The organism is Actinomycetospora sp., assembly GCF_036497245.1.
Taxonomy (GTDB): domain Bacteria; phylum Actinomycetota; class Actinomycetes; order Mycobacteriales; family Pseudonocardiaceae; genus Actinomycetospora.
The window spans coordinates 1-56,484 of record NZ_DASXJS010000196.1; the positions used below are offsets into that span (position 1 = coordinate 1).

51 protein-coding genes (1 of these 51 only partly in view) are annotated in these 56,484 nt (G+C 74.0%); 30 read left to right on the top strand and 21 right to left on the bottom strand.

Annotation, left to right across the window (positions count from 1 at the left end):
* On the top strand, positions 1–1,050 hold a 1,050-nt coding region (locus VGI02_RS20425; protein ID WP_331630252.1), incomplete at its 5' end, for a helix-turn-helix transcriptional regulator.
* 108 nt (positions 1,051–1,158) lie between these two features.
* Entirely contained in the window at positions 1,159–1,833 is a 675-nt protein-coding gene (locus tag VGI02_RS20430; protein ID WP_331630254.1) for a GAP family protein, read from the top strand.
* Between the two features lie 11 nt (positions 1,834–1,844).
* Here VGI02_RS20430 and VGI02_RS20435 read toward each other — a convergent pair whose 3' ends face one another.
* From VGI02_RS20435 to benA, 4 genes are read right to left on the bottom strand one after another with little or no spacing between them, the layout of a single operon-like run.
* A complete protein-coding gene (locus tag VGI02_RS20435) occupies positions 1,845–4,580 on the bottom strand; it encodes a helix-turn-helix transcriptional regulator (protein ID WP_331630256.1) in 2,736 nt (911 codons plus the stop codon).
* Positions 4,581–4,597: 17 nt separating this feature from the next.
* Entirely contained in the window at positions 4,598–7,213 is a 2,616-nt protein-coding gene (benC, locus tag VGI02_RS20440) for a benzoate 1,2-dioxygenase electron transfer component BenC (RefSeq protein ID WP_331630258.1), read from the bottom strand.
* 10 nt (positions 7,214–7,223) lie between these two features.
* A complete protein-coding gene (gene benB / locus VGI02_RS20445; RefSeq protein WP_331630260.1) occupies positions 7,224–7,769 on the bottom strand; it encodes a benzoate 1,2-dioxygenase small subunit in 546 nt (181 codons plus the stop codon).
* A 2-nt stretch (positions 7,770–7,771) separates the two neighbouring features.
* Positions 7,772–9,127 carry a benzoate 1,2-dioxygenase large subunit gene (gene benA / locus VGI02_RS20450; RefSeq protein ID WP_331630262.1) on the bottom strand — a complete coding sequence of 452 codons (1,356 nt, stop codon included), beginning with the start codon at positions 9,125–9,127 and terminating at the stop codon, positions 7,772–7,774.
* A 298-nt stretch (positions 9,128–9,425) separates the two neighbouring features.
* Here benA and VGI02_RS20455 point away from each other — a divergent pair, with 298 nt between their 5' ends.
* Complete coding sequence (locus VGI02_RS20455; protein WP_331630264.1) at positions 9,426–10,088, top strand: PaaI family thioesterase; 663 nt, start codon at positions 9,426–9,428, stop codon at positions 10,086–10,088.
* 7 nt (positions 10,089–10,095) lie between these two features.
* Here the strand turns inward: VGI02_RS20455 and VGI02_RS20460 are convergent, their stop codons facing one another.
* Positions 10,096–10,458, bottom strand: a complete 363-nt coding sequence (locus VGI02_RS20460; protein ID WP_331630266.1) for a nuclear transport factor 2 family protein — start codon at positions 10,456–10,458, stop codon at positions 10,096–10,098.
* 112 nt (positions 10,459–10,570) lie between these two features.
* On the opposite strand from VGI02_RS20460, the gene VGI02_RS20465 reads away from it, so the two are divergent.
* The gene (locus tag VGI02_RS20465; RefSeq protein WP_331630268.1) at positions 10,571–11,365 is read left to right on the top strand and encodes an MmyB family transcriptional regulator; all 795 of its coding nucleotides are present in this window, start codon (positions 10,571–10,573) and stop codon (positions 11,363–11,365) included.
* 13 nt (positions 11,366–11,378) lie between these two features.
* Here the strand turns inward: VGI02_RS20465 and VGI02_RS20470 are convergent, their stop codons facing one another.
* Genes VGI02_RS20470 through VGI02_RS20480 form a run of 3 tightly spaced genes read right to left on the bottom strand, consistent with a single transcriptional unit; the run spans position 11,379 to position 14,375 of the window.
* Complete coding sequence (locus VGI02_RS20470) at positions 11,379–12,344, bottom strand: NADPH:quinone oxidoreductase family protein (protein WP_331630270.1); 966 nt, start codon at positions 12,342–12,344, stop codon at positions 11,379–11,381.
* A 40-nt stretch (positions 12,345–12,384) separates the two neighbouring features.
* Positions 12,385–13,722 (bottom strand): phosphotransferase family protein, encoded by a 1,338-nt coding sequence (locus VGI02_RS20475; RefSeq protein WP_331630272.1) that lies wholly within the window; start codon positions 13,720–13,722, stop codon positions 12,385–12,387.
* The gene (locus tag VGI02_RS20480; RefSeq protein WP_331630274.1) at positions 13,719–14,375 is read right to left on the bottom strand and encodes a TetR-type transcription factor C-terminal domain-containing protein; all 657 of its coding nucleotides are present in this window, start codon (positions 14,373–14,375) and stop codon (positions 13,719–13,721) included. The genes VGI02_RS20475 and VGI02_RS20480 overlap by 4 nt, the downstream gene beginning before the upstream one ends.
* Before the next feature lie 122 nt (positions 14,376–14,497).
* Between VGI02_RS20480 and VGI02_RS20485 the strand changes: the two genes are divergently transcribed.
* The 6 genes from VGI02_RS20485 (at position 14,498) to VGI02_RS20510 (ending at position 21,851) form a co-directional block, all read left to right on the top strand.
* Positions 14,498–15,742, top strand: coding sequence for an acyl-CoA dehydrogenase family protein (locus tag VGI02_RS20485; protein ID WP_331630276.1), 1,245 nt, complete (start codon positions 14,498–14,500; stop codon positions 15,740–15,742).
* A 150-nt stretch (positions 15,743–15,892) separates the two neighbouring features.
* Positions 15,893–18,079 (top strand): RNA polymerase recycling motor ATPase HelR, encoded by a 2,187-nt coding sequence (helR, locus tag VGI02_RS20490; RefSeq protein ID WP_331630278.1) that lies wholly within the window; start codon positions 15,893–15,895, stop codon positions 18,077–18,079.
* 46 nt (positions 18,080–18,125) lie between these two features.
* The gene (locus VGI02_RS20495; RefSeq protein WP_331630280.1) at positions 18,126–18,872 is read left to right on the top strand and encodes a hypothetical protein; all 747 of its coding nucleotides are present in this window, start codon (positions 18,126–18,128) and stop codon (positions 18,870–18,872) included.
* Positions 18,869–20,086: a nucleotide disphospho-sugar-binding domain-containing protein gene (locus tag VGI02_RS20500; RefSeq protein ID WP_331630282.1), complete on the top strand. Its 1,218-nt coding sequence runs from the start codon at positions 18,869–18,871 to the stop codon at positions 20,084–20,086. Before VGI02_RS20495 ends, VGI02_RS20500 begins: the two co-directional genes overlap by 4 nt.
* Before the next feature lie 130 nt (positions 20,087–20,216).
* Positions 20,217–20,978, top strand: a complete 762-nt coding sequence (locus tag VGI02_RS20505; protein WP_331630284.1) for a 3-hydroxyacyl-CoA dehydrogenase — start codon at positions 20,217–20,219, stop codon at positions 20,976–20,978.
* 81 nt (positions 20,979–21,059) lie between these two features.
* Positions 21,060–21,851 carry an enoyl-CoA hydratase/isomerase family protein gene (locus tag VGI02_RS20510; protein ID WP_331630286.1) on the top strand — a complete coding sequence of 264 codons (792 nt, stop codon included), beginning with the start codon at positions 21,060–21,062 and terminating at the stop codon, positions 21,849–21,851.
* 42 nt (positions 21,852–21,893) lie between these two features.
* Here VGI02_RS20510 and VGI02_RS20515 read toward each other — a convergent pair whose 3' ends face one another.
* On the bottom strand, positions 21,894–22,562 hold the full coding sequence (locus VGI02_RS20515) for a histone-like nucleoid-structuring protein Lsr2 (protein ID WP_331630288.1): 669 nt from the start codon (positions 22,560–22,562) through the stop codon (positions 21,894–21,896).
* A gap of 252 nt (positions 22,563–22,814) precedes the next feature.
* Between VGI02_RS20515 and VGI02_RS20520 the strand changes: the two genes are divergently transcribed.
* Together VGI02_RS20520 and VGI02_RS20525 are read left to right on the top strand one after the other, a co-directional pair.
* Positions 22,815–23,555: an SDR family oxidoreductase gene (locus VGI02_RS20520; protein ID WP_331630291.1), complete on the top strand. Its 741-nt coding sequence runs from the start codon at positions 22,815–22,817 to the stop codon at positions 23,553–23,555.
* A 19-nt stretch (positions 23,556–23,574) separates the two neighbouring features.
* The gene (locus VGI02_RS20525; protein WP_331630294.1) at positions 23,575–24,636 is read left to right on the top strand and encodes an RNA polymerase subunit sigma-70; all 1,062 of its coding nucleotides are present in this window, start codon (positions 23,575–23,577) and stop codon (positions 24,634–24,636) included.
* On the opposite strand, the gene VGI02_RS20530 is transcribed toward VGI02_RS20525, so the two are convergent.
* Together VGI02_RS20530 and VGI02_RS20535 are read right to left on the bottom strand one after the other, a co-directional pair.
* Positions 24,608–26,845, bottom strand: a complete 2,238-nt coding sequence (locus VGI02_RS20530; RefSeq protein ID WP_331630297.1) for an FUSC family protein — start codon at positions 26,843–26,845, stop codon at positions 24,608–24,610. The genes VGI02_RS20525 and VGI02_RS20530 overlap by 29 nt on opposite strands.
* 106 nt (positions 26,846–26,951) lie before the next feature.
* A complete protein-coding gene (locus tag VGI02_RS20535; protein ID WP_331630300.1) occupies positions 26,952–27,716 on the bottom strand; it encodes an IclR family transcriptional regulator in 765 nt (254 codons plus the stop codon).
* A gap of 105 nt (positions 27,717–27,821) precedes the next feature.
* Here VGI02_RS20535 and VGI02_RS20540 point away from each other — a divergent pair, with 105 nt between their 5' ends.
* The 5 genes from VGI02_RS20540 (at position 27,822) to VGI02_RS20560 (ending at position 32,803) form a co-directional block, all read left to right on the top strand.
* A complete protein-coding gene (locus tag VGI02_RS20540) occupies positions 27,822–28,367 on the top strand; it encodes a quercetin 2,3-dioxygenase (RefSeq protein WP_331630303.1) in 546 nt (181 codons plus the stop codon).
* Positions 28,348–29,229, top strand: coding sequence for an alpha/beta hydrolase fold domain-containing protein (locus VGI02_RS20545; protein ID WP_331630306.1), 882 nt, complete (start codon positions 28,348–28,350; stop codon positions 29,227–29,229). Before VGI02_RS20540 ends, VGI02_RS20545 begins: the two co-directional genes overlap by 20 nt.
* Positions 29,230–29,307: 78 nt before the next feature.
* Complete coding sequence (locus VGI02_RS20550; RefSeq protein ID WP_331630309.1) at positions 29,308–30,906, top strand: FAD-dependent monooxygenase; 1,599 nt, start codon at positions 29,308–29,310, stop codon at positions 30,904–30,906.
* Positions 30,907–30,953: 47 nt separating this feature from the next.
* Entirely contained in the window at positions 30,954–32,249 is a 1,296-nt protein-coding gene (locus tag VGI02_RS20555) for an MFS transporter (RefSeq protein ID WP_331630312.1), read from the top strand.
* 74 nt (positions 32,250–32,323) lie between these two features.
* A complete protein-coding gene (locus VGI02_RS20560; protein WP_331630314.1) occupies positions 32,324–32,803 on the top strand; it encodes a DinB family protein in 480 nt (159 codons plus the stop codon).
* 23 nt (positions 32,804–32,826) lie between these two features.
* On the opposite strand, the gene VGI02_RS20565 is transcribed toward VGI02_RS20560, so the two are convergent.
* Together VGI02_RS20565 and VGI02_RS20570 are read right to left on the bottom strand one after the other, a co-directional pair.
* Entirely contained in the window at positions 32,827–34,080 is a 1,254-nt protein-coding gene (locus VGI02_RS20565; RefSeq protein WP_331630316.1) for a DUF3500 domain-containing protein, read from the bottom strand.
* A gap of 14 nt (positions 34,081–34,094) precedes the next feature.
* The gene (locus VGI02_RS20570) at positions 34,095–34,841 is read right to left on the bottom strand and encodes a FadR/GntR family transcriptional regulator (protein ID WP_331630318.1); all 747 of its coding nucleotides are present in this window, start codon (positions 34,839–34,841) and stop codon (positions 34,095–34,097) included.
* A 51-nt stretch (positions 34,842–34,892) separates the two neighbouring features.
* Here VGI02_RS20570 and VGI02_RS20575 point away from each other — a divergent pair, with 51 nt between their 5' ends.
* Complete coding sequence (locus VGI02_RS20575; protein WP_331630320.1) at positions 34,893–35,738, top strand: fumarylacetoacetate hydrolase family protein; 846 nt, start codon at positions 34,893–34,895, stop codon at positions 35,736–35,738.
* Positions 35,739–35,804: 66 nt separating this feature from the next.
* Here VGI02_RS20575 and VGI02_RS20580 read toward each other — a convergent pair whose 3' ends face one another.
* A complete protein-coding gene (locus tag VGI02_RS20580) occupies positions 35,805–36,050 on the bottom strand; it encodes a hypothetical protein (RefSeq protein ID WP_331630322.1) in 246 nt (81 codons plus the stop codon).
* A gap of 94 nt (positions 36,051–36,144) precedes the next feature.
* Here VGI02_RS20580 and VGI02_RS20585 point away from each other — a divergent pair, with 94 nt between their 5' ends.
* Positions 36,145–36,405, top strand: coding sequence for a hypothetical protein (locus VGI02_RS20585; RefSeq protein WP_331630324.1), 261 nt, complete (start codon positions 36,145–36,147; stop codon positions 36,403–36,405).
* A gap of 4 nt (positions 36,406–36,409) precedes the next feature.
* Here the strand turns inward: VGI02_RS20585 and VGI02_RS20590 are convergent, their stop codons facing one another.
* Positions 36,410–37,297, bottom strand: coding sequence for a formylglycine-generating enzyme family protein (locus tag VGI02_RS20590; protein WP_331630326.1), 888 nt, complete (start codon positions 37,295–37,297; stop codon positions 36,410–36,412).
* A complete protein-coding gene (locus VGI02_RS20595) occupies positions 37,294–39,648 on the bottom strand; it encodes an arylsulfatase (protein ID WP_331630328.1) in 2,355 nt (784 codons plus the stop codon). Before VGI02_RS20595 ends, VGI02_RS20590 begins: the two co-directional genes overlap by 4 nt.
* A 128-nt stretch (positions 39,649–39,776) precedes the next feature.
* Here VGI02_RS20595 and VGI02_RS20600 point away from each other — a divergent pair, with 128 nt between their 5' ends.
* Entirely contained in the window at positions 39,777–40,370 is a 594-nt protein-coding gene (locus VGI02_RS20600; RefSeq protein ID WP_331630358.1) for a TetR/AcrR family transcriptional regulator, read from the top strand.
* A gap of 132 nt (positions 40,371–40,502) precedes the next feature.
* On the opposite strand, the gene VGI02_RS20605 is transcribed toward VGI02_RS20600, so the two are convergent.
* Positions 40,503–40,808: a hypothetical protein gene (locus VGI02_RS20605; RefSeq protein WP_331630330.1), complete on the bottom strand. Its 306-nt coding sequence runs from the start codon at positions 40,806–40,808 to the stop codon at positions 40,503–40,505.
* A 120-nt stretch (positions 40,809–40,928) separates the two neighbouring features.
* On the opposite strand from VGI02_RS20605, the gene glyA reads away from it, so the two are divergent.
* From glyA to VGI02_RS20635, 6 genes are read left to right on the top strand one after another with little or no spacing between them, the layout of a single operon-like run.
* Positions 40,929–42,233, top strand: coding sequence for a serine hydroxymethyltransferase (gene glyA, locus VGI02_RS20610; RefSeq protein ID WP_331630332.1), 1,305 nt, complete (start codon positions 40,929–40,931; stop codon positions 42,231–42,233).
* A 32-nt stretch (positions 42,234–42,265) separates the two neighbouring features.
* Entirely contained in the window at positions 42,266–43,501 is a 1,236-nt protein-coding gene (locus VGI02_RS20615; protein ID WP_331630360.1) for a sarcosine oxidase subunit beta family protein, read from the top strand.
* Between the two features lie 15 nt (positions 43,502–43,516).
* Positions 43,517–43,813 (top strand): sarcosine oxidase subunit delta, encoded by a 297-nt coding sequence (locus tag VGI02_RS20620; RefSeq protein WP_331630334.1) that lies wholly within the window; start codon positions 43,517–43,519, stop codon positions 43,811–43,813.
* A 23-nt stretch (positions 43,814–43,836) separates the two neighbouring features.
* Positions 43,837–46,614 (top strand): FAD-dependent oxidoreductase, encoded by a 2,778-nt coding sequence (locus tag VGI02_RS20625; RefSeq protein ID WP_414638333.1) that lies wholly within the window; start codon positions 43,837–43,839, stop codon positions 46,612–46,614.
* Positions 46,607–47,266, top strand: coding sequence for a sarcosine oxidase subunit gamma (locus VGI02_RS20630; protein ID WP_331630336.1), 660 nt, complete (start codon positions 46,607–46,609; stop codon positions 47,264–47,266). The genes VGI02_RS20625 and VGI02_RS20630 overlap by 8 nt, the downstream gene beginning before the upstream one ends.
* On the top strand, positions 47,263–49,743 hold the full coding sequence (locus VGI02_RS20635) for a GcvT family protein (protein WP_331630338.1): 2,481 nt from the start codon (positions 47,263–47,265) through the stop codon (positions 49,741–49,743). Before VGI02_RS20630 ends, VGI02_RS20635 begins: the two co-directional genes overlap by 4 nt.
* A gap of 222 nt (positions 49,744–49,965) precedes the next feature.
* On the opposite strand, the gene VGI02_RS20640 is transcribed toward VGI02_RS20635, so the two are convergent.
* Positions 49,966–50,145 carry a hypothetical protein gene (locus tag VGI02_RS20640; protein ID WP_331630340.1) on the bottom strand — a complete coding sequence of 60 codons (180 nt, stop codon included), beginning with the start codon at positions 50,143–50,145 and terminating at the stop codon, positions 49,966–49,968.
* 44 nt (positions 50,146–50,189) lie between these two features.
* Positions 50,190–51,335: an aromatic ring-hydroxylating oxygenase subunit alpha gene (locus tag VGI02_RS20645; RefSeq protein ID WP_331630342.1), complete on the bottom strand. Its 1,146-nt coding sequence runs from the start codon at positions 51,333–51,335 to the stop codon at positions 50,190–50,192.
* A gap of 304 nt (positions 51,336–51,639) precedes the next feature.
* Here VGI02_RS20645 and VGI02_RS20650 point away from each other — a divergent pair, with 304 nt between their 5' ends.
* Entirely contained in the window at positions 51,640–51,951 is a 312-nt protein-coding gene (locus tag VGI02_RS20650) for a Rieske 2Fe-2S domain-containing protein (RefSeq protein WP_331630344.1), read from the top strand.
* Positions 51,952–52,004: 53 nt separating this feature from the next.
* Here VGI02_RS20650 and VGI02_RS20655 read toward each other — a convergent pair whose 3' ends face one another.
* On the bottom strand, positions 52,005–52,685 hold the full coding sequence (locus VGI02_RS20655; protein WP_414638334.1) for a GntR family transcriptional regulator: 681 nt from the start codon (positions 52,683–52,685) through the stop codon (positions 52,005–52,007).
* A 91-nt stretch (positions 52,686–52,776) separates the two neighbouring features.
* On the opposite strand from VGI02_RS20655, the gene VGI02_RS20660 reads away from it, so the two are divergent.
* The gene (locus VGI02_RS20660; protein ID WP_331630348.1) at positions 52,777–54,150 is read left to right on the top strand and encodes an L-serine ammonia-lyase; all 1,374 of its coding nucleotides are present in this window, start codon (positions 52,777–52,779) and stop codon (positions 54,148–54,150) included.
* Between the two features lie 53 nt (positions 54,151–54,203).
* Here VGI02_RS20660 and VGI02_RS20665 read toward each other — a convergent pair whose 3' ends face one another.
* Positions 54,204–54,542, bottom strand: a complete 339-nt coding sequence (locus VGI02_RS20665; protein ID WP_331630350.1) for a hypothetical protein — start codon at positions 54,540–54,542, stop codon at positions 54,204–54,206.
* A 138-nt stretch (positions 54,543–54,680) separates the two neighbouring features.
* On the opposite strand from VGI02_RS20665, the gene VGI02_RS20670 reads away from it, so the two are divergent.
* Positions 54,681–55,367, top strand: coding sequence for a response regulator transcription factor (locus tag VGI02_RS20670; RefSeq protein WP_331630352.1), 687 nt, complete (start codon positions 54,681–54,683; stop codon positions 55,365–55,367).
* A protein-coding gene (locus VGI02_RS20675; protein WP_331630354.1) for a sensor histidine kinase crosses the window boundary here: on the top strand, positions 55,364–56,484 show its 5' portion. The gene runs 343 nt beyond the window's last position; only the first 1,121 of its 1,464 coding nucleotides appear in the window; it begins with the start codon at positions 55,364–55,366; its stop codon lies beyond the right edge, outside the window. Before VGI02_RS20670 ends, VGI02_RS20675 begins: the two co-directional genes overlap by 4 nt.

The following is a 56,484-nucleotide window of genomic DNA, read 5'->3' on the forward strand; positions in this document are numbered from 1 at the left end:
CAGGGCCTCGCCACGCTGGGCGTCCTCGACGCCACCGACCCCCACCGGCGCACCACCGACGTCGCGCGCTCGGCCGACGACCGCGCGACCAGCCAGGGCTGGCAGGACTCGGCCTGGGCCGTCAGCACCCAGATCGTGCTCGCCGTCGCCGCCGTCATGCGCTGCGAACCCGATGCCGCCCACGACCACGTCGAGGCGGCCCGGCACCGCGAGCTCCCCGGCCACCCGCAGCTCACCGCCGCCCTCGGGACCCTTGCCGGCGTCGTCGACCACGACCTCGGGGACCGCCTCGACGGCTGGCGCGGGATGCGGCTGGCCCGCCACCAGGCCGGGGCCCTCGACCTCGAGGACCGCCAGATCGCCTTCGCCGCCCTGTTCGAGCACGCCGCCGCCCTCGATCTCGAGCGGCATCGGGACGCCGCGGAGGTCCTGCGCTGGGCCGCGGCCCGGATCGGGGGCAGCGGCGAGGTCGCCCTCATGCACGCCCGTCAGGACTGGGCGTCCGGACACGGCCCGACGGCCCGGGCACACCTCACGCCCCTGCTCGAGGGCCGGGTGGGCGCCCTCCTGCCCGAGACGCCGCTGGATGCCGATCTGCTCGACGCCGAGATCGCCCTCACCCGCGGCGAACGCACCATTGCACGATCCCGCCTCGACCACGCCCTCGCCCGCGGTGCGGACCTCGACGCGCTGCGCCCGTTCGTCCTCGCCCCCGCCCCGGTCCGCCGGCTGCTCGCCGAGGGCGCGGGCGGGATCGGGGCGCCCCACGGGTTCGTCGACCGGGTCCTCGCCGTCGACCCGGGCGTGACCGGCGCGCCTCCGACCGCGCTCACCGACCGCGAGCGCGCCGTCCTGGCCCTGCTCCCGACCCAGCGCTCGATCCACGAGATCGCCGACGACCTCACCGTCTCGCCGAACACCGTGAAGACCCACCTGCGGGCGATCTACACCAAGCTCGGCGCCTCCAGCCGACGGGACGCGGTCGTCCGGGCCCGCCACGACCACCTGCTGCACGCCCGGTCGGCCGGTGATCTCACCCTCGGGGGATGAGGGCCGCCCGCGGCGCGGCGACGCACGCTGCGCACTCCGAACCCGTCGCCCGGAAGGGCAGGATGCACCGGTGAGCACCCCCGCCCGGCCGCGATCCCTGGAGACGTGGTGAGTCCTGAAGCGATCGCGCTGGGAGTGCTCAGCGCCGTGCGGGCGACGCCGCTCGCCATCGTCTACGCGTTCCTCGCCGGCCAGCAGCCGCGGCGCCTGCTCACGGCCTACGTCATCGCCGGCCTCGTGGTCAGCCTCGTCGTGGGCATCGCGATCGTGACGGTGCTCGGCGCGAGCACCCGGGCTCCGGCCTCGTCGACGACGCGCGACGTCGTCGACATCATCGTCGGGATCGGGGCGCTGTCCTACACCGCGGGCTTCTGGAGCGGCCGGATCGGCAACCGGCCGGAGGGGGAGCCCCGCCGTCGGATGCCGTTCGAGGACGGGAGGCTCGGCCGGCGGCTGCGCAGTCCGTCGTGGCCCCTCGCCGCCGGCCTCGGGGCGGTGACGAACCTCCCGGGCCTGTTCTACCTCGCCGGGCTCGTCGCCATCCTGGGCACGGACCCGACACCGGTGAACGGCGTCGTGCAGGTCGTGATCTACAACATCCTGCGCTTCGCCACCCCGTTCGCCGCGCTGGGCCTCGTGCTCGCGCGCCCCGACGCGACCCGCTCGGTCGTCGAGTCGTTGCAGGACTGGACCCGCCGGAACAGCAGGCTGCTGATCGTCCTGGTGTTCGGCGGGCTGGGCATCTACCTCACGGTCAAGGGGCTCGTCGGGCTCCTCGGTTGACCCCGGTGCCGTCAGTGCTCGTCGCGGTGGAGCCCGGCGAGCTCGGCGCGGGAACGGACGCCGAGCTTCGTGAAGATGCGGGTGAGGTGGTACTGCACGGTCTTCGGGGAGACGTGGAGCTCGGCCGCCGCGTCCTTGTTCGACAGTCCGCGCGCCACCAGGTCGACGACGGCCGTCTCCTGCGCGGTCAGGTCGGTCGCGCCGCGCTCCGGGCGGCTCTGGTGCACCCCGCCCGCACGTAGTTCCCGGTCGCACCGCGCGACGTAGCCGGCTGCGCCCAGGGCGAGGAAGAGCTCGCGGGCCGTGGTGAGCACGGTGTCGGCGTCGCGCCGCTGGGCGAGCCTGCGCAGGGACTGCCCGTAGGCGAAGTGCGCCCGGGCGCGGTCCCACCGCAACGGCGACGCCTCGAGCGCCGCGATCGACGACTCGAACGCGGTGCGGGCGGGCTCGAGGTCGCCGCGCGCGGTGTGCAGGCGTCCCCGGGCCCACGCGAGCCGCGCCAGCTCGGCGGAGTTGCCCTGCTCGTGGGCGCGGCTCTCGTGGCGGGTCAGGAACGCCTCCGCCTCGTCGAGGTGGCCCTCGAGGACGAGGGCGTTCGCGTACACGTCGCGCCACGGCCACCAGCCCGGCTGGGCGACCGCGGTGTGCTCCTGGGCGGTGAGCGGGCGCAGCGCCCGGACGACGGCGCCGTAGTCCGAGCGCACCTCGGCCATCGACGCGCGGGCCAGGCGGCGGGGGACCGCCATGAGCTCGTAGTCGTCGGCGCCGTTGTCGGCCTCGCGCAGCACCCGCTCGGCCCGCTCGGGGTCCCCGCGCAGGCCGTGGATCTGGGCCGCGGTCCAGCCGAGCAGCGGGGTGACGATGACGATCCCGGTCCGCTCGGCCCGGCGCAGACCCTGCGCGACGGCCCGCAGCGCCAGGTCCCAGTCCCCCGCGAGGAAGTGCGCCCGGGCCAACCACCCCGACGCCCACAGCGAGATCCGGGAGGAACCGCCCAACGTCGTCGTGGGGATGGCGCTCTCGAGCTCGGCCCGGGCCTCGTCGAGGTCCCCGACGACGAGGTGGAGCCACCCGTGCCCCATCGTCACCCGCTGAACCTGGGCCCCCTGCCGGATGTGCGCGGAGGCGGCGCGGTACTCCCCCAGCGCCTCCCCGGGGCGCCCGAGAGCGGCCGTGCCCAGGCCGCGCATGGCGAGGGCCTCGACGGCCGCCGGGTGGTCCGCGCCCACGAGCCCGGTGGCACGGTCGGCCCATTCGACCAGGGCGTGCCCGTCCCCCCGGAGCAGCGCGTGCAGGACCCGGCGCTGGCAGATCCAGGCGGCCGTGTCGGCGTCGGTCGCCGGGTCGCAGAGCTCCCAGGCGCGCGTCAGGGCCCGTTCCGCCTGCCCGGTACGGCCGAGCTGGATCGCCAGGTACCCGAGCACGGAGTTGCGGATCGCGGTGTCGAGCAGGTTCTCGACCGCCGGGATCATGGCCTCGGCCTCGAAGACCGCGCCCGCCCCGATCAGGGCGTCGACCGCCCGGATGAGCAGCAGCTCCCGGTCGTCCGGGCGATCGGTGAGCCTGCTCGCCTCCAGGAGCGCGTGGGCGGCGTCGGACCAGGCGCCGTCCGCCGCCTTGACCTGGGCCAGGTCGGCGAGCCGGGAGGCGAGGGCGGAGTCGGGGCCCGGCGTCGCGGCCGCGAGCAGCGCGAGCCGGCGATGGGGTTCGGCGACGGCCTCGGCCGCGCGGTGGCGGATGGCGGCGGCCTCGTACGGGCCCACCAGGTCGAGGACCGCGGCCCGGACCATCGGATCGCTCGGCCCGACCACCGGGAGCGACCGTCCGCCGAATCGGGTGACGAGGCCCCGGCCCGCCGCCTCGCTCAACGGGCGGAGGACCTCGTCGAGGCCTGCCGTGCGGGCGACCTCGTCGAGGCCGGCCGGTTCGGCGAAGCAGGCCACCGTCTCGACGAGGCGGCGCGCGTCGGTGCCGAGCGCGTCGCACTCGTCCTCCACCCGGACGGCGATCTCCTGCGGCGCGGGCAGCCGGAGGTCGGGCACGTCCCACATCTCGGCGGGCAGCTCCTCGAGGAGCGCGAGCACGTGGCGGGGGCTGCCCTGGGTGTGGCGCCGGAGCCGTTCGGTCAGCCAGGGCGGGAGGGGGCGGCCGCGGTCGGCGCAGAGCTCCTCGAGATCGCGGCCCGACAGCGGCCCGAGGGGCAGGACCGTGTCGGCCACCCGCCGCAGCAGCTCCGCGGCCGCCGACGGTCCGCGACCGGGGGTGGCCGCGAGCAGCACGACCACCGGGACCCGGCGGTGGTGCCGGACCAGCGTCGAGAGCGCCCGGAGCGACTCCACGTCGCACCAGTGGGCGTCGTCGACGACGATGCGCACCGGCTGCTCCCCGGCCCGCTCGGCGAGCCGGCGGGCCGCGGCGAAGGCGTCCTCGCCGGCCAGGTCCCCGACGTCGTCGCCGGTCAGCTGGGCGAGGACCGCGTGGGGGCAGGCCGCCTCCCACTCCACGCCCGCCGCGACGAGCACGCCCTCCGGCGCGGCACCCCGGGCCTCGGCGAGCAGGCGGGACTTCCCGATCCCGGCCTCTCCGGTCACCAGCACGGTCCCCCGGCCGCGCCCGACGACGTCGAGCACGGCGCGGCGGACCTCCTGACGCTCGTGGGGCCCGCCCGGGGCGCCGTCGAAGCGCCGCGGGTCGCCGAGCGGGCGGTCGTGCCCGCCGCCCGCGGCGGGTGATGACGCCGTCGTCATGGCCGTGACCGCCCCTCTCAGCCGAGATCGCCCCCGGCGACCGGCAGGACCGAGCCGGTGATGTACGACGCTTCCGGGGACGCCAGGAAGGCGATCGCGGCGGCCTGTTCGTCGAGGGTGCCGTAGCGCTTCATCAACGACGAGTCGACGGTCTGGTCGACGATGCCCTGATACCACTCCTGCTCCTGGTCCGAGGCCGGTCCCGGGCCGCGCGGAGTGCGTCGCTCGGGGGCGTCGGTGCCGCCGGGCGCGGTCGCCGTGACGCGGATGCCGTGCGGGGCGAGCTCGAGGGCGAGCGCCGAGGTGATCGCGTTGACCCCGCCCTTGGCCGCCGCGTAGGGCACGCGGTGCACGCCGCGGGTGGCCACCGAGGACACGTTGACGATCGTGCCCCGACCGCGCTCGATCATGTGCGGGGCCACGGCCCGGCAGGACCACAGGGTGGGCCACAACGACCGCTGGATCTCCGCCTGGATGTCCTCGGGCGGGTACTGGTCGTAGGGCTTCGCCCAGATGGTGCCCCCGACGGTGTGCACCGCGACGTCGATCCGGCCGAACTGTTCGAGCGCGGCCGTCACGACCGCCACCGCGCCCTCCCAGGTCTCCAGGTCGGCGAGGACCGCGATCGCGTCGCCCACGCCCGCCGAGCGGTCCTCGGCGAGGTCGGCGGCGACCTCCTTGACCGGGTCCGCACGGTCGGCGAGGACGACGAGCCCGCCCTCGGCGTGGATGCGCCGTGCGGTGATCTCCCCGATGCCCTGGCCCGCCCCGGTGATCACCACGACGTGGTCGGCGAACCGGCCGGGGGTGACGAACCGGGGGCGCTTCGCGGCGAGCTGGGTGTCCATGGCCCGGCGGGTCGTCGCCTTCGAGCGCTCGGCGTGCTCGGAGATCAGGCGGCGGGCCTCGTCGCGATCTCCGGACTCGACGGCGTCGACGATGTCGAGGTGGTCCTGCGCGCACCGCGGGTCGCACCACGTCGCGCGGCGCAGGGTCTCCTCCATGTGCCCCTTGACCCCGAGGTCCTGGTAGGCGTGCAGGAGGTGCTCGTTGCCGGTCAGCGTGAACAGGTGGTCGTGGAAGGCGGCGTTGGACTCGGTGTACCCCGCGGCGTCGGTGAAGCGCTCGTTCTCGACGTCGACGTAGGGCACCGTGGACTCCGCGAGCAGCCGGTACCCGGCGATCTGCCGGGACGTGATCCGGCCGACGGTGAGCTCCAGGGCGCCGAGCTCGAGGGCCCGGCGCGCGTCGAAGATCGCGTCGGAGACCTGGATCGACGGGTGCTGCTGGCCGATCTCGTAGCCGCCCGCGCTGACGACGCCCGGCGCGGCGGGCCGTTCGGGGGCCGACGGCGCCGCGGCGACCAGCGGTTCGATCGTGGTCGCGCCGAACACGTCCCGGCCGAGCATCCCGCGGGCATCGTCGGCGACGATCAGGTCGTCCTCGTCGGTTGGCTCGGGGTCCAGAAGGTCCGCACGCGCGGTTGCCCGCTCCGCGGCGGGCTCCCCCTGCTCGACCTGCTCGACCTGCTCGACCGAGGGCACGGCCGCGCCGCGCTCGGGCTCGGCGGCCTCGAGGTCCTGCGCGGCGTCCTGCTCGGAATCGGGCTTGGCGGCGAGGGCGAACTTCTCGTAGTAGAAGCCCGACGGCTCGAAGCCCCGCTCGGCGAAGTCCGAGCGCACGGCGTCGACCATCGGCGGTGGGCCGCAGAGGTAGACGGCCGCGTCGCCGTCGTGGAGGTGCACCGCCTCGGCGTGGGCGGTGACGTAGCCCTGCCTCTCGGCGGAGGTGCCCTCGTCGGCGACGGTGTGGACCCAGGTGAACGCGTCGAGCGCACTCTCCAGCGAGGCCAGCGTCTCGAGCCCGACGACGTCGTCGTCGGTGGTCGCCCCGTAGATCAGGTGCGTGGGGCGCGTGCTCCCGCTCGCCCGGAGCCGCCGCAGGATCGCGAGGATCGGGGCGAGCCCGGTCCCGCCGGCGAGCAGCAGCAGCGGTGCCTCGGACTCGCGCAGGAAGAAGCTGCCGTGGGGTCCGGTGAACGGCACGGAGTCGCCGACCGCGGCGTGGTTCTCCACCCAGTCCGACATCACCCCGCCGGGCGAGAGCTTGATCAGGAAGGTGAGTTGCTCGTCGTCGGGACCGCTCGAGAACGAGTAGGACCGGGTCTGATCGGTGCCGGGGACGGCGATGTTGACGTACTGCCCCGGGAGGAAGACCAGCTTCGGGCGGTCCGCGCAGTCGAGCGCCAGCGACATCGTCGTCGACGAGAGCCGCTCGATCCCCGCGACGGTCGCGGTGAACTTCCCGGCGCTGGTCTTCGCGACCGCCGACGTCGTCGGGATCTGCACGACCAGGTCGGTCTTCGGACGCATGCTGCAGGTCAGCACGTAGCCGGCGGCCTCCTCGTCGGGCGCCAGGGCGTCCTCGACGTAGTCGTCCATCTCGAATTCGCCGGACTCGAGGAACGACTTGCACGTCCCGCAGGCCCCGTCGCTGCAGTCCACCGGAATGTTGATCTTGGATCGGTAGGCCGCGTCCATCACCGTCTGGCCCTCGCGGCACCGCACGAAGCGGGTGACGCCGTCCTCGAAGGCCAGGGCCACGTCATGCGTCGTCGCATTCGCTGCACTCATCGCCGTCGCCTCAGAAGTGGTAGATGTCGACGACGTGGTGGATGTAGTCGTTCTTGAGCACCACCGTCTTGCGCCGGATCAACGGTGACGGACCCGAGAAGTCGATCGTGTAGAACGAGGTCCCGTAGTACGGGTCGACCGTCTTGTAGCGGAAGTACATCGTGTGCCAGTTGAAGCGCACGTCGACCAGGTCACCGCGCCGTTCGATCACCTCGACGTTCGAGATGTTGTGGCTGGTGCGCGGTTCGGGGATCGAGGTCGCGCTGGAACGCTCGGTGCGGATGCGGAAGACCCGGTCCTCGAGCCCGCCCTTGTTGCCGTAGTAGATCAGCGAGATCTCGCGCTGGGGGTCCTGGGTGAGCGTGTCGTGGTCGTCCCAGCACGGCATCCAGAAGACGACGTCGTCGGCGTAGCACTCGAGCCAGCGCTCGAACTCGCGGTCGTCGAGGTAGCGCGCCTCGCGGTAGAGGAACTGCTCGATCACGTTCTGGGTGATCAGGGCGTTGCCGGTGGCGCCGGTCGAGCCCGTCGCGGTGGTGCTCCCGGTCGTCGTCACGATCAGGCCTCCTTCTCGGCTGCGAGAGCACCGCGCATGACCTCGAGCCAGTAGCCGTGCTGGACCGGGTACAGGCCCTCGTCCTCGTTCTTCGTCCCGGAGGACACGACGCTGCCCATGCCCAGCGCGGACGCGACCTCGTCCGGCCCGTCGATCCAGTGCTCCACCCCGCGGCTCATGTCGTTCCACGGCGCGGTGGTCCCGGGGAAGGCGAGCTGGCAGGCGCGGAACTCCTCCAGGTCGTCGGGGGTGGCCATGCCCGAGGCGTTGAAGAAGTCCTCGTACTGGCGGATGCGGTTCGCCCGCGCCGTGTCGCTCTCGCCCTTCGGGGCGATGCAGTAGATCGTGACCTCGGTCTGGTTCGGCGCGATCGGGCGGTAGTGCCGGATCTGCGTCGAGAACTGGTCCATCAGGTAGACGTTCGGGTAGAGGCACAGGTTCCGGGAGCCGCGGACCATGAAGTCGCCCTTGGCGTCGCCGAACTGCTCCTTGAGCGAGTCCAGCTCGCTGAACAGCGGCTGGTCCTCCGGGTTCGCCTTCCAGGTCCACAGGCAGAGGTGACCGTGCGGGAAGGACCAGTAGCCGCCGCCCGACTTCCCCCAGCCGCCCGCGTCGAGCGCCTTCGTCTCGTTCTTCGACTCGCCGCTCTCGCGGCGCGACGTCGTCGCAGCGTAGTTCCAGTGCAGGGCGGTGACGTGGTAGCCGTCGGCGCCGTTCTCGGCCTGCACCTTCCAGTTGCCGTCGAAGGTGTAGGTCGACGCGCCGCGCAGCACCTCGAGGCCCTCGGGCGACTGGTCGACCATCATGTCGATCAGTTCCGTGGTGTCGGCGAGGTGCTCGGTCAGGGGCACGACGTCGGGGTTGACGCTGCCGAACAGGAACCCGCGGTAGCTCTCGAACGCCGGCACCCTGGTCAGGTCGTGGGACCCGTCGGTGTCGAAGTTCTCCGGGTAGCCCGCCCCCTCGGCGTCCTTGACCTTGAGCAGCGTGCCGTCGTTGCGGTAGGTCCACCCGTGGAACGGGCAGGTCAGCGTGGTGCGGTTGTCCCGCTTCTTGCGGCAGAGCATCGAGCCGCGGTGGGCGCAGGCGTTGATCAGACAGTGCAGCTGCCCGTCCTTGTCGCGGGTGATCACGACGGGCTGGCGGCCGATGTAGGTGGTGAAGTAGTCGCCCGGCTCGGCCACCTGGCTCTCGTGGGCCAGGTAGATCCAGTTGCCCTCGAAGATGTGCTTCATCTCGAGCTCGAAGATCTCTTCGTCGGTGAAGATCCGGCGGTTGGCCTTCACCACACCGGACTCGCGATCGTCGACGACGGCGTCGTCGAGCACCTGCCCGACTCGGTCGAGGCTCTGCGTCATCGCACCCTCCCAGGTGGTGGTGTCCGGGCGGGCCGGACCAGGAAGTTCGTGCCTCGCACGGTCCTCGACGGTGGTCGGCGACACACCGGGCATGTGCCTAGTCCTGACCTGGGCCCCCTGCCACCTCCGCCACCACACGTCCGCAACCGGGTCACCGCGACCCGGTTGCACGAGAGCACTGTGCGACGTCGGGTCGCCGCGGTGACGGAGGGCATGTTCCGGCGGCCCGGATCGACGCGTTGACTCGGTGGCGAGCAGGCTGCCCGGAGCGGCCACATCCCGGAGTCAGGAGCAGCACGTGAGCGACGAGTCGTCCGATCCGTCCCGCCTCGAGCCGGTGGCGCCCGCGGCGATCGTCCGGACCGATGCGTCGATCACGGACCGGACCTGGGACGGCGCACCCGTTCCGGAGGGTTACACCGACATGATCGACGGGCTCCGCGAGCTCCTCGACCGCGTCGCCGCCGCGTCCCCGAGCGCGGACCTCGTGGCGAGCACGACCAAGACCGTGGCCGAGCTGAACGACCGGCTCGCCGAGTGCGAGGTCCCCGAGCCCGACCAGCTGTCAGGCCGGCTCATCACCGTGCCCGGCCGGGCACAGCTCGCCGTGCCCGCCCTGTACATCGACGAGCTCGGTGACGAGCACATGACCGGCCGGGTGACCTTCGGCAGGCACTTCCTGGGTAGCAACGGCGTCGTCCACGGCGGGGCGATCCCCCTGCTGTTCGACGACCTGCTCGGCCGGCTCGCCATCGTCGGCGACCGCCCCCGCTCGCGGACGGCCTCTCTCCACACCGACTACCGGTCGGTCGCGCCGATCGACCGCACGCTGCTCGTGGCGGCCCGTGTCGACCGCCAGGAGGGCCGCAAGATCTTCCTCCGCGGCACGCTCCACGACGGCGACCGGCTCTGCGCGGAGGCCGAGGGACTCTTCGTGGTCCTGCGCGAAGGGCAGCAGTGACGGCGGCTCAGCCCGGCACGCGGTCGAGGAAACCCAGCACACTGGTGACCCGGTCCTGCGCGTCCAGCGTCACCACGTCGAACCCCGCGACCGGGGCCGGGCCGTCGGCAGGCCCCAGCTCCCAGCGGAACCGGGCCTGGCGGTGGTGGCCGTCGACGTCGCCGAGCAGCCGGAACTCGAAGCCCGGGAACTGCTCGTGCACGCCGCCGATCAGCGCCGTGATCTGGTCGGGGCCCGTCACGTCGGCGAGCGGGTCGACGTAGCTGCCGTCCGCCGCCCACAGTGCCGCGACGCGGCCGTGCCTGCTCGCCGGGTCGGTCTCGTTCCACGCGGCGATGTAGCGCCGGGCCAGGTCGGTGAAGTCGCTCATCTCGTCCTCCTCGGTGATCGGATGCCGAGAAGCCTGACCGGCGCGAGGTAGCCGGGTCGATGACCTCCGAGGTCATGGATCCCGACGGCGGGCGCTCCTAGCGTCTGCGGGCATGACCACCACCGCGGCGTCGCCCGGCGAGCTGCTGCGCGGCTGGCGGACCCGTCGCAGGCGCAGCCAGATGGACCTCGCCCTCGACGTCGGGGTCTCGACGCGGCACCTCAGCTTCGTCGAGACCGGCCGCTCCCGGGCCAGCCGCGAGCTGCTGCTCGATCTGGCCGACCACCTCGAGGTGCCGCTGCGCGAGCGCAACACCCTGCTCCTCGCCGCGGGGTTCGCCCCGACCTACAGCGAGTCGAGGATGGACTCCGCCGACCTCGACGCCGTCCGCGAGGTGCTGGGCCACCTGCTGGCCGGGCACGAACCGTTCCCGGCGCTGGTCCTCGACCGCTGCGGCGACGTCGTCATGACCAACCGCGCCGTGGCGCCCCTGCTGGCCGGGCTCGACCCCGCCTGGGCCACGCCGCCGGTGAACGTCTACCGGCTCAGCCTGCACCCCGACGGGCTCGCCCCGCGCATCCGCAACCTCGAGCAGTGGTCGGGTCACCTGCTCCACCGGCTCGAGCGCCTCACCGACCTGACCGGTGACCCGCGGTTGGCCGCGCTGCTCACCGAGGTCCGCGGGTACGCACCGGCGGGTACGGCGGCGCCGCAGCGCTCCGAGCACGTCGTGCTCCCGCTGCACCTGGCCCATCCCGACGGCGAGCTGAACCTGTACTCGACGATCACCCATTTCGGCGCCGCCTGGGACGTGACGCTCGACGAGCTGTCGGTCGAGACGTTCGTGCCGGCGGACGCCGCCACGCGCGAGCGGCTCGCCCGGTGGACGCCCCCGGTCGAGGGGTGACGGCGACTGTCAGCTACGGCGCAACGACGACCTTGCCGAGGACGGTGCGGTCCTCCAGCGCGGCGACCGCCTCGCCCGCCCGCTCCAGGGGGTACGTGGCGCTCACCGGCGGGTCGAGGGCGCCCGATTCGAGCAACGGCACGATCCGGTCCCACTCCCGGCGCTGCGCACCCGGCCGCGGGATCGCGTAGGCGCCCCACCCGACGCCGCGGACGTCGACGTTGTTCAGCAGCAGGCGGTTCACCTTCACGCTCGGGATGTCCCCCGCGGTGAAGCCGAGGACCAGCAGCCGCCCGAGCGGCGCGAGGCAGCGCACCGAGTCGGTGAAGCGGTCACCACCGACCGGGTCGACCACCATGTCGACGCCCTCGCCGCCGGTCAGCTCCTTCACCGCGTCCTTGAAGCCGTCGAGGAGGACCGCCTCGTGCGAGCCGACCGAGCGGACGAACTCGGCCTTCTCGGGAGTCGAGACCACCGAGATCACGCGGGCGCCGAGCGCCGCGGCGAGCTGGATCGTCGCGGTACCGACGCCCCCGGCGGCGCCCTGCACCAGCACCGTCTCGCCGGATTCGAGACGCCCGCGCAGACCCAGCGCGAACGACATCGTCAGGTAGTTCATCGGCAGGCACGCACCGGCCGCGAACGACACGGCGTCGGGCAGCGGGAAGACGTTCTGCGCCGGCACCGTCACCACCTCGGCGAAGGCGCCGATCGTGCTCGTCGCCGCGACCCGGTCGCCGGGTGAGAAGCCGCTGCCGGGCTCGGCCCGGCGCACCGTGCCCGCGAGCTCTCCGCCCAGGACGAACGGCCGGTCCGGCTTGTACTGGTAGCGGTCGTGGCTCAGCAGCAGGTCGGGGAAGTTGACGCCCGCGGCGGCCACGTCGATGAGCACCTCGCCCTCGGCCGGTACGGGCTCGGGCACCTCGGCGGTCTCGAGGGCGGCCGGGCCGTCGGTGGTCACCACTCGTACTGCGCGCACGTGCGCCTCCGGTGTCGGTCGTCGTCTGTCGGGTCACGGCTCAGGGTCGGATGAACGGGTAGCGCGGGTTCGCGACGGCGAGCCGCGCGAGCGTCCCGGACCGTACGGCGGTCCGCACCTCGGGCCGATCGGGGTCGAGGGTGCCGCGACGCAGCGCCGCGGCCAGCTCCGCGTCGTCGGCGCACCCCACGACGTCGAGGCTCGCCCGGTGGCGCGGGTCGGGGGCAGCGCCGAGCTCGCGGCGGGCCACGCCGAGCGCGGTGCGGGCCACCCGGGAGAGGTAGCGGGATCGGTCGTCACCGGGGACCAGCTCGTCGGACAGGAAGCCCACGACGGCACCGAGGAGCTCGTCGACGGTCGGGCGCTCCGCCGCGGGGTCGGCGACGGCGACGGCGCGAGGGTCGGCGAACCCCTCGAGATCGGCCTCGTCGACCCAGCCCAGCGCGAGCAGCGCGTCGTACTCGGCCTCCACGGCCCGGCGGCCGAGCGTGGCCATCTCCACCGACTGCTCCGACCCGCCGAGGTGGCGTTCGGCCTGCATCCGGCAGATCACCGCCCAGTGCACGCACCCGTAGATCTCCCACCAGCGCACGGCGTCGGGGTCCGGCGCCTCGCCCGCCACCTCGGCGTAGCCCGCGAGCAGCTCGTCCCGGGTGCCGAAGCCCCCGACCTCCGGTGCGGCACCGAAGCGCCACGCCCGCACGCACACCCAGCCGAGGTCCTCGCGGGGGTCGCCGAGATGGGCCAGCTCCCAGTCGAGGACCGCGGCGAGCCCGTCGGGAGCGACGAGCAGGTTCCCGTGGCGGAAGTCGCCGTGGACGAGCGCGGGACCTGCCGCGGGCGGGCGGTGCGCCTCCAGCCACCGCAGCACGGCCTCGACGCTGGGCCGGGCCTGGCCGAACCCGTCGTGCTGGGTCCGCAGCGCCGCGAGCGGGTCTCCGAGCTCTTCCAGCGCGGGCACCTCGGCCGGGTCCACGGCGTGGATGCCGGCGAGCACCCGGCCCAGCTCGCGGGCGAGCCCCGCCCGGGCCGGGGCCCAGCGCTCGTCGCGCAGCACGCGCGTCGGGAGGCTCTCCCCCGCGACCCACGCGACGACGAGGTACGGCGAGCCGACCGCGTCGGTCCCGTCGCCGGTGGCCACGAGCGCGGGTACCGGAACCCCGGCCCGCGCCGCGGCGCGCAGGCACTCCGCCTCGCGGACCATCTCGACCGGACGCGGGACACCGGGCGGGTCGCGGCGCAGCACGAGCGGGCGGCCGTCCACCGCGAAGGCCCAGGTCTCCCGGCTCGCGCCCGCCGAGAGCCGCCGCAGCCCCGAGACCGGGCCGGCGCCGAGCACCTCGGCCAGCCCGGCGGCGAGGTCGTCCGGCGCGCTCATCGGCGGTGGCCCACGGCGTCGAGGGCGATCGCCCGGTGCCGGGCCACGATCTCGTCGGCATCGAGCGCGCCGCCGGGCCGGTACCAGGTGGCGACGCTCGTGGCGGCCGCCGTGACGAACCGGGCGGCGTCGTCGGGGTGCTCGGTGGCGAAGGCCCCACGGCGCACCCCGTCTCGCACCACGCGGTCGAACAGGCGCTGCTGCGCGTCGCGCTTCGCCACGATGAGGGCCCGCCCGGGCGGCTCGAGCGCCCGCAGCTCGCTGTTGCCGATGAGGCTCTCCCGCTGGGACTCCATGTGCACCCGCACGTGCGCGGCGACGATCGCACCGAGGCGCTCGGCCGGGTCGGGACCGGCCAGGTCCAGCGCGTCCTCGGTGGCCCGGACGAGGACGTCGAGCCCGCGATCGCAGATGGTCACCAGCAGGCCCTGCTTGGAGTCGAAATGGTGGTAGAGGATCGCCGGGCTGGTGCCTGCCGCGGAGGCGATGTCGCGCACCGAGGCGCCGTGGTAACCGCTGCGCCCGATCACCTCGACGGCGGCGGCGAGCAGCGCGGCCGCGGTCGGCTCGTCGTCGGGCCGGACGAGGACCGAGGGCGCGGGACGCCCGGGACCCCGACGTGTCGACGGTGCAGCGCTCCCGGCACGAACCATGGCCCACAGCCTCGCCCACGCCGAACGCTCGTTCAAGACTCTCTTGACTCCCTGGGCTGCTGACTCCTAGCTTCGAATGAACGCTCGTTCGACGGCGACGGCGCCAGTGGAGGTTCCGGGGCATGACTGACGAGGGCACCGACGGGTTCCTGACCGCGCTCGACGCGTTCATCGCCGAGCAGATCGACCCGCTGGTCGAGCAGGACGACAACGTCCGCTTCTTCGACCACCGCCGCGAGTGGGCCCGCACCGACTTCGAGGGCGGCGGGCTGCCCCGGCCGGAGTGGGAGGAGCTGCTCGGCGAGGCCCGCCGCCGGGCCGACGCCGCGGGCTTCTACCGCTACTCGCTCCCGGAGGAGCTCGGCGGACAGCACGGGTCCGACGCCGCCATGGCCGCCATCCGCGAGCACCTGGCCCACCGGGGGCTGGGACTGCACAACGACCTGCAGACCGAGCACTCCGTCGTCGGGAACCTGGTGTTCGCCCACCTGCTGCACCTGTTCGGCACCCCCGAGCAGCGCGAGGAGCTGGTGGAGGGGGTGATCACCGGCGAGCGCGGGCTCGCGTTCGGGCTCACCGAGCCGGACCACGGCAGCGACGCGACCTGGATGGAGACCACCGCCCGGCGCGACGGCGACGACTGGGTCGTCACGGGCGCGAAGCGGTGGAGCACCGGGGTGCACCACGCGAGCCACGAGATGGTCTTCGCGCGGACCTCCGGCGACGCGGGGAACGCCCGGGGCATCACCGCATTCCTCGTCCCCACCGACGCGCCCGGGTTCGAGGTCCCCTTCTACTGGTGGACACTCAACATGCCCACCGACCACGGCGAGGTGCTGCTGCAGGACGTGCGCGTGCCGTCGTCGGCGATGTTCGGCGGCGAGGGCGAGGCCCTCGCGATCGCCCAGACGTTCGTGCACCAGAACCGCATCCGGCAGGCGGCGTCGAGCCTCGGCGCGGCGCAGTACTGCATCGACCGCGCGGTGGCGTACGCGACCGAGCGGCACACGTTCGGCCGGCCGCTGGCGAGCAGGCAGGCCATCCAGTGGCCGCTGGTGGAGCTGCACACCGAGGCCGCGATGCTGCGGGCGCTGATCCGCGAGACCGCGGCGGCGCTCGACGTGTGCCGGGACGAGGGCAGGCCCGAGGTGTCGATCGGCCACCAGGTCTCGATGGCCAACTACCGGGCCAACCGGCTGGTCTGCGACGCCGCCGACCGCGCCATGCAGGTGTTCGGCGGGCTGGGCTACTCGCGCCACGAACCGTTCGAGCACATCTACCGGCACCACCGCCGCTACCGCATCACCGAGGGGGCCGAGGAGGTCCAGATGCGCCGGGTGGCGGGGCAGCTCTTCTCGTTCCTGTAGCGCCAAATCCCGGAGCGCCACGGCGGGAAGGTGGGAGAACCACTCCCTTCCACTATGAACCTATAGCGCGTGACGGGGCTTGCGGCAAGACCCGGGTCGGAGCGCAGGATCACCGACCGTTCCTGGATTTGCCGACGGTTGCGGGGGTTTGTGCCGACTCAGGGGTACGACGACGAAGTACGTTCCGAGGCCCGCCACCTGGCCGGGCTCTACGCGCGGCTCGACGACGAGCGCGAGCGGGCGAAGGGCGAGTACGTCGCGGCGATGCGGGGGGACGAGGAGTCCCCCATGGAGCGGGACGTCCGGGTGCGCGCGACGGCGAAGCAGATGTCGCGGCTCGACGTCGCGGACAACGGGCTGTGCTTCGGACGGCTGGACACCGTCGACGGCGAGCACTCGTACATCGGCCGGATCGGGCTGCGCGACGAGGTGACCGACGAGCCGATCCTGCTCGACTGGCGGGCCCCGGCCTCGCGGGCCTTCTACATCGCGACCGGCGCGCACCCGGAGAACATGCGCAGGCGCCGCCAGTTCCACACGCGGGGACGGCGGCTGGTCGACTTCACCGACGAGGTCCTCGGCCGTCCCGCCGGCGGCGACGGGGGCGGGGAGGACACCGCGCTGCTCGCGGCGGTCAACGCCCCGCGCGGCGAGGGCATGCGCGACATCGTCGCGACGATCCAGTCCGAGCAGGACGAGATCATCCGGCTCGACCACCCGGGCGTCACCGTGATCGAGGGCGGCCCGGGCACCGGGAAGACCGTCGTGGCGCTGCATCGTGTGGCGTACCTGCTCTACACCCAGCGGGAGCGCATCGAACGCCACGGCGTCCTCGTGGTCGGGCCCAATCCGGCGTTCCTCGACCACATCGGTCGGGTGCTGCCGTCGCTGGGCGAGTCCGACGTCGTGTTCATGACGCCGGGCGACCTCGTGCCCGGCGTCCACGTCACCGCCGAGGACACCCCGGAGGCCACGCGACTCAAGGGCTCGCGGGCGATCCTGCCCGTGCTCGCCGCGGCGATCGCGGACCGCCAGCGGCTGCCGGAGTACCCGCTGGAGCTCCCGCTCAAGGACCTCACGGTGCTGATCGACCCCGACACCGCGCGGTGGGCCCAGGAGGAGGCGCGCGCGAGCGGGCGGGCGCACAACGAGGCCCGCGCGGTGTTCACCGAGATCATCACCTACGTGCTCACCGAGCGGGCGATCGGCCGGATCGGCCGGGGCTGGCTGACCCGGGACGACCGCGCGGCCTGGGAACGGATGCGCGGCGATCTGCTCGCCGAGCTGGCGAACAGCGAGCGGTTCATCGCCGTGATCGACGAGCTGTGGCCGGTCCTGACCCCGGAGACGCTGCTGTCCTCGCTGTACTCGTCCCCCGAGCAGCTGGAGGCGGCGGGCGCGGACCCGGCGCTGTGGCGCGCGGACGGCGACGCGTGGACGGTGCCGGACGTGACGCTGCTCGACGAGCTGGTCGACCTCCTGGGTCGCGACCCGGCCGCGGAGAAGGCGGACGAGGGCGCCCGGCAGGACCAGCGGACCGAGGCCGAGTTCGCCGAGGCCGTCGTGGACATGCTGTCCTTCGACCGCGAGGAGCTGGACGAGGACCTCGGGGTCCAGGTCAACGACCTGCTCCACGCCGAAGGCCTGGCCGAGCGCTTCTCCGAGCGCGACACCCGCGGGCTCGTCGAGCGCGCGACCTCCGACCGGGACTGGACCTACCGCCACGTCGTCGTCGACGAGGCCCAGGAGCTGTCCGAGATGGACTGGCGGGTGCTGATGCGGCGCTGCCCGGGCCGGTCGTTCACCGTCGTCGGCGACCTCGCCCAACGCCGGTCGCCGGCGGGCGCGACGTCGTGGGCGGCGATGCTGGAGCCCTATGTCCCCGGCCGCTGGGAGTACCGGTCGTTGACGGTCAACTACCGCACGCCGGCGGAGATCATGGCCGTCGCGGCGGCCCTGCTCGCGGAGTTCGCCCCCGACGTCGTGCCGCCGGAGTCGGTGCGCGCGAGCGGCGTCGCGCCGTGGTCGTGCCGGGTCACCGACGACGGGCTGACCGCCGCCGTCGAGGAGTTCGTGCGCGACGAGGCGGGCCGCGAGGGCACCAGCGTGGTCATCGGGCCGGCGGGCACGCCGGGCGCGGTGCCGCCGTCGGCGACGAAGGGCCTGGAGTTCGACGCCGTCCTGGTCGTGGACCCGGACCGCATCCTCGCCGACGGGGTGCACGGCGCGGCCGACCTCTACGTCGCGCTCACCCGCGCCACGCAGCGCCTCGGCGTCGTGCACCGGGGCGCCCTGCCCGGTGCGCTCCGCGCCGGGGGGCACTTTTCCACCTCCTAGCACGGGTTGGTGCTCACAGGGCGGGGTCACGTGCACCATGGCGGGCGTGACCGCAGGCATGCAGCGCACGGACCTGGTCCTGCGCCTGCCCAGCGCCGGTCCGGAGCCGGTCCCGCTGGACCGTGCGCTGGACGCCGTCGTCGGCTACGCCCGCGGCCTGCGCTCGCTGCGCTTCCGGTCCCCCGGCACGCCCGAGGGCCGGTGGGTGCAGGTGCCCGCGTTCGGGTGGGCCCGCTTCGACGCCCGTCCGGCGAGCGCGGGTCTGGACGCCGACGTCCTGCTCGCCGAGGGCCTGCACGGGCGCCTCGACGAGGCCGGGTGGCAGGACGTCCACGACGCCCTCGACCGGGTGGCGCCGCTCGTCGAGGCGCTGGTGGCCCGGGCCGAGGAGCGGCCGTTCTGGACCCTGCCCGACGACGAGCTCTCGGTGCTCGCCGAGCCCGGCACGGCGGGCGCGCTGCTGCGGCGCATCGGCCAGGACGCCGGGGCGCACTCCGGGCACGTCCTCGCCGCCCTGCACCACCGCCACCCCGGCCTCGTCCCGCACCTCACCCGGACGACCCGCCGCGCGCTGCTGCCCCACCTCGAGGAGGGCGACAGCGGCGTCGAGGCCGTGATCGGCCGCGAGCTGCGCGCGAACGCCGACGCGTTCGCGGAGCTGGAACGGGCCGCGGCCGCCGCGACCGGCGACGCCCACCCGACCCGCCTGCGGCTGCACGACATCCTGCTCTGGCTCACGACCACCCTGCGCCTGGCCCACGCCGAGGCCGCCGGGCGAGGAGACGCCCGGTGAGAGCGCTGTTCGCGACGGCGCCCGGCCACGGCCTCACGCTGCCGCTGGTGCCGCTGATGTGGGCTGCGCGGGCGGCCGGGCACGAGGTGCTGCTGGCGACCACGTCCGAGATGGTCGCCGTCGGGTCGGCGGCCGGGCTCCCGGTGTTCGACGTGTTCCCGCAGCGCGACGTGTGGGGCGACCTGATGGCGCGGGTGATGTCGGGCGGCGAGCCCGACGAGGACCTCCCCGAGGAGTACCGGCTCGCCGCGGATACGGGCAATCCGTTCGGGCTCTTCACGGTGACGATGACCGAGGGGACCGTCGAGGCAGGCCGCGCCTTCGGCCCCGACCTGGTCGTGCACACCTCCGACCACGCCGCGGGCATGCTGGCCGCGACCGCGCTCGACGTCCCCGCCCTCGAGGTGGGCAACCGGGTGTCGTGGTCGGTGCGCGACGCCGACTGGCGCGCCGGGCACCACGTCTTCGGCGAGGACGAGATCAGCGACCGCGTGCGGGACCGGCTGGGCATCGGCAGGGCGAAGCCGGGACCGGTCGCCCGGATCGATCCCCGCCCGCCCAGCATGGGCGGGATGGCGGCCGGGCTGGAACAGCTCGACGAGCGCGACGGGGCGCCCTGGTGGCCGATGCGGTTCGTCCCCTACAACGGCGGAGGCGCCGTCCCGGACTGGGCGCTGCACCGCCCCGCACGACCCCGGATCGCGGTCACGCTGGGCACCGTCGTCCCGGTGATGAGCGGGGTCACCAACCTCACCGTCGTCATCGAGGCCCTCGGCGGCATGGACGTCGAGGTGGTCCTCGCCGCCGGGACCACCGACCTCACCGACCTCGGCGAGCTCCCGGCCAACGTCCGGTCGGTCGGGTACCTGCCGCTCGCGTCGTTCCTGCCGACCTGCGCGGCGATCGTGCACCACGGCGGCTCCGGCACCACGGCGGCACCGCTGTTCTACGGCGTCCCCCAGCTCGTGCTGCCGGCCTTCGCGGACAACCCGCTCGCCGCGGCGCGGGTCGTCGAGCGCGGTGTGGGGCTCTCCGACGACCCGGCGACCGTCGACGCCGCCACCGTCCTCCGCCTGGTCGAGCGGCTGCTCACCGAGGACACGTTCCGCACCGCCGCCGCGGAGGTCCGCGCCGAGATGGCCCGCCAGCCGAGCCCCGCCGCCGTCGTGGACCGGGCGGCCGCGGCGCTGCTCGAGGTGCCGTCCCCGCGGTAGAGCTCCCGACTCCACGACCGGGCCGGTGCCGCCTCACGCCGACGGGCGCCACTCCGTAGCCTCCGGCGTGGCGCCGGATCTCCGACGTCGACGCTCCGGGAGCGCCCCCTTCAGGAAGGACCCTGCCCTCATGGACATCAACGGCTCCGTCGCCCTCGTCACGGGCGGCGCCTCGGGTCTCGGCCTGGCCACCACCGAGAAGCTGGTGGACGTGGGCGCGAAGGTGCTGATCGTCGACCTCCCCAGCTCGCCGGGCGAGTCGGTCGCGGCCAAGTTCGGCGACGCGGTGCGCTTCGTCCCCACCGACGTCACCGACGAGGCCCAGGTCATCACGGCCCTCGACGCCGCGGCCGAGCTCGGCACGCTGCGCGTCGCGGTGAACTGCGCGGGCATCGGCAACGCCCACAAGACCGTCGGCAAGGAGGGCCCGTTCCCGCTGCCGGACTTCACCAAGGTCGTCACGGTCAACCTGGTCGGCACGTTCAACGTGATCCGGCTGGCCGCCGAGCGGATCGCGAAGACCGAGCTCGTCGACGGTGAGCGCGGCGTCATCATCAACACCGCCTCGGTCGCGGCGTTCGAGGGCCAGATCGGGCAGGCCGCCTACTCGGCGTCCAAGGGCGGCATCGTCGGGATGACGCTGCCGATCGCCCGGGACCTCGCGAACCTCGCCATCCGCGTGGTCACGATCGCGCCCGGGCTGTTCGAGACCCCGCTGCTCGGCAGCCTGCCCGAGGACGTCAAGGACGCCCTGGGCAAGCAGGTGCCGCACCCGTCGCGGCTCGGCCGGCCCTCGGAGTACGGCGAGCTCGCCGCTCACATCGTGTCGAACCCGATGCTCAACGGCGAGACGATCCGCCTCGACGGCGCGATCCGTATGACCCCGCGGTAGCGCCGACCGACTCCGGGGCGCCCCTCACCGGAGGGGCACCCCGCCGGCGCCGGAGCGACCGGCACGACGTGAGGAGAACAGATGAGCGTGACGACGGAACGCCACGACGGGGTGGCGACCGTGACGGTCGACCGACGCGACCGCCGGAACGCGCTGGACCGCGAGTCGTTCCGTGTGCTGGAGGCCGAGTTCACCGCGCTGGCCGCCGACGCGGATGTCCGCGTCGTCGTCGTCACGGGGGCCGGCGGGGACTTCTGCTCCGGAGCGGACCTCTCCGCGGTCGACCAGGACGCCCACCCGCTGGGGTCGATGGAGCAGATCAACCGGGCGGCGATGGCCCTGCACCGCGTTCCGCAGCCCACGATCGCGAAGGTCGACGGGGTCGCCGTGGGCGCCGGGCTCAACCTCGCCCTGGGCTGCGACCTCGTGGTCGCCTCGGACCGGGCCCGCTTCTCCGAGATCTTCAGCAAGCGCGGGCTGTCCGTCGACTTCGGCGGCAGCTGGCTGCTCGTCCAGCGGGTCGGACTGCACGTCGCGAAGGAGCTGTGCCTCCTGTCCGACGTCCTGCCCGCCACCCGGGCCGTGGAGATGGGGATCGTGAACCGTGTGGTGCCCGCCGACGAGCTCGACGCCGCGGTCGCTGCCTGGGCCGACCAGCTGGCGGCCGGCCCGCCCACGGCCATGACGCTGACCAAGCGACTGCTCGACCAGGTCGCGAGCCTGTCGTTCGAGGACGCCCTCGACCGTGAGGCGCACGCCCAGACGGTCAATCTCATGGGGTCCGACACCTCGGAGGCCTTCGCCGCCTTCCGCGACAAGCGCGAGCCCCGGTTCACCGGTGGGTGGCAGGGCCCGTCCGCCGCCGCGGGCTGACGGGCACGGCGCCCGGCGGGGTCGCCCTGCCGGGCGCCGGTCTCAGGCCTGGCGCTTCTCCCACGCGCGGTAGTTGCTGATGAGGTCCTTCTTCAGCTGACCGCGCGGCTTGACCTCGATGCCCTCCTCGACGGCCCAGGCCCGGATCGTCTCCCGCTCGGTGCCGGTCAGCCCGTCACGGCCGCGGGTCTCCTCGCCGTCGGTCGCACCCGCCGGCTCGGCCGGCGTCTTCGGTGCGGCCGGCGTCTTCGGTGCGGCCGGGGTCTTCGGTGCGGCCGCACTCACCGGCTCGGTCGAGACCTTCGGCCCGGTCCCGTTCCCGTTCCCGGAGTGGGGCAGCTGAGCGGGATCGCCCGCCTCGAACGCCCCGACCACCCGCGCGGGGATCCGGCCGCGCTCGGCCAGGACGACACCGTGCTCGGCGGCCCAGGACCGGATCTCGCCGTTGGTGCTGCGCGAGCGCGCCGGCACCGTGCCTGCGGACGGGGAGGCGGCGGCACGAGGTGCCGCGGCGACCGGGCGGGCAGCCTGCCGTCCGCCGGTGCGGCGCGCGGCCGAGGCGTAGGGGGCCAGGATCTGCCGCAGCGACTCGGCGTGCTCCGCCGTCAGGTCGATCTCGTAGTCCGCGCCCTCGAGCCCGAAGGAGACGCTCTCGTCCGCCGTCGTGCCGTCCAGGTCGTCCACGAGGGTGACAAGGGTCCGCGTCGCCATCGGCGTCCTGCTCCTATCGGTATCCGGGAACGAGCGGCGCCGGCCGGGTGGCCCACGCCGCCCAGCGGGAACGGCCGCCGCCTGCTGATCAACGATCGCCCGGACGTGATTCGTAGCAGAACCGGCGGCTCCGGGCGCTCTGACGGCATGGACCGGGGACGATGTGAGCGGTATCACGGTCCGTCCGCGACGGATCCGGCGCGGTGCGCGGGTCTCGATGCACGTCCCGACCCGCAGGCCCCAGGAGCTCCCATGTCCGACATCTTCTCGACCGCCGTGGTCACCGGCGCCTCCCGCGGCTTCGGCCGCGCCATCGCCGCCGCGCTCGTGGACGCCGGCGCCGACGTCGTCGGCATCGCCCGGGGCGAGGCGGACCTCGCCGCGACCCGCCGGGACCTCGGCGGGCGCTTCGTCCCGATGGTCGCCGACGCGACCGACGACACGCTCGCGCGGGAGGTGGTCCACGCCCGGCGGCCCGGCGTGCTCGTTCTCAACGCCGGGGCGGTGCCCCACATGGCGCCGGTGCAGGAACAGACGTGGGAGACGTTCAGCCGCGCGTGGGAGGTCGACACCCGGCACGTCCTGGCCTGGACCCGCGCCGCGCTGCTCGAGCCGCTGGCCCCCGGCAGCGTCGTCGTCTCGATCTCCAGCGGTGCGGCGCTGCACGGCTCGCCGCTCAGCGGCGGGTACGCGGGTGCGAACGCCGCGATCCGTCACGTGCGCGCCTACGCGGCCGAGGAGTCCGACCGGGCCGCCCTCGGCATCCGGTTCGTGACCCTGCTCCCGCAGATGACGCCGACGGCGGGGGTCGGCGCCGCGGGCGTCGCCGGTTACGCCGCACGCCGGGGCGTCGACCCGGACACGCTCGTCGCGGAGATGGGGACCGTCCTGTCCCCCGGGGCCGTCGGCGCCGCCGTCGTCGACCTGGTGAAGAACCCGGGCGCCGCGCCCGAGCAGGCGATCACCGGGGCCGGACTCCGGCCGGTCGCCTGATCCGCGTGAGGGAGGACCTATGACCTCGATCGATCACCGGTTCACGGCGCTCACCGAGCCGTTCCGCCCCGAACTGCTCGCGCACTGCTACCGGATGCTCGGCTCGATCCACGACGCGGAGGACCTCGTCCAGGAGACCTACGTGCGGGCGTGGCGCGGGTTCGACCGGTTCGAGGGGCGCTCGTCGGTGCGCCGGTGGCTGTACGCGATCGCGACGAGGGTGTGCCTCACGGCGCTGCAGGGTCGCGCGCGGCGCCCGCTGCCGTCGGGGACGGGCCCGCCGTCGGACGACCACCGGGTGGCGGTGGCCGCCTACGAACCGGCCGTGCCGTGGCTCCAGCCGATTCCCGACGTCCTGATCGGCGGCGGCGACGGCGGCGGCGACCCGGCCGTCGTCGTGCTCGACCGTGCGCAGGTCCGGCTCGCGCTGGTCGCGGCCCTGCAGCTGCTGCCGGCGCGCCAGCGTGCCGTGCTGACCCTGCGCGACGTGCTCGCGTTCACGTCGGTCGAGGTCGCGGGGATCCTCGGGACGAGCAGCTCGGCCGTCGACAGCGCCCTGCGACGGGCACGGGCACGCCTGGCGGAGGCGGCGCCCACCGAGGGCCTGCCGGTCGAGGACGGCCCGGACGGACCGGCCGGACCGGAGGCGGACGCCGCGCGCACCCGGCTGCTCGACCGCTACGTCGACGCGTTCGCCCGCGCCGACCCCGACGCGCTCGTCGACCTGCTGCGGGCCGACGTCGAGATGGAGATGCCGCCGACACCCACCTGGTTCACGGGCAGGCCCGCGGTCGTCGGGTTCCTGACCCGCCGCGTGCTGCGGCGGCCGGAGCAGTGGCGGTTGACGCCCACCCGCGCCAACGGCCAGCCCGCGTTCGTGGTGCACGAGCTCCGGGCCGACGGTCGTCACGACGCCTACGGGGTCCAGGTCCTCACCCTCGGCGGCGGCCGGGTCGCCCGGATCACCGCGTTCAACGACCCGGCGCTGGTCCCGACCTTCGGTCACCCGGTGGCGGAGCAGCGGGGTGGGAGCCCGGCGGGGGCGGACCGGGTCAGGCCACCACCGGATCGGGCCGGGTGACCGGGGGCGAGGCGATGCGCTCGAGGGTCTCGAGGTCGTCGGCCAGCCAACCCAGCCACCCCCACGCGTCGACGAGGCGCAGCGCGCGCACCGGGTGCTCGGAGCGGTCCGGCAGGTCGGCGACCGCCCGCAGTCCGGCGTGCACCAGCCCGGCGGGCGGAGCCGGGACGGTGTGCGGCCGGTCGCCCTCGCGGCCCTCGCGACGGAGCACCACGGCCCAGCGGTGGTACCGGTCGGCGACCACCTCGACGTCGCCGCGCAACTGGGCGGCGAGGTCGGGCCAGGGCACGCGATCGTCCGGGCCGGGCGGCTCGGCGAGGGCACTCCGCGCGCCGCGGCACACCCGGTGCACGACGCCGAGCACGGCGAGCCAGTCGAGATCGTGGGCGCGGGCGGGACGGCGCTCCGACCGGAACTGCGTGTACGTGGCCTCGTACCGGGCGATCTCCAGCCCCATCTCCGCCAGCCGCTGCCCCACCACCTGGCGCGGGGCGGTCCCGGCGAGCCAGTCGGTGGTGGCGTCGACGAGGTCGGCCGCGGCGTCGAGACAGCGCCCGGCCGCCCGGCGCACCTCCCCGTGGCCGCCCGCGGGCCACACCGCGGCGCCGACGCCGAGCCCGATCGCGGCACCGAGGATCACGTCGAGCAGGCGCTCCGGACCGAGCATCCACGTGGGCGGGGCGAGCTGGGCGAACAGCACCGCGATGACGAGCGTGAAGCACGCCTGCGAGGCCACCGCACCCGCGAGCCGGCCCGACGCGACGGCCACCACCACGACCACCGGGAGCAGGGCCGCGGTGGCGGCCGGGTAGGGCCCGACGACGAGCACGACACCGATGGCGAGGGCGCCGCCGATCGTCGTGCCCAGCACGGCGGGCCGCAGCGCCGCCCGGGTCGACGCGGCCGACGTGCGCATCAGGGTCAGCGTCGCGAGCAGCACCCAGAAGCCGTGGGCCACGTCCAGCTCGCCGGCCACGAACCGGGCGATGGCGAGCCCGACGCCCAGGCGCAGCGCGTTCTGCAGGTACACCGAGCGCAGCGTCAGATGGCAGCGCAGCCGGCGCCACCACAGCAGCGCCGGGGGTGCCCCGGCGTACCAGAACGGGCCGTCCGAGGGGTCCTCCCCCGGGACCACCGACGCCGGGACGCCACGGCGCGGCGCGAGCACGACCCGGGCGGCCAGCACGACGATGCGCTGCTCCTCGGCGATCTGCGACACCGCCACCGCCGTCTCGGCCCGTCGCACCGCCTGCTCCCCCGGACCCAGGATCGTCACGGCGTGGACCCGGCGGGCCGTGAACCCGGCGTGCGCCGCGTCGAGGTCGTCCAGGCCGGGCATCGGGTGGCGCCCGGCCAGGGCGTCGGCGACCTCGCGCAGCGACTCGGCCGCCGCGGCGAGCATCGCGGTGGGCGCCTCGGGGTCGGGGCCGGCGCGCCCGCTCACCGCGGCCGGGGCGAGCTCCTCGAGCGCGGCGACACGGCCGTGCAGGGCCCGCAGCGCCGCGGCGAGATGGGTCAGCCCGCGGTCCGCGGCACCCGGTCCGGTCGGGCGCTCGTCGACCGGCACCGTCCCCAGGTGCAGCCGATCCGCCGCCCGGGCGGACGCCTCGCGGGCCCGGGCCAGGGCGTCGCCGCCGACCGGCAGGGCCTCGAGGTGCGCACCGATCGCCCGGGCGGCGTGCGCAGCCCGCCGGGCGAAGGGCCGCGGCGCCTGCGCGGGCAGCAGGAACCGGTCGGCGAGCAGGAGCAGCGCGATCCCGATGGCCAGGCCGCCGATCCGCAGCGGGATCTCCCCGGGCGCGAACGGCGGGAAGGACGGCAGGATGTAGAGCAGGTGCAGCCCGTTGACCACCCCGGCCGCCCGCGGGCCGCCCAGCGCCAGCAGGGCCACGGCGACCCCGGCCACGAGCACCCCGAGGGTCGCGGCCGCCGTCGACACCGCGAGCAGCGACCCGACGGTCACCAGCACCGACCCGGCGAGCCAGCACGCCAGGATCGTCCGGGTCCGTTGTCGCGGCGTGCCGCTGACCTCGGAGAACACGCCGAAGCCGATCACCCCGAAGACGGCGTACACCGCCAGCGTCGGGTCCCCCAGGGCGTAGCGGCAGACCAGGAAACCGACCGACGCCGCGACCGCGATCCGCACCGCCCGCCGGGTGGCGGCCAACCCCGGGTCGCGGTGCAGCAGCCACCGCAGCACTCGCCGCATCGCGTCATCGTGCGCCCCGGCGGCGCGGGGCGACAGGTGCGCTTCGCGCTCGTGAGCACTTTCCGGTGTCATAGCCCCGGAAAGTGCTCACGGGGCCGGAGGCCACCTACGCGCGGGGCGGGCGGTGGCCGAGGCCCCGCGAGACCGCGAGCGCGGTGGAGCGCACCACCTGCGCGTAGGCCCGCGGCGGCGCCGACCCGGCCGGGACCACGACGGAGACCGCGGCCAGCGTGTGGCCGAGGCTGTCGCGCACCGGCGCCGCGACCGACGACACCGGCGCGGGGGACGCCCGCTCGAACACGGCGACCTGGTGGCGGCGGACGTCCTGGAGCCGGCGCCGCACGCGCTCGGCCGCCGCAGGCCCGAGCGCGGCGAGGCACCGGGACTGCACGGTCGCGGGCGCCCCGGCGAGCAGCACCAGACCGACCCCGGTGTCGTCCAGCGGCATCCGCCCCCCGACGCGGTAGTCGATCTCGACCGCGCCCCGGGAGGAGAGCCGCTCGACGAGCAGCGCCTCGTCGCCCTCGCGGACCGCGAACAGCACGTGCTGGCCGGAGACCTCGTGGAGGTCCTCGAGGTAGGGCAGCGCCACCTCGCGCAGTCCGTGGCTGCGCGGTGCGAGCGAGGCGACCTCGAACAACCGCAGGCCGACGACGTAGCGGTCGTCGTCGTCCTTCTCCAGGGCGCCCCAGGTGAGCAGGTGCCCGGCCAGCCGGAACGTGGTCGACAGCGGGATGCCGGTGCGGCGGCTCAGGTCGGCCAGACTGTGGGTGCGGTGCCCGGCGTCGAAGGCCGCCAGCAGGGCGAGGGCGCGCACCACGACCGGGTCGCCCTCGGCCGGCCGCTTCCCGCGACGCCGCGGCGCGTTCATCGAGCGAGCGTGGCATGCCGGTCAATGGCATGCCGTGGCCGGAAGCGCGGCGCAGCTCACACCATGAGCGCGCCGGACCACCGACGATCCGACGAGGAGGACACGATGACCGCGGAGTTCGTCACCCCCGCCGCGGGCGGGAACTCGCCCCTGCCGGGCAAGCCGCTGCCCTACATGCTGGAGGCCGGCGAGGGCGAGCGCGCCCACCTGTTCGACCAGCTGTTCACGGTGCTGCTGTCCGGCGACGAGACCGACGGCCAATTCGGCGTGTTCACCATGGAGGCCCCGCGCGGCCAGGCCATCCCGGTCCACTCCCACGCCGACGTCCACGAGATCTTCTACGTGCTCGACGGCAAGGTCCGCGTCGTCGTCGAGGACGGCGAGGGCGACCGCGTCGACCGGGTCCTGACGACGGGCGACTTCGGCTACGTCCCCGCCGGGCACCGGCACTCGTTCCGCGTCGAGTCCCACCGGGCACGCACCCTCGGGGTGAACACCGGCGGGTTCGAGCGGTTCTTCGCGGCCGCGGGCGAGCGCACCTCCTCGACGATGCCGCCCGCGCAGCCGGTGGTGCCGTCGCCCGAGCAGCTCGGCGACGCGGCCCGCCGCTACCGCAACGAGTTCCACTTCGATGCCCACCTCATCGACTGACGCGCCGCCCGCGCCGGCGCCCGCACCGCTCGCCCCGCCCGCCCGGGGCGGCGGGCTCGTCACCTGGCGGGCCGCCGAGTACGCCGTCGTCCCCGGCTACCGGCCGCTGCTGCTCGACGTCGTCCGGCCCGACTCCGCGGGCGACGTCCCCCTCGTCGTGTTCGTCCACGGCGGCGGGTGGCGGACGGGCAGCCGGTCCGGGATGGGTCCGATGTTCGCCGGCTGGGACCCGTCGCCGTTCGCCGAGCTCGCCGCCGCGGGCTTCGCCGTCGCGTCGATCGACTACCGGCTCAGCGCGGAGGCCCGCTTCCCCGCACCGCTCGACGACGTCCGCGGCGCGCTGGCGTGGCTGGCCGACCAGGCCGGCGAGCTCGGCGTGCGGCCGGGGCCGTGCGCGCTCTGGGGCGAGTCGGCAGGCGGGCACCTCGCCGCCCTCGCCGCGCTGACCGGGGACGGGGTCACCGCCGTCGTCGACTGGTACGGCCCGTCCGACCTCACGACGATGGCCGACGACGCGGCCACGGGCGGCCGCTCGATCACCGACCCCGGTTCGCCCGACTCGCGCGAGTCGCTGATGCTCGGCGGACCCGCCACCGAGCACCCCCACGCGGCGCGGGCGGCGAGCCCGGTCACCCACGTCCACCCCGGCGCCCCGGCGTTCCTGCTCCGGCACGGGACCGCCGACCGGTTCGTCCCCACCCGCCAGTCGCAGCGCCTGGCCGATGCGCTCGACGGCGTCGGGGCCCGCCCCCGGCTGGACCTCGTCGACGGCGCCGACCACCTCTGGCTCGGCGACCCGCAGGCCGCCCGGACCGCCTTCGACGACGCCGTCGCGTTCCTCCGGAGCCACCTCACCCCCTGATCCACCTCCCGTAGCGCGCCGGCCTCGTGACCGGTGCGCCGACCCCGTCGTGCCCGCTCCAGGAGAAGGAGACCGGCCATGTCCCACTACCCCGTGCTGATCGCCGGTGGCGGCCCCAGCGGTCTGGCGGCGGCGCTCGAGCTCGCCCGGGCCGGCGTCCGCTGCGCGGTGATCGAACCGCGGGTCGACGTCACGACCGACCGGCCCCGCGCCAAGACCACGAGCGCCCGCACCATGGAGCACTTCCGCCGGTGGGGGCTCGCCGACCGGGTCCGCCGGGCCGCTCCGGTCCCGGTGTCCTACGCGCAGGACGCGGTGTTCTGCACCCGGCTGGCCGGCCGGGAGATCACCCGGTTCCCGAACGCGTTCGCGATGCACGCCGGGCGGCGCGACGAGGTCGCCGAGGGCGGGCAGCAGATCCCGCAGCCGGTCGTCGAGGCGGTGCTCCGCGACGCGGTGGCCGCACTGCCGACCGCGGACCTGCTGCTCGGGCACCGCGTGCTCGCGGTCCGCGACGGCGAGGACGGAGTCGTCGCGCTGGTCGAGACCCCGGAGGGCGCCGAGGTGCGGCTCACCGGAGACCGCCTGCTGGGCTGCGACGGGGCGAACGGCGTCACCCGCGACGCTGTGGGCGCCCGGTACGAGGGCCGCAGCGGCGAACTGCCCAACCTCAACATCACTTTCACCGCACCCGACCTCGAGCGCCTGGTCTGCGCCCGCGCCGCGCACTACTGGGTCCTCGGCACCGAGGCCGCCGGGATCGTCGGGCGGATGGATCTCGAGGGCACCTGGTGGACCGTCGCGCAGGGCGTCCGCTCCGGCGTCGACCCCGCGGCGCTCGTCCGGCGGCTCGCCGGGGTCGACCTCGACGTCACCGTCCGCGCGACCGACCCCTGGTCGGCCCGGATGCTGCTCGCCGACCGCTACCGGGGGCGCCGGACGTTCCTGGTCGGGGACACCGCGCACCTCAACCCGCCGTGGGGCGGGCACGGCTACAACACCTGCGTCGGCGACGCGGTGAACCTCGCGTGGAAGATCGCGGCCGTCCACCACGGCTGGGCCGGGGAGGCCCTGCTCGACAGCTACGAGACCGAGCGCCGCCCGGTCGCCGCCCGCACCATCGACGCCGCGGGCGCCCAGGACTCCCGGCTCGCAGGCTCGTTCGCCCACCCCGAACTGGACCTCGACGGGCCCGTCGGGGCGAGGCGCCGCGCCGCCGTCGCCGACGACGTGGCCGTCAAGCGCGGCGAGTTCCACAGCCTCGGGCTGGTGCTCGGCTACCACTACGCCGGGTCCCCGGCCGTCGTCGACGACGGGTCCCCCGTGCCGCCGGACGCGCTGATCGACTACCACGGTTCCGCGCGGCCCGGGGCGCGCCTGCCCCACCGCTGGCTGCCCGACGGGTCCTCGCTCTACGACCGGCTCGGCCGCGGCTTCACGCTGCTGCGCCTCGACGCCCGGATCGACGCCGGCCCCGTCGTCGACGACGCGCACGCCGCCGGTGTCCCCCTGCGCGTGCTCGACGCCGCGGACGTCCCGGACGCCGAGGCGTACGGCGCCCCGCTGCTGCTGGTCCGTCCCGACCAGCACGTCGCCTGGCGCGGCAGCGAGCCCGCCGCCGCGGCCGCCGCCCTGGAGGTGGCCTGCGGCCACCAGCGCGCAGCGCACCTCCGCTGATCCCACCACCCCCGCATCTCGACCAGTCCCGAGCAGGAGCCACCGTCATGAGCCTCATCTCGCCCGAACCGACCGGCACGGCCGGTCCCGCCGTCGACGCCGGGGCACCACCGTCGGGTCCGCCGCGCGGCCTGCTCGTCGCCCTCGCCGCGGGGGCGGTCACCGCACCGCTCGCGAACCTCGTCCCCGCGGTGCTGACCCTCCCGCTGGCGGCGGCGCGGATCGACGCGGCTGGCGCGACCTCGCTGCTCTCGCTGGTGGTCGCGATCGGGTCGATCTGCTCGCTCATCGCGTTCCCGGTGATGGGCCGGCTCTCCGACCGCACGACGAGCCGGCTGGGCCGTCGCCGCCCCTACCTGCTCGGCGGCGCGGCGCTGACCGCCCTCGGCGGCGTCGTCACCGCCCTGGCCGCACAGCCCGCGACGCTGGTCGGGGGCTACGTGCTCACCTCGATCGGGTTCAGCGCCACGTTCGTCGCCTGCACCGCGGTGATCCCCGACCACATCCCCGCCGGGCGCCGCGGGCCCGCGTCGGCGATCGTCGGACTGGCCCTGCCCGTCGGGGTGCTGTTCGGGCTGTTCGTGGCCAACCTCGTCTCGCCGAACCTGACCCTGATGATCCTTCTCCCCGCGGCGATGGGCTGCGTGGGCTCGCTGGTGCTCGCGATCGCGCTGCCCGACCGCCGCATCACCGCCGACCAGCGACCGCCGTTCGACCTGTGGGAGTTCCTCCGCACCTTCTACGTCGCCCCGCGCAGCGCCCCGAACTTCGCGTGGGCGTGGTGGAGCCGCCTGCTGATCTTCGTGGGCGTCGCGGCGATCCAGGCCTACCAGGCCTTCTTCCTCATCGGCGTCCTCGGGTTCACCGCGGAGAACGTCGCGGGCGCCGTCTTCCTGACGACGCTGGTGCTCACCGGCCCGTCCGTGCTCGTCGCCCCCATCGCCGCGCGGGCATCCGACCGCATCGGGCGTCGCAAGCCGTTCGTCATCGGCGCCGCGCTGATCTTCACCGTCGGCCTCGTCCTCGCCGCGAGCGCGCACACGTTCGCCGCGTTCGTCGTCGCCATGGCCGTCCTCGGGGTCGGCCAGGGCATCTATCTCGCGGTCGACATCGCCCTGGTCACCCACGTGCTGCCCGACCCGGCGAACCCGGCGAAGGACCTCGGGATCATGAACCTGGCGAACACCCTGCCGCTCTCGATCATCCCCGCGGTCGCGCCCGCGATCCTGCTGATCGGCGCGAGCGTTGCGCACCCGCAGAACTTCCCCGCGCTCTTCGGCTTCGGGGCGGTCGCGGGTCTGGTCGGCGCGCTGCTGATCCTCCCGATCCGCGGGACCCGGTAGGTGCGCTCCGCGCCCATCCCTCGCCATGACACGGGATAGTGCTCACGAGGCGCAGCCACCTCCGGGAGACGCTCATGGGTTCGTTCGATGTGCCACTGGCCGGCGAGCGCACCCAGCTCGACGCGTTCGTCGAGGAGTACCGCGGCGCCCTCGAGGCGACCCTCGACGGCCTCACCGAGGAGCAGGCCCGTCGCCGCCTCGTCCCGTCCGCGACGACGCCGCTGGGGCTGCTCAAGCACGTCACGTGGATGCAGCGGGTGTGGTTCGAGGAGTGCGTCGGCGGCGCGACCCGTCGGGGGCTCGGCCTGGTGCAGACCCCGGAGGCGTCCTTCCGGCTCACCGACGACGACACCGTCGCCACGGTCACCGCAGCTCACCGGGCAGCCTGCGCGACGGCCCGGACGGCGGTCGCGGGCCTGATGCTGGACGACGTCGTGACCGGCCACCGGGCCGGGCCGCGGACGCTTCGCTGGGTGTATCTGCAGGTGCTGCGGGAGCTGGCCCACCACTGCGGGCACGCCGACATCCTGCGCGAACAGGTCCGGGCCGGCTGAGCTCCGGGACCGGGTCCTCGTGGTCAGAACAGCTGGTGCTCGCGACGCGCGGCCACCCACGCGCGGCCGTAGTCGTTGCCGTGCGGGGTGCGCAGCACGGTGTGCACGTGGAAGGACTGCGGGGTGTCGTAGTCCAGGAAGACGCCGCAGTGGTGGTCGAGCTCGGCGATCACCACCGGCGACTGGACGCGGTAGTAGAAGACGTCGCCGGGACGGTGCCCGCCGATCCAGCTGAACCAGGTCTCGTCCAGGAAGGCCTCGACCTCGCGCATCCGGGCCGCGCGGGGTCCGGCGGGCAGCACCTCGACGAACGCCTCGACGATGTCGAGGACGAGCCGCTGCGCCGCGGCGGGCATGTCGGCGACGCGGACGCCCTCGAGCGGGATGACGCGGTTGTCCTGGAACGCCCCGCCGAGGTGGCGCTCGTCGCCGGGGTGCACCCGGTCGGCGGGCATCGCCGGGTCGACCATCTCCGCGTAGACGGTCGCCGCTCGTCGCTGGTCCTCCCCCAGCACGGCCATGAGGTCGGTGCCCAGCCGGATGCGGTCGGTGTAGGCCTCGACGCCGGCGTGCGGGCCCTCGTCGATCTCGTTCGGCTCGGCCCCGAGGAAGACGGGGCTGACCACCATGCGCCCGGAGACCACCAGGCAGTGGACCGCGCAGTGATGGCCGAACAGCTGCCAGCCCCAGGGCTCGACCGGGTCCGGGCGGCCGTAGAGCGCCACGTTGTAGCTGAACTCGCCGAGGATGGTCGGGAGGTCGACGACGTCGCCGAGGAACCCGTTGATCCGCATCATGTCGCGGACGAGGCGGTACCCCTGGGGGCTCAGCGACGCCTCGACCAGCGCCATCGCCGCCTCGCGGACCCCCGCGGGCTGGAGCTCCAGGCGCAGGCCGGTGTCGAACTGCATGAACTCCGGATTGGCCCAGGTCTGCCACTCGACGGCGTCGACCGGGTGGCGCAGCGCCGCGAGCGACGACGGGTCGAGCAGGCTCTCGAGGGCCTCGGCCGCGCCGATCATGGCCGCGACGGGCGCCTCCTCGCCCGGCTCGGCGGGCGAGAAGGCGTGGACCTCCGGACGCAGGACGCCGTCGGGAGTGATCCCGCGGAACTCGGCCAGCTGCAGCGGCTCCCACCCGCGGATGAGCCCGCCGGTGAACGGGTCCTGCTTCGCGGCCTCGCGGTAGGCGTACGGGTCCAGTCCGCGGATGCCCGCGAGGCGCGGTGAGTCGTGGTCGAAGAGGAACTCGCGGAACCGGGCGGTCGGGGCTCGCATCGTGGTCTCCGGGGTCATACGGCGTGGTGACGGGCGACGGCGGCGCGGACGGCGGTCTCGTCGCCTGCCGCGACCGCGTCGACGAGGGCGGTGTGGACGGCGAGCCGGTCCGCCCGACGGCGGCGTTCCTCGTCCGGGTCGGTGGTGGCCGGCCGCGGCTCCGCGGCCCCGAGGTGGCCGAGCGTGCCGAGGTAGACCGCCCGGGCCATCGCGTTCGGGCTCGTCGAGGCGAGCGCCTCGTGCAGCGCCCAGGTGGCGCGCACGAACCCCGGCCAGTCCGGCGCTGACGCCATCGCGGCGAGCCGGGCGCGGAACCCCTCGACGTCGGCCGCGGACGCGCAGCGGGCGGCGCCGACGTCGACGAGCTCCTCTAGGTGGGCCCGCAGCTCGACGGCGTCGGCGACGGCCGCCGCATCGTCGCGGACCTCGAGCAGGGTGTGGCGCATCCGGACGGCGGGGCCCCGCTCGGCGACGAAGAGCCCGCCGCCGCGCCCGGGCCGGACCTCGAGCACGCCCCGCTCGGCCAGCAGGCGCACCGCCTCGCTGACCGTCGCGCGGGCGAGACCGGTCCCGGCACGCAGCTCGTCGAGGGTGCCGACCGGGGCACCGGAGGCCAGGCCCGCGTCGTGGATGCGGTCCTCGAGCACGCCCGCGAGCTGTTCGCCCCGGGTGCGCGCACCGAACGCGCGGGGGGCGGAAGCGTCGCGCAGACCGACGAGCAGGTCACCGGGCCCTTGCCCGTCGACCTCGTCCTGGCGCATGCTGCCAGTGAAACACAAAGTGTCGAACCTTTATAGCCTTTGGAGATCGCGATGCGCGTGGTGGGGATCGACCGGGGACGCGGCGTCGAGGTCGCCGGGCTGTCGGCGGACGGCGAGGAGGCCGCCGTGCTCGCGACGCTGGAGGGGTTCTGGGCGGACCCGGCCGCGGCGCTGACCCGCGACGGCGACCCGGTCCACCTCGACGCCGTCCGGCTGGTCCCGCCGGTGCTCCCCCAGGCCCGGGTGATCTGCGTCGGGCTCAACTACCTCAAGCACGCCGCGGAGGGCTCGTACCGCGAGGACGCGCTCCCCGACCGGCCCACCCTGTTCGCCCGCTGGCCGCGGTCGCTGTCCGTCGACGGGGCGCCGGTGCCCGTCCCTCCCGACGAGGACGGCCTCGACTGGGAGGGCGAGATCGTGGCGTGGGTGGGCCGCAGGCTCGTCGACGCCGACCCGGACGAGGCACTCGCCGCCGTCGTCGGGTACTCGACCTTCAACGACCTCACCGCCCGGAAGGCCCAGAAGACGACCTCGCAGTGGATCCTCGGCAAGAACGCCGACGCCTCCGGGCCGCTCGGTCCGATGGTCCCGGCGGCCGAGGTCGGGGACCTGCGCGACGGGCTGCGCGTCCGCACCCGCGTCAACGGCGAGACCGTCCAGGACGGCGACACCCGCGAGATGGTCTACACCGTCGGCGAGACGCTGGCCTACATCTCGCGGACGCTGTCCGTCGAGCCCGGGGACCTGCTGGCCACCGGGACCCCCGCGGGCGTCGGCTACGCCCGGACGCCGCCGTGGCTGCTCGGGCCGGGCGACGAGGTCGAGGTGGAGGTCGACCGACTCGGAATCCTCCGCAACCACGTCGTCCCCGCCTCGGAACGCCACCGGCCGTCATGATCGCGGAAGAGATCGAATTCCGGATGACGGGAGCAATGGACCCGGTCGTCGGAATACTCACGTGGACTACGACTCGATGTCGGCAGTCAGGGCCCGGTTGAGCTCCGCCAGTTCGAGCGTCCGCTTTCCCTCGTTGAGACTGATCGACTCGATGACGGCGAAATTGAGCAGGACCATCGACCCGTCCTCCAGTACGACCCGGTGCACCTTCGCCCCCTCGATCAGCGCGGTCAGGTGATCAGCGACCTCGGCGATCGGCTCCTCGTACTTGAGGGTCAACGGGAATTGCTGCAGTGAGACGTACACGGTCATACACGCGCTCCTCGAGTGTCGGGGGCCGTTCGGCTCAGGCAAGTTGCTCTGTGTGCGCTCAGCGGGTCGATGGCGCTCATGATTCCATGGAAGAATGGAGATCGACGGGATCGCAGTGGTCGAGGAGTCCGAGGACCACGGCTATTCCTGGCGATGGGACGATCCGCGAGGTTTCGAATCGGAAATCCTCTGGGACCGTCAGATCGGGAGCCTCACGCTCGGGACCCGGGTACCGCCGGGCGGCTGGACCCACGCCACCCTGGACGTGGACCGGTGGGGCCACGCCCGCACGGTGCGGGAGGCGCGCACGGTGGTCGAACGCTACGTCACCCGCGCGACGGCGAAGCCGGCCTGACGGGTCAGGCCGCGGAAGTCGCGCAGCGGAACCCGATGTTCGCCGCGCTCGACTCCGGGGTGTTGGCGGTGCGGGCGGAGGCGCGGTAGCGCGCACAGTAGGAGTGGTGGCAGAGGTAGGACCCGCCGCGCATCACCTTCGCGGTGCCCTCGTCGGGGCCGGCCGGATCCTCGCGCGGCGAACAGGCGTAGTAGGTCGGCGAATGCCAGTCCGCGCACCACTCCCACACGTTGCCCACCATCTGCCAGAGCCCGTGGTCGTTGGGCCGGAACGACTTGACGGGCGCCGTCGTCAGGTACCCGTCCTCGACGGTGTTGTGGGTCGGGAACGTGCCCTGCCAGATGTTCAACGGCCAGCGCCTGCGGGTGTCCAGGTCGTCGCCCCACGGGTAGCGGGCCCCCTCACGCCCGCCGCGGGCGGCGTACTCCCACTCCGCCTCGGTGGGCAGCCGGGCTCCCGCCCACGCGCAGTAGGCCAGGGCGTCGTTCCAGGAGACGTGCACGACGGGGTGGTTGGCCCGGGGGACAGGATCGCCGCCGGGCCCGTCGGGGTGGCGCCAGGACGCGCCGCGGACGTCGAGCCACCACTCGGCCCCGACCACCGAGCCCAGGACGTCGGCGCCCTCGCCCCGGAAGGCGAGATGGAAGACCGCCGAGGACCCGAACCGCTCCGCGTCCGTCTCGTACCCGGTGTCCTTGACGAACGTGGCGAACGCCGCCGTGGTCACGGTGGTGGCGTCGAGCCGGAACCCGGACACGGCGACCTCGTGCACCGGACCCTCGCCGTCGCCGGGATTCCCGTCGCCGTGGTGGTCACCCATGCCGAACGTGCCGCCGGGGATGACGACCTGACCCCGCCGGGAGCGGGTGGCGGTGCCGTCGCGGCCGCTCACTGGGAGGTCAGCACGCGGCGCTCCCGCGCACCCTCGTCGGCCACGGCGACATCGTCCCCGACGGCGACGTGCACGGCCCGGATCGTGGCGGTGAAGACCGTGTCGGTCCCCGCGTAGTCCTCCGAGGTCGGGGTGCCGAGATCGACGCCGACGTCGAGGGTCTCGTCGAACGAGAAGTAGTACGGGATCGTCCGGTCCACACGGCTCTGCCCCACCGGCCTGCCGTCGACCGAGAGGGTGACCGTGCCGCCCCGGGCGACGCCCCCGCCGTCGTAGGCGAAGTCCATCCGCACCTCGTGCGGGCCGGCCGTCAGGGCCTCGTCCCCGCGCACCGTGGCGCGCGCCAGCCCGAAGTAGTTGTACTCGTAGCAGGGCCGCCCCTCCAGGCAGTACAGCGTCCAGCCGCCGAACCGGCCGCCCTGCGAGATGATCACGCCTGCCGCGGCGTCGTCGCCGGTCTCGATCTCGGCCGTGACGCGGTGCGAGCGGTTCTTGACGTCGAGGGTGTTCTCCTCGGTGAGCCGCCGGATGCCGGGGTGATAGGTCGTCGACGTCCGGTCCCCGAGCAGCCCGACGCGCCCGGCCACGGTCGGGTTCTCGCGCTCGGTCACGCGGTCGTCGAGCGGGAAGACCTGGTACTTCGCGGCCTCGATGAGGAACAGGTCCTGCAGCTCGCGCAGCCGCTCGGGGTGGGCGGCGGCGAGGTCGTGGGCCTGGCTGGGGTCGGCGGTCGTGTCGTAGAGCTCCCACACGTCCTCGGTGAAGCGCTTCTTCCCGCCCGAGACCATGTCCCAGGGGATGCCGTGGCGGGTCACGGCGGTCCACCCGTGGTGATAGATGCCGCGGTTGCCGCACATCTCGAAGTACTGGGTGGTGCGCCGCTCGGCCGCGCCGGGGTCGTCGAAGGTGTAGCGCATGCTCGTGCCCTCGACGGGCTGCTGGGCGACGCCGTCGACGGTGACCGGAGCCGGGAGCCCGGCGCAGTCGAGCACCGTGGGCAGGACGTCGATGACGTGGTGGAACTGGTGGCGCAGCGCGCCGCGGTCGGTGATCCCCCGGGGCCAGTGCACGATCAGCCCGTCGCGGGTGCCACCGAAGTGCGACGCGACCTGCTTGGTCCACTGGTACGGGGTGTTCATCGCGAGCGCCCACCCCACCGGGGCGATCGGGTAGGACTCGGGGCCGCCGATCTCGTCGAGGTGGCCCACGAGGTCGTGGGGGTCGTCGACCACGCCGTGGCCCAGGCGGTGCTCGACGGTGGTCCCGACGAGGCCGCCCTCGCCCGAGGCCCCGTTGTCGCCGAGCAGATAGACGAACAGCGTGTCGTCGAGCTGCCCGAGGGCCTCGAGCGCCTCGACGAAGCGGCCGAGCTGGGCGTCGGCGTGCTCGGTGAAGCCGGCGAAGGTCTCCATGAGCCGGTTGGCCACCGCCGCCTGGTCCTCGCCGAGGTCGTCCCAGTGCGGCACCCCCTCGGCCCACGGGCCCAGTTCGGTGCCGGGCGGCACGACGCCGAGCTCCTTCTGGCGGGCGAGCGTGATCTCGCGCTGGCGGTCCCAGCCGTGGTCGAACCGTCCGCGGTAGCGCTCCTGCCACTCCGGCGCGACGTGCAGCGGGGCGTGCGCGGCACCGAAGGCGAGGTAGGTGAAGAACGGGCGGTCGGGGGCCATCGTCTTCTGCGTGCGGACCCAGTCCACGGCGTGGTCGACGAGGTCCTCGGAGAGGTGGTAGCCCTGCTCGGGCCGCCGGGTCGGTTCGACGGGGGTGGTGCCCTCGTAGAGCAGCGGGGTCCAGTGGTTCATCTCGCAGGCCATGAACCCGTAGAAGTGGTCGAACCCCTCGCCGGTCGGCCACCGGTCGAACGGCCCGACGGGGCTCACCTCCGGCGCGGGCGTCTGGTGCCACTTGCCGAACGCCGCGGTGCTGTAGCCGTTGCACTGCAGGGTCTGCGCGATGGTGGCCGCGCTGCGGGGCCGCACCCCGGTGTAGCCGGGGGCCGCGGTGGCCATCTCGGTGGTCCCGCCCATCCCGACGGAGTGGTGGTTGCGCCCGGTCATCAGGGCCTGACGGGTCGGGGAGCACAGCGCGGTGACGTGGAAGCGGGTGTAGCGCAGCCCGTCGTCGGCGAGCCGCTGGGCCGTCGGCATGCGGCAGGGGCCGCCGAAAGCGCTCGACGTGCCGAACCCGAGGTCGTCGAGGACGACGAGCACGACGTTCGGGGCGCCCGACGGCGCCTCGATGGGGCGCACGGGCTCGAAGGCGTCGGTCTGGTCGCCGATCCCGAGCGCGGTCGCGACCCTCGAGTTCTCCTCCGGGAGCGGGAGGATGGCCCGACGGTCAGTGCGCTCGTGCATCGAGCAACTCCTCGGCGATCGTGCGGCGGTCACCGGAACAGCGGGGACCGCATGGCTGATGCGTACATCTGTACACTTAGCGTGGACATTTGTCCACGATCTTGGCCGGCGACGAGGAGGGGTGCGGCATGGTGGGCACCTCGGACACGGGGCGGCGCAGGACGCGGGGCCCCAACGATCCCGGCCGCCGCGACCGCATCGCCGCCGCGGCGATCCAGGTCGTGGCCGAGCACGGCGTGCCCGGACTGACGCACCGCGCGGTCGCCGCCGCCGCCGGCGTGCCGGTCGGGTCGACGACCTACCACTTCGCGACGCTGGACGACCTGCTCTCGGTCGCGCTCCACGAAGCCTCCCAGCGCAACATCAGCCAGATTCAGGAGTGGGCCGACGAGCTCGCCCCGGACGCCGACTTCGCCGCGGAGCTTGCCGCCCTGGTCCGGCTGCAGCTCGACTCCCGCCACAGTGCCACCACCGCCGCGTACGACCTCTACGTGGCGGCCCTGCACCATCCGGGCCTGCGCTCGGCGAGCGCGGCGTGGGACGAGGCGCTGTCCGGGATCTTCGGCGCGCGCACCGACCCGGAGATGGGCCGGGTCCTCGCGGCACTGTTCGCCGGGCTGGTGCTGCAGGCCTCGTTGGCCGATCCGCGTCCGTCCCACGAGAGCCTCGAGGCGGTCATCCGCCGCGCGATGTCCGGCGTGACGGGGCCTGGGCCCGGGTGACGACCGGCCGCTGCTTGGTCCATTCCTGTCACCGGACGAGCGGGCGGCGCCACCCACTCGTCGGGCTCCTACCCGATCGACCGGGACCCGCCTCGCACCGGCCGACGATGCGGAGTTGCTGACGTTGGCCTGTCAGCAATGCAGCTGAGCACGCCGATAGGGCCGCATCGCTGACACCGTCACCGGTCGGAATTCGGCCCACAGGCTGTCCGGCTCCTCCACCTCGTCGACGTGGAGTTCGTAGCCGTAGCGCCGCGCGATGAGCGCCGCCTCCTCCCGGTGACCCGCCGAGATCGTCAGGCCCACCGTGCGGTCCTGCCCGACCCGCGCGCCGAGCTGCCGGTCGAGCCGCGCCATCGCGGCATCGGACCCCCACGCCCGGACCGCTTCGACCAGCACCGACGCTTCCCACGGGTCCGCTGTCGCCTCGCGTGTCATCCGCCGACCTCCCTGCTCCGTCGTTCGCTTCCCGACGCATGTTGACGCTGTCCTCCAGCCGTGTCTACAGTCTGCGCCAGCTCATATATTAGTTGTCGCCGCATGGTGTGGAGCATGTCGATGTCCCTGACTGTCGCCCCCCGGGACGCCCGAGGAACCGCCTCCGTCCTCGGCCGTTCCCTCGCCGAGGCCGATCCCGAGGTCCACGCCGCGATCGGTCGCGAGACCCTCCGCCAGCAGCGGACCCTCGAGATGATCGCCAGCGAGAACTTCGCACCGGGAGCCGTGATGGCGGCCCAGGGTTCGGTGCTCACCAACAAGTACGCCGAGGGCTATCCGGGGCGGCGCTACTACGGCGGCTGCGAGCACGTCGACGTGATCGAGCAGCTCGCGATCGACCGGCTCACCGACCTCTTCGGCGCCGGGTACGCCAACGTCCAGCCGCACTCCGGCGCGCAGGCCAACGCCGCCGTGATGGCCGCGTTGCTGGAGCCGGGCGACACCATCCTCGGCCTCGACCTCGCGCACGGCGGGCACCTCACCCACGGCATGCGCCTGAACTTCTCGGGCCGGCTCTACGACGTCGCCGTCTACCACGTGCGGGAGAGCGACCACCGCGTCGACATGGACGAGGTCGCGCGGCTCGCCCACGAGCGCCGCCCGAAGCTCATCGTCGCGGGCTGGTCGGCCTACCCCCGCCAGCAGGACTTCGGCGAGTTCCGCCGCATCGCCGACGAGGTCGGGGCCTACCTCATGGTGGACATGGCCCACTTCGCCGGGCTGGTCGCCGCGGGCCTGCACCCCTCCCCCGTCCCGCACGCGCACGTGGTCACCTCCACCACCCACAAGACGCTCGGCGGCCCCCGCGGCGGCGTGATCCTGAGTGCCGGGAAGGACCTCGCGAAGAAGCTGAACTCGAGTGTCTTCCCCGGCCAGCAGGGCGGGCCGCTCGAGCACGTGATCGCGGCCAAGGCCGTGGCGTTCAAGCTGGCGGCCGAGCCCGAGTTCCGCGAGCGCCAGGAGCGCACCCTCGCCGGCGCGCGGGTCCTCGCCGAACGCCTGCTCGTCGAACCGGGCGTCGGCGTCGTCTCGGGCGGCACCGACGTGCACCTCGTCCTGGTCGACCTGCGCGACAGCCCGCTCGACGGCAAGCAGGCCGAGGACCGGCTGCACCGCGTCGGCGTCACCGTGAACCGCAACGCCGTCCCGTTCGACCCCCGCCCGCCGATGGTCAGCTCCGGGGTCCGCATCGGGACCGCCGCGCTGGCCACGCGCGGGTTCGACGCGGAGGCCTTCCGCGACGTCGCCGACGTCGTCGCGCGGGCCCTGCGTCCGGAGATCTCCGAGATCGAGCTCGACGCCCTGGGCTACCGCGTCGCCGCGCTCGCCGACCGCCACCCTCTCTACCCGGAGCTGCTCCCGTGACGACCACAGCCACCGCCGCACCCGGCGCGCACCTGCCCGCCACATCCCCCGTCGCTGCGCTCGCCCCGGGCACCCCCGACTTCCTCTGGCGGAACCCCGAGCCCAAGAGGAGCTACGACGTCGTCATCGTCGGCGGCGGCGGGCACGGCCTGGCCACCGCGCACTACCTGGCGCGCAACCACGGCATCACGAACGTCGCGGTGCTGGAGAAGGGCTGGCTCGCCGGCGGGAACATGGCGCGCAACACCACGCTGATCCGCTCGAACTACCTCTGGGACGAGTCCGCGGGGATCTACGAGCACGCGCTGAAGCTGTGGGAGGGCCTCGAGGACGACCTCGGCTACCCGATCCTGTTCAGCCGGCGTGGCGTGCTCAACCTCGCGCACACCGAGCAGGACGTGCGCGATTCGGTCCGCCGGGTCGAGGCCAACAAGCTCAACGGGATCGACGCCCAGTGGCTCGGGCCCGACGAGGTCGCGAAGGTCTGCCCGATCGTCAACGTGTCCGCCGACATCCGCTACCCGGTGCAGGGCGCGACCTACCAGCCGCGGGCGGGCATCGCCAAGCACGACTACGTGGCCTGGGGGTTCGCCCGCCGCGCCGACGAGGCCGGGATCGACCTGATCCAGCACTGCGAGGTCACCGGGTTCGACACCGACGGGGACCGCGTGACCGGGGTGCGCACCACCCGCGGCGACATCGCATGCGGCACCGTCGCCCTCTGCGCCGCCGGGCACACCTCCACCCTCCTCGACCAGCTCGGGGTGGCCGCCCCGCTGCAGTCGCACCCGCTGCAGGCGCTGGTCTCGGAGCTGCTCGAGCCCGTGCACCCGACGATCGTCATGTCCAACGCCGTGCACGTGTACGTCTCCCAGGCCCACAAGGGCGAGCTGGTGATGGGCGCGGGCGTCGACTCCTACGTCGGCTACGGCCAGCGCGGCGCGTTCCACGTCATCGAGCGCCAGATGGCGGCGGCCGTGGAGCTCTTCCCGGTGTTCGCCCGCGCGCACCTGCTGCGCAGCTGGGCGGGCGTCGTCGACGTCACGCCCGACGCCAGCCCGATCGTCGGCCGCACCCCGTACGACAACGTCTTCCTCAACTGCGGCTGGGGCACCGGCGGGTTCAAGGCCACCCCGGGCCTGGGCTCGGCGTTCGCCGACACCGTGGCCCACGGCCGCCCGCACCCGCTGATCGCGCCGTTCGGCCTGGACCGGTTCGTCACCGGCGCCCTCGTCGACGAGCACGGCGCCGCCGCCGTCGCGCACTAGGACCTGGAGACCCTGATGCAGCTCATCCCCTGCCCCTGGTGCGGTCCCCGCGAGGAGACCGAGTTCAGCTACGGCGGCCAGGCAGGCGTGCCCTACCCCGACGACCCGTCAGCGCTCACCGACGAGCAGTGGGCGCGGTTCGTCTTCGTCCGGGCCAACCCCCGAGGCGCATCCACCGAGCGGTGGTCGCACGCCGCGGGATGCCGGCGGTGGTTCACCGCCGTCCGCGACACCCGCACCTACCGCTTCCTCGACGTCGAGTCCATCGGCGCGTCCCAGCCACCCGACCACACCCCGGCGGTGATCCCGTGACCCGTACCGACGGCCCGGACTGCGTGACCGGCCGGAATCGTGTCGACGGGTACGGCCGCGTCGACCGCAGCCGCACCCTGGCCGTCACCGTGAACGGCAGGCAGTACACCGGTCACCCCGGCGACACCCTCGCCTCGGTCCTGCTCGCCCACGACGTCGGGGCGATCGGGACCAGCATCAAGTACGGCCGCCCGCGCGGCATCGGCGCCGCGTGGACCGAGGACCCCACGGGCCTGGTCCAGATCGAGGAGCCCTTCCCCGAGCCGATGCTGCTGGCGTCCACCGTCGAGATCACCGACGGGCTCGTGGCCCGCGGGGTCGACGGCCAGGGCCGGCTCTCCCAGGTCCCCGACCTCGCCCGGTACGACCGCCTGCACACCCACTGCGACGTGCTCGTCGTCGGCGCCGGACCGGCCGGGCTCACCACCGCCCGGCAGGCCGTCCGGGCCGGGCACAGCGTCGTGCTCGTCGACGACCGCCCGACCCCGGGCGGCACGCTCACCGGCACCGAGCGGATCGACGACCGCCCCGCGCCCGAGTTCGTCGCCGACACCGTCGCCGAGCTCGCCGCCCACCCCGACGTGACCCACCTGCAGCGCACCACCGCGTTCGGGCACTACGACGACGGGTTCGTCCTCGCCCTCGAGCGACGCACCGACCACCTCACCCACGCGCCGTCCGGACGGGCGCGCCAGCGGGTGCACCGCATCCGGGCCGCGCGGATCGTCCTCGCGACCGGGGCGATCGAGCGCCCGGTCGTCTTCGAGGACAACGACCGGCCCGGGGTCATGCTCGCCTCGGCGGCGCGGGACCTCCTGCACCGCCACGGCGTGCTCGCCGGCCGCGAGGTCGTCGTCGCCACCACGAACGACTCGGCCTACGCCGCGGCCCTCGACCTCGCCGGAGCCGGGGCCCACGTCCGGGTCCTCGACGCCCGCCCCGGAGCTCCGGCGAGCTGGGCGCAACGCTGCGCCGCCGCAGACATCGACGTCACCGCGGGTACGACGGTGCGCGGCACCGTCGGCGAGCACCGGGTCCACGGCGTCCTCGTCGGCGACGACCGGCGCGAGGGCGGATGCGACCTGCTGCTGGTCAGCGGCGGCTGGACCCCGACCGCGCACCTGTTCAGCCACGTCGGCGGGTCGCTGGCCTACGACGAGGCCCTCGGGGCATTCGTCCCGGACGGTGCGCTCGCCGGGGTCGAGGTCGTCGGCGCCGCGAACGGCACTCTCGGCCTCGCTGCCGGACTGCGCGAGGCGGGCGGCGCGGACGCACCGACGGCACCCGACGAGACCACCACGCCGGCGCTCGTCACATGGCGCACCGACGGCGACCCGACGCGGCAGTTCGTGGACATCGCGCGCGACGCCACCGTCGCCGACATCGCCCGCGCGGTCGGGGCGGGCATGACCCACCCCGAGCACGTGAAGCGCTACACGACCATCGGCACCGCGCACGACCAGGGCAAGACGTCCGGGATGCTCGCCTCGGGGATCATCGCGGAGCTCACCGGCCGCCCGATCACCGCACTCGGCACGACGACGTTCCGCCCGCCGTTCACCCCGGTCGGGTTCGCGGCGCTCGCCGGGCGCCAGCGGGGCGAGCTGTTCGACCCGGTGCGCACCACCGCGATCCACGACTGGCACGTGCGTGCGGGCGCCGAGTTCGAGGACGTGGGCCAGTGGAAACGGCCCCGCTACTACCCGCAGCCGGGCGAGGACATGACCGCCGCGGTACTGCGCGAGTGCGCCGCGGTGCGAACCCGGGTCGGCATCATGGACGGCTCCACCCTCGGCAAGATCGACGTCCAGGGCCCGGACGCGGCGGTGCTGCTCGACCACCTCTACACGAACCTCATGAGCAGCCTGGCGGTCGGACGCGTGCGCTACGGCGTCATGTGCGGCAACGACGGCATGGTCTTCGACGACGGCACGGTGCTTCGCCTGGCGCAGGACCGGTTCCTGGTCACCACGACGACCGGCAATGCCGCGCACGTCCTGGACCGGATGGAGGAGTGGCTCCAGTCGGAGTGGCCCCACCTGCGGGTCCGGCTCACCTCGGTCACCGAGCACTGGTCGGTGTTCGCCGTCGTCGGTCCCCGCTCGCGCGCCGTCATCGCCCGCGCCTTCCCCGGGCTGAACGTCTCCAACGCCGGGTTCGGCTTCATGACGGGCCAGGACACCGAGCTCGACGGGGTCGCCGTGCGCCTCGCCCGGATCTCGTTCTCCGGTGAGCTCGCCTACGAGGTCAACGTCAGCTCCTGGTACGCGCCGGCGCTCTGGGAGCACCTCGTCGCCGCGGGCGAGCCGGAGGGCATCGCGCCCTACGGCACCGAGACGATGCACGTCCTGCGCGCCGAGAAGGGCTTCCCGATCATCGGCCAGGACACCGACGGCACCGTGTCTCCGCACGACCTCGGCATGAGCTGGGCGGTGTCGACGAAGAAGGACGACTTCGTCGGGAAGCGCTCCTTCGCCCGCGCCGTGAACCACGACCCGGGACGCAAGCACCTTGTCTCGCTGCTGCCGACCGACGAGACGACGAAGCTCCCGGAGGGCTCGCAGATCGTCGCCTGGTGCGACGACGGCACCCTCCCGCCGGCTCCGGTGCCGATGCTCGGCCACGTCACCTCGAGCTACCACAGCGCCGAGCTCGGCCGGCCCTTCGCGCTCGCGCTGGTCAAGGCCGGGCGCGAGCGCATCGGCGAGGTCGTCGGAGTCCCGGTCGGCGCCGCCCTCGTGCCCGCCCGTATCGCCGAGTCCGTGCTGGTCGACCCGCAAGGAGCACGCCGCGATGGCTGACGCGCCCACGCTCACGCGCACCCATCCCCTCGAGGCGTGGCGCCCGGCGTTCACCGCGCTCTCCGACGGGATGGGCAGGACCGACCTCGCGATCGAGCTCCTGCCCCTGACCGCCGCCCTCGACGTGCGCATCGAGCCCGGCACCGACGGCGCGACCGCGGTGGCCGACCTCCTCGGCGTTCCCCTGCCGGCGAGCCCGAACACCTGGACGTCGATCAGCGACGGCCGGGCCGTGTGGCTCGGTCCCGACGAGTGGCTGCTCACCGGCGCCGCGGCGTCGGACGAGGAATCCGTCCGCGCGGTCGTCGGCCCGCACGGGGGTACCGCCGTCGACGTCTCCGCCCAGCGCACCGGGGTGCGCCTGCGCGGACGGGACGCCCGGCGACTGCTCGCCTTCGGCTGCGCGCTCGACCTGCGCCCGGCGTCGTTCCCGCCGGGCTCGTGCGCCCAGACGCTGCTCGGACAGTCCGGGGTCCTGCTCCTCGCCGACCGGGAAGGCGACGGCCCGGACAGCGCCGTCCTCGACGTCGTCGTCCGCTGTTCCTTCGCCGGCTACGTCGCCGGCTGGCTCCTCGACGCCGCCGAGGAGCTGCGGCCAATCCCTGCGGGCCCCGTCACGGACAGCACCGACCAGGAAGGAGACGGGACATGAGCACCAGCACTCCCCGCGTCGTCATCATCGGAGCCGGCATCGTCGGCGCCAACCTCGCCGACGAGCTCACCGAGCGCGGCTGGACCGGGGTCACCGTCCTCGACCAGGGGCCGCTGCCGCTGACCGGCGGTTCGACGTCCCACGCACCCGGTCTGGTCTTCCAGACGAACGCGTCGCGGACCATGAGCGCGTTCGCCTCCTACACCGTCGAGAAGTTCCTCGGCCTCGGCGCGGCCCTCGGGGGCGGGGAGGACGCCTGGTGCTTCAACCAGGTCGGCGGCCTCGAGGTCGCGATCACCCCCGAACGGCTCACCGACCTTCACCGCAAGCAGGGCTGGGCGACGGCGCGGGGCATCCCCGCCGAGATCGTCGACGTCGAGGAGTGCCTCCGGCTGCACCCGCTGCTCGACCCCTCGCGGGTCCTCGGCGGCCTGCACACCCCCACCGACGGGCTGGCCAAGGCCTCCCGCGCGGTGACGGCGCTCATCCGCCGCGCCGAGAGCAGGGGCGCCCGGTTCCGGGGCTCGACCCGGGTCACCGGCATCTCGCAGCACGCGGGCCGGGTCACCGGGGTGACGACCGACGCCGGCGAGGTGCCCGCCGACATCGTCGTGTCCTGCGCCGGGTTCTGGGGGCGAGAGCTCGGCGCGATGGTCGGGATGCGGGTGCCGCTGCTGCCGCTGGCCCACCAGTACGCGTTCACCGGCCAGGTCGCCGAACTGGTCGGTCTGGGCGACGAGGCCGTCGAGGCCCGGCTGCCGATCCTGCGCCACCAGGACCAGGACCTCTACTACCGCGAGCACCACGACCGCCTCGGCATCGGCTCGTACGCCCACCGCCCGATCCCGGTGTCGCTGGCCGAGCTCCCCGAGGTCGACGAGGTCTCCGAGGCGCGCCAGCCCTCGATGCTCCCGTTCACCGAGGAGGACTTCGCCCCCGCCTGGGAGCAGAGCCGGCTGCTGCTGCCCGCGCTGGGCGACTCGAAGGTGGAGACCGGTTTCAACGGCATCTTCTCCTTCACCCCCGACGGCGGGCCGCTGGTCGGCGAGTCCCCCGACGTCGCCGGCTTCTGGATCGCCGAGGCGGTGTGGGTGACCCACTCCGCCGGGGTCGCGCGCAGCGTCGCGCAGCTGCTCGTCGACGGCCGCAGCGAGATCGACCTGCACGGCTGCTCGGTGCACCGCTTCTCCGAGCACGAGACCACCGACGCGTTCGTCTCCGAGACCGCCCAGCAGAACTTCGTCGAGATCTACGACGTGGTCCACCCGCTGCAGCCGCGCCTCTCCCCTCGCGAGGTCCGGGTCAGCCCCTTCCACGCGCGGCAGCGCGACCTCGGCGCGGTCTTCGGCGAGGCCCACGGCTGGGAGCACCCGCAGTGGTACGAGGCCAACGCCCCGCTGGTGGCCGAGCTGCCGTTTCAGTGGCAGCCCCCGACGCGGGACTCCTGGTCGGCGATGTTCCACTCCCCGATCGCCGCCGCGGAGGCGTGGAAGACCCGCACCGGGGTGGCGATGTACGACATGACGCCGCTGACGCGGATCGAGGTGGCCGGGCCGGGTGCCGTGGCGTTCCTGGACCGGCTGACCACCGGGAAGATGGACCGCTCGGTCGGGTCGGTGACCTACACGCTGATGCTCGACGAGGCGGGCGGGATCCGCAGCGACCTCACCGTCGCCCGCCTCGGCGAGGAGCTCTTCCAGGTCGGCGCGAACTCCCACCTCGACCTCGATCACCTGCGGCGCGAGGCGCCCGCTGACGTGACCGTCCGGGACATCACCGGGGGCACCTGCTGCGTCGGCGTCTGGGGGCCGCTCGCCCGCGACCTCGTCCAGCCGCTGAGCCCGGACGACCTCTCGCACGAGGGGCTCAAGTACTTCCGGTGCCGTCCTGCCGACATCGGGGGCATCCCGGTCACCGCGATGCGGGTCTCCTACGTCGGCGAGCTCGGCTGGGAGATCTACACGAGCGCGGAGTACGGGCAGCGGCTCTGGGACGTGCTCTGGGCGGCCGGCCGCGAGCACGGGGTGATCGCCGCCGGGCGGGCCGCGTTCAACAGCCTGCGCCTGGAGAAGGGCTACCGCGCCTGGGGCACCGACATGACCAGCGAGCACGACCCGTACGAGGCGGGCGTGGGGTTCGCGGTGCGCCCGGCCACCAAGGGCGACTTCGTCGGCCGGGATGCGCTGGCGGGCGTCGACGCCGCCACCGTCGCGCGGCGCCTGACGTGCCTGACCATCGACAACGAGCGCAGCGTGGTGCTCGGCGGAGAGCCGGTCCTCGTCGACGGCGAGCCGGCGGGCTACGTCACCTCGGCGGCGTTCGGGCACACCGTCGGCCGCCCGATCGCCTACGCGTGGCTGCCCGCGGGGCTGGAGGTCGGCACCGGGGTCGACATCCGGTACTTCGGCCAGGACGTGCGGGCCACCGTGGCCGCGGAGCCGCTGGTCGACCCCGAGATGACCCGGATCCGGCGCTGACCACCGAGCGCGCCGGGCCGACCGTGGGCTCCTGCTGGCGTCTTGTCGCGGTCTCCTGCGCCGGCCCGACCCACTTGTCGTTCGGATTCACAACGACAAGGCGGGCCGGCTACTGCGGGAGGCCGCGACAAGACGGCGAACGCGACTCGACACGTCGACGACACCGCGCCCGTGCGCCATCCCCGACCCCGCACGAGAGCTCCCCTCGCGCGGGGGGTGGGCTCAGGACAGCGCGCGGGCGAGCTCGGCCAGCAGCACGGGGAGCTGCCCCGCGCACCGCGGGCAGACGCACTCGTTGCCGTGGACCGCCAGCCGGTCGGCCACGCGGAAGGCCGCGTCGAACCGCGGCCCGTCCAGGTCGCCGAGCACGGACTCCGGGGTGTCGGGCTGGTCAGGGATCATGGTCTCGTCGCTCTCTCGGGGTGTGGTGGGACAGGAGTGCCGGGTCAGCCCACGCGTTCGCGGACCCAGTCGTGGAACTCGCCGATGTGGTGCTCGCTGGGCACCAGGACGCCGCCACGGGCGTAGGAGCGGGAGTCCATCGAGACCTGGCAGCGCTCGCAGGCGTCGAAGTCCTGCCGGTTGACCCGATCGAAGAGCTCCACGGACCGGTCGAGGTCGGCGCCGCTCGCGACGACCCCGGGCAGGTAGAGCCAGTCGCAGCGCACGATCGTGCGCTCGGCGGAGACCGGGAACATCCGGTGGAGGACGACGTGGTCCGGGACGAGGTTGACGAACACCTGCGGGCGGACCGTGATGGCGTAGTAGCGACGGTCCTGGTCGGCGCCGACCCCCGGCAGCCGCTCGAGGCCCTCGGACCCGTCGACGGTGAACCCCGCGACGTCGGGGCCGAACTCGGCGCCGTGCCCGACGAAGTACTGGGCCGCGAGGCCGTCGGCGAACTCGGGGAGCACCTCGGTGAGCTCGGGGTGGATCGTCCCGCAGTGGTAGCACTCCATGAAGTTCTCGACGATCTGCTTCCAGTTCGCCGCCACGTCGTAGGTGATGCGGCGACCGAGCGCGAGATCGGCGACCTGGTAGCCGACGATCGCGTCGGGTGAGCCGAGGCGTCCGGCCACGTCGGCGATCACGGTGTCGGAGAAGGAGGGCGGCGCCTCGGCGAGGCAGAGCCAGACGTAGCCGAGCCACTCGCGGACGTGCACCGGGTGCAGGCCGAACTCGACGCGGTCGATGTCGGGCATCTGCGTCAGGTTCGGCGCGGCCGTCAGCTTGCCGTCCAGCCCGTAGGTCCACGCGTGGTACGGGCACTGGAAGGACCGGCGCACCGATCCCTTGTCCTGGGTGCAGAGCCGCGCGCCGCGGTGCCGGCAGACGTTGAGGTACGCGTGGATCTCGCCGCCGCGCCCCCGCGCGACGATCACGCTCTCCCGCCCGACCTCGACGGTCTCGAAGTTCCCGGGATCGGGGATGTCCGCGGCCAGCACCGCGCAGAACCAGCCGGTCTCGAAGATCAGGGCCTGTTCGGCGGTGAAGATCGTCGGATCGGTGTAGTAGCGGCCCGGCAGCGTCTCTCGCAAGCTCGCGGGCAGGGCTTCGCTCGCGGCGGCCGCGGACAGCTCGCTGGTGGTCATGGCGGCGGACTCCTCGTGCCGATCGACCTGACTGCTACTGGTGCGTGTCGCGCAACAAGTCGCTCTATACGCAACAAGAACGATGGAAGACGGCAGACCCCACTGTCAAGCACCTCTTCTGTGCTGTGGACGACGAGGCCGAAACCCGGACGACACCTGGGAGTCCCCTTGACAAGGAACACTGTGGTCTCCCACGGTGAGTGTTGCGCATTGAGCATCGTTGTGCGTTATACGCAACGACACTCGCGAATCTCTCGAGTTCTCGGGCACTCCGAGTCAGCCCGCGTGCACCCACCGTCAGTCCGTGTCCGGAGCGAAGAACGACGACGTGGCCTCTCGCGCCGACCACATCCCCTGGAGTCCAGACATGATCCGTCTCTGCGACGTCGACGAGATCCCCGAGGGCGAAGGCCTGCGCTTCGCCGGGCCGACCCCGGTCGCCGCGTTCCGCGTCGACGACGAGGTCTTCGTCATCGACGACGCGTGCAGCCACCAGGGCGCCTCGCTCTCCGACGGCTACCTCGAGGGGTGCTGGGTGGACTGGGCCGATCTTGAGCACGCGGGCGCCGGGGCCCTGGCCGTGGCCGTGGCCGGCGCGCAGGACGACGTGGCGTGAGGACGACGAGGCCGACCTCGCCCTCGGACCGCACCTCGGTGTGGCGGGCGCCCTCAGATGACGGCGCGGACCGCCTTCTCGAACCCGATGACGTGCTCGTGGGCCAGCGTCGCCGCGAGCTCCCCGTCGCCGTCGGCGATCGCGCGGAGCAGTCCGGCGTGCTCGCCGACGTGGCGGTCGAAGCCGGGCATGCGGTCGAGGAAGAGGCAGAAGATGCGCGTGGCCAGGTTGTCGTAGCGGACCAGGGTGTCCTCGAGGTGCGGGTTGCCCGACGCCTGATAGATCGAGCGGTGCACGCGCATGTCCCAGCGCATCAGCTCGTCACGGCTCAGGGTCGTCACGTCGAGCGCGTCGGTGGCCTCGGCGAGCTCGCCGAGGCCGGCGCGCAGCGAGGCCCCGCCCGCGCCCTCGGCCGCCCGGCGCGCGGCCAGCGGCTCGAGCTGGGTCCGGATCTCGGAGATGTACGCGAGGTCGGTGATGTCCACGGCCGTCGCGAACGTCCCGCGGCGCGGGTACGACACCACCAGCCGGTCGACCTCGAGGCGCTTGAGTGCCTCGCGGACCGGGGTCCGCCCGACCTCCAGCTCCTCGACGAGGGCGACCTCGTCGACGGGGGCCATCGGTGGGATCTCCAACATGATCAGTTTGTCCTGGATCGCGCCGTACGCGCGCTCGGAGAGCGAGATCGGCGCGGCCGGGGCGGCTTCCTGCGGCTGGACGGTCACGCCGGGCAGCGTACCGCGATGACGCCGACCTTTCACCACAACGCCGACGACTGATATATTAACTGCCGCACATCACGCGCGACGGCCTCGGGAGCGCACCATGACCCTGTCGGTGTTCGACCTGTTCAAGGTCGGGATCGGGCCGTCGAGCTCGCACACGGTCGGGCCGATGCGGGCCGCCTTCCGGTTCGTCTCGCGCCTGATCGACGACGGCATGCTCGAGCGCACCGTCCGCGTCCGCTGCGAGCTGTTCGGGTCGCTCGGCGCCACCGGTCACGGCCACGGCAGCGTCCCCGCCGTCGTCCTCGGTCTGTCCGGGGAGCAGCCGCACCTGGTCGACCCGGTGGCGGCGGGCCCCGCCGTCGAGACCGCCCGCGCGCAGGGTCGGCTGCTGCTGGGCGGCAAGCGCGAGATCGACTTCTCCGTCGACGACGACGTCGTGCTGCACCGGCGTCGACGGCTCGACTTCCACAGCAACGGGATGCGCTTCGCCGCGCTCGACGCCGACGGCGGGCTGCTCGAGCACCGGGAGTACTTCTCGGTGGGCGGCGGGTTCGTGCTCGGCGAGGACGAGACCGGACGGGCGGTCGTCGTCGAGGACCCCACTCCGGTCCCCCACCGCTTCGGCACGGGCGCCGAACTGCTGGCGCTCACCCGCGCCACCGGGCTGCCGATCAGCGCCGTCGTGCTGGCGAACGAGCTCGCCTGGCGCCAGGAGCCCGAGATCCGGGCGAGCCTGCTGCACCTCTGGTCGGTCATGCGCGAGTGCGTCGAGCGGGGCACCGCGACCGAGGGCGTGCTCCCGGGCGGGCTGCGGGTGCGCCGCCGCGCGCCCGCGCTGCGGCGGCGCCTCGAGAGCGGGGTCGACGAGCCGGACTCGCTGCACGCCATGGAGTGGGTGACCCTGGTGGCGCTGGCGGTGAACGAGGAGAACGCCGCGGGCGGGCGGGTCGTGACTGCGCCGACCAACGGCGCGGCCGGGATCGTGCCCGCGGTGCTCAGCTACGCGGCGCGCTTCCTCCCGGGCTTCGGCGACGACGACGTGGTGCGCTTCCTGCTCACCGCGGGCGCGGTCGGGCAGCTGCTCAAGCAGAACGCCTCCATCTCCGGCGCCGAGGTCGGCTGCCAGGGCGAGGTCGGCTCGGCGTGCTCGATGGCGGCGGCCGGTCTGGCAGAGGTTCTCGGCGGCACCCCGGAGCAGGTCGAGAACGCGGCCGAGATCGGGATCGAGCACCACCTCGGGCTGACCTGCGACCCGGTCGGCGGGCTGGTGCAGATCCCCTGCATCGAGCGCAACGCCGTCGCCGCCGTCACCGCCATCACCGCGGCGCGCATGGCCGTGCGCGGCGACGGCATCCACCACGTCTCGCTGGACACGGCGATCAAGACCATGCGCGAGACCGGCGCCGACATGTCGGTCAAGTACAAGGAGACGGCCCGCGGCGGGCTCGCTCTCAACGTCGTCGAATGCTGAGAGGACCCGCCGTGCGGTTCGTCGACAGGCGGGACCGCGGCGCACGTGAGTGCTCAGCGGTGCTCGAGCAGGGCCCGGGCCAGGCTCGCCGCCTCGGCGGCGGCGTCGGCGGGCAACCGTCCGGCCTCGAGCGCATCGGCCGTGGTGCGCAGCCAGGCGATCAGCGGCCCACCGACCGCCGGGGAGAGCGCGACGAGCCACGGCGCGGAGCGGGCGCGGGCGTCGGCGACGTGCTCGGTGGTGCCGTCGTCGTACCGGGCGACGACCTCCGGGCGGGAGGCCAGTAGCCCGGCGGTTTCCCAGGACCCGCCCGGCGTGCGCGCGTGCAGCTCCTCGAGGAGCGCTGCGGCGGAGCGCAGCAGCGACGCGATCTCCGGGGGTGAAGCGCTCACGGCGTCCTTTCCGTCGACGGGTGATCCCCTCCCTACCTCGGGGACGCCGGTGAGGCAGCGTCGCCGCTCCGGTCGGAACTCGGTAAGAACGTCCTCACCCCCACCGGGCACCCGGGCGGGGACCGGCACGATGGGCCCATGCCGCAGCGCGTGCTGGTCGCCGACGACGACCGCGCCATCCGTGAGTCCCTCGCGCGCGCCCTGGAGCTCGAGGGCTACGAGGCCGTGCCCGCCGTCGACGGCGTCGAGTCCCTCACCCGCGTCCGCAAGGAGTCCTTCGACGCGCTGGTCCTCGACGTGATGATGCCCGGCGTCGACGGGCTGGCGGTGTGCCGTGTGCTGCGCGCCGACGGCGACCGGACCCCCGTGCTCATGCTGACCGCGCGCCAGGAGACCGCCGACCGCGTCGCAGGGCTGGACGCGGGCGCGGACGACTACCTGCCCAAGCCCTTCGAGCTCGACGAGCTGCTCGCGCGGCTGCGGGCCCTGCTGCGGCGGGCTTCGTTCGCGGCGCCCGAGGACCGCGGCGCCCTGCGGATCGACGCCCTGCACGTCGACCCGGCCGCGCGGCGCGCGTGGTGGGCCGACGAGGAGCTGACGCTGTCCAAGACCGAGTTCGACCTGCTGGAGCTGTTCGTCCGCAACGAGGGCATCGTGCTCGACCACACCACGGTCTACGAGCGGATCTGGGGCTACGACTTCGGCGCCGACTCCAAGAACCTCGCCGTCTACGTCGGCTACCTGCGGCGCAAGCTCGCCGCGGCCGGTGCGCCCGCACTGATCCACACCGTGCGCGGTGTCGGCTACACGGTGCGCAGGCCGTGAGCCTGCGTGCGCGGTTCGCGCTGGCGTTCGCCCTGGTCAGCGTGGTCGTCGCGGGCCTGGTCGGGGTGCTGAGCTACCACGCGGCCGCCGAGCGCATCACCCAGGCGAACGACACCACGCTCGCCGCCGCGACGACCGCGCTCGGCGAGAACCAGACCGGCATCCTCGCGTCCACGCCCCCGCCGCCCGGCGGGGACGGCCCGCAGGACTCCGACCGAGGTGACCGCGACTCCCCCGGCCGGTTCCAGCTGCTGGTCGGCCGCCGGCTCGCCGCGGACGGCGCCGTCACCGTGCTCGGCGGGCGCGCGGTGCCGCTGCCCGTCACCGACACCGCGCGCGGCCTGGCCGCCGACACCGCCGCGGGCCGGACGGACACCACCGAGATCGTCGTCGGGCACGACGACTACCGGATCCTCACGACCGCCCTCGGCGAGGGCCGGGGCGCACTGCAGGTCGCGATGGACGTCGACCTCTCCCACCGGGTGCTGCGGGGGATGGCGAACGAGATCGCCCTGGTCAGCGGGATCGTGCTCGTCGTGGCGGCCGGGGCCGGGTGGCTGCTGGCCGGGCGGATCACGCGGCGGCTCGTCCGCCTGACCGGGCTGGCCGAGCAGATCAGCGCCCGGGGCGGCGTGTCCGGCCCCGGCGCCGACACGCTGCAGGTCCCGGTCGAGGGGTCCGACGAGGTCGGGCGGCTCTCGGCGTCGTTCACGACGATGGTCGAGCGGCTCGCCGGCGCGCGCGAGGCCCAGGACCGGCTCGTCCAGGACGCCGCCCACGAGCTGCGGACCCCGCTGACCAGCCTGCGCACCAACACGAGCGTGCTGCGTCGCTTCGACGAGCTCGCCCCCGAGGCCCGGGAGCGGCTGCTGGCCGACGTGGCGGGCGAGACGCGCGAGCTCTCCCACCTCGTCGACGAGCTCGTCGCCCTGGCGCTGTCCGGGCAGAGCGAGGAGCCCGAGGAGGCGGTGGAGCTGGGCCTGCTCGCCCGGCAGGCCGCCGACCGGGTGGGCCGCCGCAGCGGCCGGGAGATCGTGGTCGATGCCGACGCCGTTGTCGTGCGCGGGTACCGGGCGAGCCTGGAACGCGGCATCGGGAACCTGCTGGAGAACGCGGC

Excerpts from the sequence above, each read along its gene's own strand:
- VGI02_RS20435 (WP_331630256.1), bottom strand. The coding sequence starts at position 4,580 with ATGACGACGGCGTCATCACCCGCCGCGGGCGGCGGGCACGACCGCCCG.
- benC (WP_331630258.1), bottom strand. The coding sequence starts at position 7,213 with ATGAGTGCAGCGAATGCGACGACGCATGACGTGGCCCTGGCCTTCGAG.
- benA (WP_331630262.1), bottom strand. The coding sequence starts at position 9,127 with ATGACGCAGAGCCTCGACCGAGTCGGGCAGGTGCTCGACGACGCCGTC.
- VGI02_RS20460 (WP_331630266.1), bottom strand. The coding sequence starts at position 10,458 with ATGAGCGACTTCACCGACCTGGCCCGGCGCTACATCGCCGCGTGGAAC.
- VGI02_RS20465 (WP_331630268.1), top strand. The coding sequence starts at position 10,571 with ATGACCACCACCGCGGCGTCGCCCGGCGAGCTGCTGCGCGGCTGGCGG.
- VGI02_RS20475 (WP_331630272.1), bottom strand. The coding sequence starts at position 13,722 with ATGAGCGCGCCGGACGACCTCGCCGCCGGGCTGGCCGAGGTGCTCGGC.
- VGI02_RS20480 (WP_331630274.1), bottom strand. The coding sequence starts at position 14,375 with ATGGTTCGTGCCGGGAGCGCTGCACCGTCGACACGTCGGGGTCCCGGG.
- VGI02_RS20485 (WP_331630276.1), top strand. The coding sequence starts at position 14,498 with ATGACTGACGAGGGCACCGACGGGTTCCTGACCGCGCTCGACGCGTTC.
- VGI02_RS20505 (WP_331630284.1), top strand. The coding sequence starts at position 20,217 with ATGGACATCAACGGCTCCGTCGCCCTCGTCACGGGCGGCGCCTCGGGT.
- VGI02_RS20510 (WP_331630286.1), top strand. The coding sequence starts at position 21,060 with ATGAGCGTGACGACGGAACGCCACGACGGGGTGGCGACCGTGACGGTC.
- VGI02_RS20515 (WP_331630288.1), bottom strand. The coding sequence starts at position 22,562 with ATGGCGACGCGGACCCTTGTCACCCTCGTGGACGACCTGGACGGCACG.
- VGI02_RS20520 (WP_331630291.1), top strand. The coding sequence starts at position 22,815 with ATGTCCGACATCTTCTCGACCGCCGTGGTCACCGGCGCCTCCCGCGGC.
- VGI02_RS20525 (WP_331630294.1), top strand. The coding sequence starts at position 23,575 with ATGACCTCGATCGATCACCGGTTCACGGCGCTCACCGAGCCGTTCCGC.
- VGI02_RS20530 (WP_331630297.1), bottom strand. The coding sequence starts at position 26,845 with ATGCGGCGAGTGCTGCGGTGGCTGCTGCACCGCGACCCGGGGTTGGCC.
- VGI02_RS20535 (WP_331630300.1), bottom strand. The coding sequence starts at position 27,716 with ATGAACGCGCCGCGGCGTCGCGGGAAGCGGCCGGCCGAGGGCGACCCG.
- VGI02_RS20540 (WP_331630303.1), top strand. The coding sequence starts at position 27,822 with ATGACCGCGGAGTTCGTCACCCCCGCCGCGGGCGGGAACTCGCCCCTG.
- VGI02_RS20545 (WP_331630306.1), top strand. The coding sequence starts at position 28,348 with ATGCCCACCTCATCGACTGACGCGCCGCCCGCGCCGGCGCCCGCACCG.
- VGI02_RS20550 (WP_331630309.1), top strand. The coding sequence starts at position 29,308 with ATGTCCCACTACCCCGTGCTGATCGCCGGTGGCGGCCCCAGCGGTCTG.
- VGI02_RS20555 (WP_331630312.1), top strand. The coding sequence starts at position 30,954 with ATGAGCCTCATCTCGCCCGAACCGACCGGCACGGCCGGTCCCGCCGTC.
- VGI02_RS20560 (WP_331630314.1), top strand. The coding sequence starts at position 32,324 with ATGGGTTCGTTCGATGTGCCACTGGCCGGCGAGCGCACCCAGCTCGAC.
- VGI02_RS20565 (WP_331630316.1), bottom strand. The coding sequence starts at position 34,080 with ATGCGAGCCCCGACCGCCCGGTTCCGCGAGTTCCTCTTCGACCACGAC.
- VGI02_RS20570 (WP_331630318.1), bottom strand. The coding sequence starts at position 34,841 with ATGCGCCAGGACGAGGTCGACGGGCAAGGGCCCGGTGACCTGCTCGTC.
- VGI02_RS20575 (WP_331630320.1), top strand. The coding sequence starts at position 34,893 with ATGCGCGTGGTGGGGATCGACCGGGGACGCGGCGTCGAGGTCGCCGGG.
- VGI02_RS20580 (WP_331630322.1), bottom strand. The coding sequence starts at position 36,050 with ATGACCGTGTACGTCTCACTGCAGCAATTCCCGTTGACCCTCAAGTAC.
- VGI02_RS20585 (WP_331630324.1), top strand. The coding sequence starts at position 36,145 with ATGGAGATCGACGGGATCGCAGTGGTCGAGGAGTCCGAGGACCACGGC.
- VGI02_RS20595 (WP_331630328.1), bottom strand. The coding sequence starts at position 39,648 with ATGCACGAGCGCACTGACCGTCGGGCCATCCTCCCGCTCCCGGAGGAG.
- VGI02_RS20600 (WP_331630358.1), top strand. The coding sequence starts at position 39,777 with ATGGTGGGCACCTCGGACACGGGGCGGCGCAGGACGCGGGGCCCCAAC.
- VGI02_RS20605 (WP_331630330.1), bottom strand. The coding sequence starts at position 40,808 with ATGACACGCGAGGCGACAGCGGACCCGTGGGAAGCGTCGGTGCTGGTC.
- glyA (WP_331630332.1), top strand. The coding sequence starts at position 40,929 with ATGTCCCTGACTGTCGCCCCCCGGGACGCCCGAGGAACCGCCTCCGTC.
- VGI02_RS20620 (WP_331630334.1), top strand. The coding sequence starts at position 43,517 with ATGCAGCTCATCCCCTGCCCCTGGTGCGGTCCCCGCGAGGAGACCGAG.
- VGI02_RS20630 (WP_331630336.1), top strand. The coding sequence starts at position 46,607 with ATGGCTGACGCGCCCACGCTCACGCGCACCCATCCCCTCGAGGCGTGG.
- VGI02_RS20635 (WP_331630338.1), top strand. The coding sequence starts at position 47,263 with ATGAGCACCAGCACTCCCCGCGTCGTCATCATCGGAGCCGGCATCGTC.
- VGI02_RS20640 (WP_331630340.1), bottom strand. The coding sequence starts at position 50,145 with ATGATCCCTGACCAGCCCGACACCCCGGAGTCCGTGCTCGGCGACCTG.
- VGI02_RS20645 (WP_331630342.1), bottom strand. The coding sequence starts at position 51,335 with ATGACCACCAGCGAGCTGTCCGCGGCCGCCGCGAGCGAAGCCCTGCCC.
- VGI02_RS20660 (WP_331630348.1), top strand. The coding sequence starts at position 52,777 with ATGACCCTGTCGGTGTTCGACCTGTTCAAGGTCGGGATCGGGCCGTCG.
- VGI02_RS20670 (WP_331630352.1), top strand. The coding sequence starts at position 54,681 with ATGCCGCAGCGCGTGCTGGTCGCCGACGACGACCGCGCCATCCGTGAG.